Raw genomic sequence first — 53482 nt, 5'->3', positions numbered from 1 at the left:
CAAGCTGGACACAGTAGATCGCGCCGCTCTCGCAATATTGTGGCGGCAGATCCTGACGGCGCTGGCGCTGCTCGCGTTCATTGTGGTTGATCCCCACGCCCCCGCCTGCATCATCAAGCCCCCAGAGAAAGGAGTGGTCCTCGGTGACCGAAAGCGCACAGTCGGTGCCCCGCACCGCCATCTCTGCGAGGCAGCCGTCAATATCACTGCCGGTGATGAAGGGCGAGGTGCATTGCAGGAACACCAGCTTGTCGAGCGCGGGTAGATCTTCGCGCACCAGCGGCACCGCATGCAGCCAACCGGCCTCAGAGCTGGCGGCGTCCCCCGACAACGCCGCCGGGCGGTCAATAATACGCGCGCCATGCAACGCGGCCTCGGCGGCAATCTCGGCATCATCGGTAGAGACATAGACCACAGCCACTTGTTCCGCAGTACGCCCCGCACGGACAGCACGCCCGATCAGAGACACCCCGCCCACGGCACGCAGGTTCTTGCCCGGAACGCCTTTAGAGCCACCGCGCGCCAAAATAATACAGGCCGTATCGGCCAGAGTGCCGGGGACGGGTTTAGACATGGCGGGTTTCCATCACTATCAAGGTCACATGTCCTCGCCCATGGTAGAAGCGAACCTGTTCGCACAACGGGCAAGGTCCATGGTCCCATCGTTTACAAACCCCACCTCCTTGTGTAAATCCCACAAGGAATTCCAGACAGGCAGACGTGTCCCACATGATTGCAAAACTTAAACAATCGGCATTCGGGAAAATTCTGTACCGCTTGTCTCGCAGCATATTTGGCAGACCATTGAGACGGCTTTCCACTTGGCTTCAAAGCGAGAGCACACAAATGGTTCACATGTCCGCAAAGAACCGTCAACACAACCGCGAACAAGTGGAGATTCTTGAGCGTTTCGAGACAGAAATTCGTGAAGCCATGGCGAGAAACGCTAAAGTAAAGGCCACCAAATGACATCACATTCGTCGCTTGAGCGGACCGAAGCTTCGGCGCTCCCGGCTTCGGTCGTGCCCTTTGAAGACCGCCCGGTGCTGCTATTATTCAGCGACGATTCTACCCTGATCTTTGCCCGGCGAATGCGGGATTGCCTGCGCGCGGCGGCCCCCTCCCTGAAGGTTGAAATGGGGTGGTTGGTAGGTGAAAATGCATTGTCCTATCGGCAAATGTCCCTGCTCTTGCCTGAGGGGCCGGATCACGCACTTCAGGGCAAGAATGTTTTTCAGCAGTTAATGCTTGCGCGCAGCCACAAGGCAATTGTCACGAGCCGGGTATATGGGCCGCTTGGGGCTCAGTTGCGGCGCACGATCATGCATGTAGACAACGAACGACCCTGTGTAATCGCTTTCTTGGGAGGACTCGATTTCACCCCAAAGGATGGCTATTTCCGGCGTCGGCACTGCGATGGGGTCTTTGTCTTTCCGCAAAGCGAAGTGGCGACTTTCGAAAAACAGGCTCAGAGCTGGCCCACCCGTATGTGGCAAGAAGTTGGCTTTGGTCACCCTTCGGTGACAGAGGTCCAATCACTCAGCTCCCAGGAACTGGCTGATCGTAAGGATATCTATTTCTTCACTCAGGCTCTGTCACCTTCCACCCGTCGCGCGCGGTTGCATATGCTGCGTAGCATGGCCGCCATCGCACGGGCCAATCCCGACCGTACTGTCTGGATCAAGTTGCGCCACCTGCCGGAAGAAAACCAGCAACACCTGCATCTGGAAAAATACAGCTACCCGGATCTTCTAGCTGAATTGCCAAGCCGGCCCCAGAATCTGAAGGTGACCGCATGCACCATGGACCAAGCACTGAAAACGGCTGCCATAGGCATCACCTGCACCTCAACGGCGGCCATAGATGTGGTGCGTGCAGGCGTGCCCTGCATGGTACACTTGGACTACGTCGATAATTACCTGGACCCGCTGGAGCAGCCGATGCGTATGTTGTTCCGGGACAGCGGGCTGATCACTTCACTCGACGACATGCTGCACCTGCGCGCCCATAAAGCCGCTGATAAGTGGATACAGAACATGTTCTGCAAGGACGATCTTGGCGCTCAGGTTCTGGGCATCATCGACCGTTTTCAACACCGCCCCTTTCAGGTGCGCAAGGATTCATAGCTCTCTTTTCACAGGTATTTGCGACAACAACGCCGATGCCTTCGGTGCGTTTTCTTTCATTCCCCGGGTTCTTCCCCTAGAACAACGCACAAGCACTCACCAAGGATAGGCTCCAATGCATCGCGCTCTTTTCATTGCTTCGTTTGACTCGCAGTTGAAGTGGTGCCGAACCGTCCGGCAAGAATTCGAGCAACGCGGTTTTATCTGCCGAACCATTGTGCCGGGGGTCCGCTCGGCCCTGTCCGAAGCCCAAATCCAAGCCGCGGGGTTCGACCAGGTTGAACGGCGCAGCTGGGACGACACCGTCTCTCTCGCTCTATCCCATGATGTGGTGATCTCAAGCCTCTCCGGGCCGATGACACGCAAGTTGAATTTTGAGCTTTCAGTCAGCACTCAACCGGGGCCTCGCCCCTTGCTCGTCGCGGGCTGGGTCGGGATCATTATCGAAAAGCTGACCGCAGGCTATCTGGACCGGCACGGCTGCGATGTGGTTGCCGTCAACTCCAAAGAAGATTTCGCTCGCTTTTCCAACGTCGCACATACGCTGGACATCCCCACCGACAACTTGATCCTGACCGGATTGCCGTTCCTGCCAAACACCATCGCCGCGCAGAAAACCGGCCCCATCCAGCGGGTTCTGTTTGCCGACCAGCCCACGGTTCCGGAAAATCGCGAGGAGCGCCTGTTCGTCTATAACTCAATGATCCGCTATGCCCTGCGTCACCCCGATCGCGAAGTAATCCTGAAACCTCGCCACCGGCCGGACGAGGATACCTTCCACAAGATGAAGTTTGCGCCCGAGGCCTTGCTGAAAGACAGGGAGGTTCCGTCCAATTTCCGCATCGACTACACTCCGATCAGCGAAATGGTGCACAACATTGACCTGATGGTGACCATGAGTTCCACCGCAAGCCTTGAAGCTTTGGCTGTCGGAACACGCGTCGCTTATCCGCTCGACCTCGGCGTCCACGAAAAATACGGCAACCATGTCTTTGAAAAAACCGGACTTCTGCGGAGCTTCGAGCAAATCATGGCCGATGACATCGGCACGCCCGCCGAAAGTTTCATCGACAGCTACTTCTTCTCCAAACCCGCTGCCTCCTTCGAGATGATCGTCAGCCGCTGCGAAGAGCTTCTGGATCGTGGAGAATGGCCTCATGATCGGGCCTGGAATACGGATTTTTTCAAGTCCATGCGGACAGCGCATTTCGAAATTCAAGAGTTGCGCCAAGAATATCGTCATCTGCGAGCTCGGGGACAAGAGCAGAATACCAGCATGCTGCAGCGTTGTCTCAGACGGTTCGGCGCGCTGCTGAAGGCCATTTTACCGCACCGCGTCTCTCTTCAGCTATGGCGGATCGCCAAGCAATACCGCCTACTTCCCTGATCCCCGGAAAAAGGTGCCATAATGACCCTCTATCTGCATCTTGGCGCGCATAAGACTGCGACAACCCTGCTTCAGAATGTGCTGAAGCACAATGAAGCGGCACTGGAAGAACGAGGGTTAGCGCGCATAAAGATTCAGCCGCGTCACCTGTTCTGGCACTTATATCGAGACGGTGATCGCGACGCCTTCAAGAAACGTCGCCGCACTCTGGCGCGCAAATTGCAGCAATATTACAAGAGCTGGCCAAATGCAGTTCTGAGTTCTGAGACTATGTTCGGTACATCAGATCTACATCGGGTGAATTGTCTTTATCCCCGGGCGGACACCGCTCTACGGGTGCTGGCGCAACTAACCTCTGGCATGAATCGCAAGGTGATCTTTTATGTGCGTCGCCAAGATAATTTCATTGAATCGAGCTTTATCAATCGCTTACAAACTCTGGCTACCTCCCTGCATCTCGATCATGCACAGTTACTGTCCGACACGACATGGTGCAGCTTCGAGCATTATCTGAGCAGCTTCACACCATCTCAATTGTCTTGGCTGCATCTGATCAAACGTATGGAAGCGCATTTTGGCGCTGAAAACCTAATCATCCGCCCTTTTGAGAGCATTCACCGTGGAAACGCTGCATATGCGGAGTCCTTTTTGGCACCAATGTGTGCGACACATGACCTGGAACTGGCGCCTCAGGTTTATGAAAACCGCAGTTTCTCTGCCAAAGCACTTGAAGAATTTATTCGCCTTGCCCCTAAGCAAGGGTTTGCAAACTTGCGCAGCCTGCGCCTGCATTTGCAGGATAAATATCCAAACACTTCATATCCACGCCCGATGCTGCTTTCTCCAGAGCAGAGGCAAGAGATCTTACAGACCCTGGCAACAGAGAACAGCATATTGTTTGAACAGTACTTCAGTGACGTAGATCGCACAGATATCAGCTACCAGCCCGTAGGCTCTTAGGGTCGGGATCGACAATCAATCATACGTTCTGGAGGCGTTCCAACATCTTGCGCCCCGGTGGGTGTGATCGACGAATGGAGAACACACGATCCAAATATGCACGCGCTGCTGCCCCATCCCCTACTCCCTCGCAGCACTGCGCCGCGAGATAAGCGAAATCGATGGCACCGGGATGCAGATCAGACAAGGCACACGCGTCCTGACGCAACTCTTGCGGATCAATCCCACCGCGAAACCCGCTCAGCAATCGATAGTACTGCATCGCATGCCAGTCGGGATAAGCCGCGCAATCTCCGGCCAAATCATGATAAGCTCCCAAAAAATCTTTATTGAGCATGAGATCCACATAGCGTGACAAAACCTCCTGACGCTCCCGGTCCAAAGGCCCCCCCTCCTGATAAGGGATGGAAATCTGGGGCACCGTAGTCTTGGATAGGATCATCTGGAAGTAACGCATCAACGTGCACTCTTCTTCCAAGCGCACCGGCAACATATGATCCTGACCTTCGTACTGAAGCACACGAATATTAAGTGGCATATCCTGCCCATCGTAAAGCCGTGAAATATTATAGGTATCGATCAAATCGAAGCTGCCGAACACGATCGTGAAACTGGTTCCCTTCGCTTGCCGCACGAGTTCAGTGATATCCGGCGTCTGGACCTTAACTCCTGATCGAGGTCCACGGGAAAACCTGCTGTCCACAAGGATTTGCGGCGCTATCGCAAGCACTCTTTGCGCCTTAACACGCGCCCCGAAATAGAGAGCCGCATAGCCCCCCATAGAAGAACCGATCATCCAGATTTCACGATATCCCTTAGCCACCTCCTGAATGCGGGCTTCGATGTCATCTAGACATTCATGTTTGCGCAGGCCGTTTTGATACCAAGCGTTTCCTTCAGGGTCGCGAATGTGCAAACGGTCAGGGCGCATACCTTCCGTGCTCTTGAAGAATGTGAAGCTCGAAGCATTGGCTGCCGAAAACACAACCAGCAGTCGCCGCTTCGGCGCCTCATCCCCTTCGTGCAACTCGAAGACGTTTTCGATATGCAAATCCTGCGACGTCATCCAAATAGCTCTGACTGGCAGAGGATCTCATTCATCAGAGTGTTTTTCGCCACGCTTCAACCTTTCTGCCCAATCGCCCTTCAACTGCTGACAACGTTGGAACCAACAGGTCGCCCAGCTGTTTCATGGTGTCTTCATGCACAGGGAACTTACGCTTGATGACCGGTTTGCCTTCGTTGCTATGAGGCAACTTGAGTTCCGTGCCGGCCTCCAGCCCCAACCAGCTCACTAGCTTACCGACTTCAGCTGCCGGATTGGCCAAGAGTTCCTCAAAGATGAGAATATATTGGCGATCTTCCGGAAAGTATTCAGTGAAGGCCGCCAAGTGCCGCTCGTACTGCGACCTGTACAGATAAGCTGCCGGGCTGTTCTTTGCCGCAAGTTCTTCTGCCTGCGACAAGGACTCCTCAATGCTCATCGCATCCTGGTTACGTTTCTTGGCGTGATGAAAATTGGACACCGCCCGTTTGACCGGGTCACGGAAAATCCAGATGATACGCGCCTCTGGGTTGTAAGAATACATTCGCGCTGGCGTGTCGGGGTCTAAGCTATATGACGGACTTTTATCTCCGTGCAGAACGCCAGGGCCACAGTTGAAATCGAAGTGTTCATGATACCACTCGCCCCCCTTCTCAAACAGATTCAGTTTGTCGAAGTAATGGATTTCCCCTCGGTAGAGATCCACATTCGGATGCTGGCGCAGCATATCACGCAGGCTTGAAGTCCCGGACTTCATCGCCCCTACGATAAAAAAATCGACAATAGGTTTGGTCTGGTCAGATATCATACGCAAAATCCTTGTCATTCATATCGTAGGCTTAAAGCCCCATATTTGTCGCCACAAGACGCTCAAAAGAGCGCGAAGAAGTAGGCCGCTTTTTCTGCGCTCGGCGCACGCTTTCAGTATAACGGTTCTGCCACGCACGCCGCTGCATTTCCAACAGTTGGAACAGCGATGCCCGACCGTGATCCTCAGCCGCCCTATGCCACAAGACATCCAAGGCCTCGTAGCGTTCTTCTCGATGACGCACTTTAGGGTTCCAGGGTTTCTCACCAACATAATGCAAAATGCGCACGTCTTCGTCATCCAGCAATGCTTCGATGTCGTCTGTCGTGGGCTCACTGCACCCGCGCGCTTCCAAGTCGAGGTAAAGCGCCCGTTTGGTGTAGTTGAAGCGCGACGGCAGATAACCTAGCGAAACATTGTGCATCAAGATGTTCAAGATCGCCTGATCCGCTTTGCCTGTACCGGGTCGCGGTATCCGGTCGCCTAGGAATTCACGAACACGATGGAACTCGAAACCACGTAGCAGGCTGGAATTCAGCACCATCACCCCTGTGTTTACGAAGTTCATCGGCGCATTGGTTTCCGAATGCGTCGCCCGGCAGGCTGCCAGCGGTGCCGGACTATAAAGCAGCGGATCGAGCGAGCCGCGAATAATCACATCACTGTCAATGGCGATTACTCTCTTGAAGAACTTCCATCGTAGCACCTCCAACAACGCAAAAGCCGGGAACAGTCGCTCCGGCGTACCAATCACGTCGTGCGCATATTCGTAAATCGGCGCCATCGCGATATCATTGGTGGTCGCGAAATGTACGTTATCACAATGCTCGCGTATCACTGCCTTGGTCAGTTCCGACACAGGCTTTATGCTGCTGTGCACAGCGATGATCGGAAACGTCCAATCCGGATTGTGATGGCGCAGACTGCGCTCCATCACAATGAAACCGGCCGCGAAATCATCACTGACGACAGAGCATAGGACCGTATCCTCTTTCGCTGCCAACGCCTCCAGTTCGAGATTAGGCACCAAGGAAGCCGCCATACGCATCATGATTTTTGCGCCACGATATCATCGTAGCACGCGCGCGGGAAAACCTCTAGACGGCCACCATCGGTACAATTGATAATCTGTATACCGTCTTGCAGGAAGCGGTTTCGTGCAATCTCATATGTCTGGAAAATCGGGCCATTATCTGCCCAAACTCGCATCAAACCTTCATGCGAGGTGGTCTTGGTGGTGTGTTTGGAAAAATCATAAAAATATGATTTCGGCGCATCCGGGGTGGTCAACCCATAGTCGCAATCACAGCCTACGAGATAGATCTCTTTGATTCCCATATAATGGGCCAGCGGCAGACAGAAAGTGATAATGCCAGTGTAGCCATCATCCATTGGCTGTGTCAGATCAAGGTTGATGTCACCTTTCTCGTCAATCTGGTATTTCGGCCGATCAAACAGAAGAAAGTCACATTGCTCTTGTGGGAACACCCCGTCACCGATCAAAAAATCCCGAAATGGATAAGAGAAAAACTTATGAGAGTTCCCGGCCCGCGCTAGCATTTGTTGTAGCCAGTCCTGATTGGCCTTGGGCTCGGGTGTACCCCAGCCGCCAAACATCTCATGCGAAGACACACAGAAATAGCTCGGATCGATTTTTTCATACTGGGGGTGGTTTACGAACCAATTGGTGACAAAAGTTACCTCGTCTTTCAGCAGGGTCAGGTCCTGATTGTTGATCGAGGGACCGTTTCCGATGATAAAGGCGCGCTTACCTGCGTGGATATTGCGAAATTTCGTCAAACTTCGGTAGGCTCCAGAGGCAAGATAAGCCTCCCGCTTTTCGCGCCGAGCGCGCTCTTGGCTCGGAGTGTTGATGTCAACACGAGCCACCGAAGGAGCAGCACGCTTACTGTCATTCAGATCCGCCAATACCTGACGATCAGCAGAGGGCTCGACCAAGCCGTCTGATTGCAGCAGATGACAGCGACGCAAAGCAAAGGACTCTTTTCCAGATCCTTTACGCTTACTGGATTTACGCTCCACAGCGGCCATCGCGATCAACTCAATTTCCACTGGCCCCTCGCCAACATCAAGGCCCGCGGCAAAAAAGATACGCACCCAGCCGTTGTCCATTTTTTTGACAACAACATCCTGGCGCCCTTCGGTATGGCTGGTCCGAAAATGCAAATGACGCATATCATGCAGGTCAACATTGACCTCGCAGTAGTTCTTCCAGTTGTCGCTTTGGCGTACCCGGATGCGCAGCACCTTGCTCTGCATCGGCTTCACGTCCAGCTCAACACCCCGGTAAGCGGTGGCTGAAATTTCGGCGACCGGGAAAATCATGCTATGCACGCCGGTCTCGGTGTTTTCACTCAAAACCAACAAGGGCGCTTCACCGCCGCTCGCCTGATCGTCATGCACCAATGTGCCGCGCAGTGCCCGCAAGGATTTATCATGTGCCAAGTCCAGAGGAAATTCGGTAATATTCTCGACCAAGCGCCCCGAAATAATCCGGGAAAGGGTATCGGTATAACCGGCAGAACGCGAAAAAGCGTTGAGTATATCTTCAGAACGACTGCCCAGGTCTGCACCTCTGTCCTTCAGTGTCCGATCCGCCAGCAAACGATAGATGGAATCGAACTGCCGCCCCTGCTGTTCCGCTAACCGAAGGACGATATTCGTCAGTGAATCGAGATCTGCACCCAAAGCGTCCTGACGATTCAGATACCAGCCCTGCAATTCCTGTTTGCGCTGCTCCAATTCCGAAGAGAGGGTAGTGTTTTCCTCCAGTAACTCTCCAATTGTACGTTCGTAGCGGGCAATATCTTTCATGAGTGAGGAAAGGTTGTCTTCCAAATTCATCATCGTCTCCAAGGTCGGTTGCCATCATATGGACAGCTACTTTATGCGGCTGGTCTGCTGCCCCAGAAAGCGTCAGAGCACGCGCGGCTTCTTATGCTCGAACTAGCACCCAATACGAAGTAGCGAAAGGCGTTCTCTAACCAATACACCATCACCCCCAGAAAAAAGCGAACAGCTGCTCAAAGTTCGCGAAACGGCGGCGGTGGCGCATCCCGTATGCGAACCGCACTGGCAGAGCCCAGCTTCCAAACACACGGTTGATCACTGCCTGGCGGGCACGCAGCAAGCGCGGATCCGACCACTTTTCTCCAGTACTGACATCAGGGTGAGAACCAGTCACCACAGGCAATGCCACACCTCTGCCGCCTGCATGCAGGATATCAGAGACAAAGACATAATCTTCACCAACCCCGTAGTACGCGCCCAGACCAAAATTGAGGTCGAATTGCACCCCCAGCCGCGCCACGACCGACGCGCGCACCATAAACTCTGGGGCGCAGATACGGCCGCTGTTGAAACGGGTCAAATGCTGCTTTCGCGCCGCCTGTGGCAGCCGTTCCCGTCGCCAACCTGCCGCCAGCGCCAAATTCGGATCAGAGACAAAGTGATCGCGTAGCGTGAGGATGCCCTCAGGTTCAAGCGTCACATCGTCATCTGAAAAGAGCACCAAGTCTGTGTGTGCATATGCCAACCCCGCATTGCGACTGCGCGACAGCCCTCGATCCGGCAATTCCACAAAACGGACATCAGCACGCCTCTCAGCCCGAAATGTACCTCTTGGCGCCAGAGATTCTTCCGGGGCTTGGAGCAAAATCAAATATTCAATCCCAGCGACAGGCTCTGGCAATTGGATGCGCGAAACCCCCATTCCCAGAGTTGAAATCGCAACCGTTACGGTATCCACAACATGCCCTGTCATCCCGGCCGCATCTGTCCTTCGCAAAAGGGGACTGGAACTATTGTGAAGAATATTCTCTTCCCCAAAAGCGCCCGTATCTTCTGCTTGCTTCTAGCCCACGGGCAGTTGAATGCCAAGCAGCTCCACCTACCCGCGCAGAAAGCGGCTCAACAGGTGGTTCCCCATATACCACGCAGAGCACCAGACAGGCAGACCGAGGTGAGCCCGGTACATGTGCCAGGTCGCTCGCATCGCACGCCCGCGTCCAGCTGTCAGGGACTGTGAAGTGACCTGATACACCGCTAGCGGCTCATCAATCCCACGCGCCTCCTCGCAACGCTCCAAAAGCAGCAGCCAAAAGGCGAAATCCTGCCGCATCCGCAGCAGCGGCATCTGCAAGGCACCGAAATACTCCCGGTCATAGATCGCCGTTAGACATCCGATCACATTGCCCCGCAACAAGCCCGCCCGGGTCACCCGCTCCGGCACCCGAACCTGATGACGCTCAGAGCCGCGCGCCCGCCAGAATCCACTATAGGCAAACACCGTGCCGGTTTCCTGCATAAACGTGATCTGCCGCTGTAACTTGTTCTCAAGCCAGCGATCATCGGCATCAAGAAAGGCGATATAGCGCCCCCGTGCCGCAGCGAGCCCAGCATTGCGCGCTGCGGCCGCCCCCGTGTTGCCCGGTTGTCGCAACAGACGAATCCTTTCGTCCTGCCGGATCAGGCGCGCGCAAACTTCCGCCGAACCATCTTTCGACCCGTCCTCGATGAGCAGCAGTTCCCAGGCCTGGAAACACTGCGCACGCACCGAGGCAACCGCTTGTTCCAAAGTCACTTCCGCATTGTAGACGGGCATGATGACCGAGACGACGGGAGACGTAGAATGTTGTATGTTAGCGCCTGTCATCACGTTTCTTTATGGTTTGCCCGGGATGGCCTGTGCGGTTACAAGGCTGTTATGAAGCTCTCATATAGAGCCCCCCACCGCCCTGCAACGAGGGCCTGCAACATTCTCCAACACATTGGACGACAGAACATGAGTGAAGATAAGACCCCCGTTAAAGTGATTGCCGAGATCGGGTGCAACCACACAGGCGACCTGGAGATTGCCAAGGAACTGATCCGCGTCGCAGCCCATGTCTGCAAAGCAGATATTGCGAAATTCCAGAAGCGTCACAATCGCGAATTGCTGACCCCTGAGCAGTACAACACGCCACACCCGGTGCCGGCCAATGCATACGGCGATACCTATGGCGCGCACCGCGAATTCCTCGAGATGGATACAGACCAGCACAAGGAACTGATCCAGTGCTGTGAAGAAAACGGCATCGCCTATTCCACCAGCGTCTGGGACTTGACCTCGGCCAAGGAAATGGCTGCCCTGAACCCACCGCTGCTGAAAATCCCCTCGGCGACAAACCAGCACTATGATCTGCAGGGCTACCTCTGCGAGAACTACGCAGGCGAGATCCATGTCTCCACCGGCATGTCCACCGGCCAGGAAATCGTCGATCTGGTGAATTTCTACGCCGAGCGGGGCCGCGCCAAGGATCTCGTGGTCTATTCCTGCACCTCCGGCTATCCGGTCGCCTTTGAAGACATCTGCCTGTTCGAGATCCGCAACCTGATGGAAAAATTCGGCGCCACCGTCAAAGGTATCGGCTTCTCCGGGCACCACTTGGGCATTTCAGCCGATGTGGCGGCACTGGCCGTGGGTCGCGCGATGGAAGCGGACGGCAAGGGCCACTTCACGCACATCGAACGTCACTTCACCCTTGATCGCACCTGGAAAGGCACCGACCACGCCGCCAGCCTCGAGCCCGACGGGCTGCGTCGCCTGTGCCGCGACCTGAAGAATGTCGACATGGCGCTGGCCTATAAAGGCCAGGACATCCTGCCGGTCGAACAGGTCCAACGCGACAAACTGAAATGGGTCAAGGAAGACCACTCCCCCGCAGCGGAATAACTCCTGAGAACCAGACATGATCCAGTCCCCTCTCCTTTGGAGGGGGGACTGCTCACGACACAAATCGTCAAGACGCTCGGAGAACAGAGAGGCCCGGAAGGCCGACTGCTCAGGCGCAGTACCCCCGCAGCCATATGGTGAACGCAAACGTATTCGGCGACGGATAGGCCTTATCGATTTCATCCCGGCCGAGCAGACGCCAAGGCAAAATCATGCCAACCGATCACTTGTAAAGAATATCTTTGGCATAACGGCGCAGCAACAACACGCCAAAGAACATCGGCACCGCCCCGACAATGCAAACATACGTCATGGAAATATAGCTGGGGTCATAGCTGGCATAAAACCCCGTACGCATCACCCCCCCCAGATGGATCAGCGGGTTGAACCAGAGGATATTCTGGGCAAACAGCGGCAAGTCTTCGTAAATATAGAAAATCCCCGACACCAGCATGAGCGGCCGCGTCGCGATGCTCCAGACTGTCTTGTAGACCGGAAACGAAAAGCTCATGTAGGCGTTGAAAGTTCCCACGCCCATCGACAACAGCACCACCCCTCCAAACGCCTGTAGTATCGGCACAAAATCCATAATGACGCGGATGTCCTCAATCGTGAAGATGATCCAGAACACAATCCCCGACACCATGAGTTGGGTTAGGATGGCAAGGATGCCCCGCGCTAGAAGCGCATCGACATAAGTCACACCCGGATATGCCAGTAGTGACTGGTTACCCCCGATCGCCCAGCTCACCGCCGCATGGACTTCTTGAAACATGCGCAAGACCAGAAAACCGGTGGCATAGAACAACAGGAAGCTGGTTCCCAGTGACGGTGAGCGTAAAAGAACCGAGAACGCTAAAGTCAGCATAGCAATCATCGCCAGAGGTTGCAGGACCGCCCAGAGATAGCCACCGGGGCTGCGCCCGTAGCTGGTCGACATTTCTCGCAGGATCAACGCAATCACAGACCGCGCGCCGCGCCAACGCAACTGTGGCCGTTGTGCAGGGCGGAGAGGTTTGAGAGCGGGCAACTGTGTCATCCTGTCTGGTACTTTGGCTCGTCGTATGAAATCAGATAGAATAAATAATCAGAGAAACTGTTTGGACCATAGACTTGGTAGACAATCAATCCAATCCCGATCCCCGGAACGTACAAACCGGCGCGCCCCTCTCCGAGAGCACCGCTCGCACCGGCACCAAAAAGACTGGGTCCACAGAAACAGAACACGCGGCTCAAGACACCACCAACTCCATGCTAGAGACGCAGGCAACTCCTCGCGCAGATCGCACGACGACAACAGTCAAAACAGACGCCGCTCCTCGTCCAGCCAAAGGCAGGGGGAAAGGTAAGGCCCTCAAAGATAAACCCGCTACCACCACCAATCAAACGGCTGCGGCAACGGGAAAAGCTGCCCCAAAGGCAAAACCAGCGCCCACCAAAGGCAAGGCGGGCGGCGCGAAAAGCAGTCCGGCAGCCGCGCTCGAACCCGCCGAAGGTGTCTCTGGCAAGCCGAAACTCAACGCTGCCAAAGGCAAACCGGCCGCGCCCAAGAAACAGCCCAAAGCCGCCACCGCCACTGCTCCGGTTGAGCCCATCTATGCCCCGGCCCGCCCTGCACAAGTCAAAACGCGGCATCTCATGCTGATGGTCTCTTTTCTCGTTCTGGTGTGCGCCCCCTTGCTATTAGCCGGGGGCTATCTCTGGACGCGAGCCGTGGATCAATACACGTCGAGCATTGGCTTTACAGTACGGCGTGAAGAAGCCCCATCTGCAGTCGATATTCTGGGAGGGTTGAGCAAACTGTCGAGCACCTCTTCTTCGGACAGCGATATCCTCTATGAATATATTCAGTCTCAGGAACTGGTGGAGAAGGTCGATGCGCGCCTTGATCTGAGAGCGCTCTACACCCGCCATTACGACACAGATCCCCTATTTGCACTGCCCCCGGACAGCTCGATCGAGGAATTGGTGGAATACTGGCAAAAGATGGTTCTGATCTCCTATGCCCCGGGCACCGGGCTGATTGAAATAAAGGTCAAGGCCTTCACCCCAGAAGAAGCCCATGAAATTGCCAAGGTGATCTTCGCAGAGAGCTCAGTGATGATTAACGAGCTCTCTGCTATCGCGCGCGAAGACGCCATGCGCTATGCTCGCGAGGAGCTGGATACTGCTGTGGAGCAACTGAAAGCCGCGCGCCAAGCACTGACTACGTTTCGATCTCGGACCCAGATCGTAGATCCAAGCGCAGATATCCAGTTGCGGATGGGCCTTCTCAACACTCTCCAGCAGCAACTTGGCACCGAATTGATCGACTACGACCTGCTGCTGACCAGCGTGCAAGAAAATGACCCGCGCCTGCAAAAGTCGCAGCAACGCATAAATGCCATCCGCGCCCGCATTCAGGAGGAACGTGATAAATTCGGCGGCGGCAATTCCGCTGCGGGTGGCGAAGATTACGCGACATTGGTTGCGGAATTCGAACGTCTCAATGTGGATCGGGAGTTTGCCGAGCAGAAATACACCGGCGCACTACAGAATTACGACATGGCCCAAGCCGAAGCCCAGCGTCAAAGCCGCTATCTTGCCGCCTACCTGCATCCAACCCGCGCCCAAAGCCCGGAATATCCACGCCGCACTCTTCTACTGGGGTTGGCGGGGCTGTTTCTGATAATAGCATGGTCAACTTTGATGCTGATCCTTTATTCATTGCGAGATCGGCGCTGAGGTTTACCTGCCATGATCGTGCTTGAGAACATCAGTAAGAGCTTTGCCACGCCAAACGGGCGCAAGTATGTTGCCCGCAACATCGATCTGACCATCCCCAAAGGCAAGGCGGTGGCTCTGCTCGGGCGCAACGGGGCCGGAAAATCCACCATGCTGCGAATGATTTCCGGCAATATGAACCCCGATTCAGGGCGCATCATTTCCGATGGGACTGTGTCTTTCCCCGTGGGGTTCGCAGGCTCGTTTCACCGCGACCTGACCGGAGCGCAGAACGCACGTTTCGTAGCCCGGATCTATGGGGTGGATACGGATGAGTTGCTGAACTTTGTGTGCGATTTTGCCTCTCTTGGCGGCCATTTGCACATGCCAGTGCGAAGCTATTCTTCCGGGATGCGCTCACGTCTCGCCTTTGGTATCTCCATGGCAATACACTTCGACACCTATCTGGTGGATGAAGTCACATCGGTTGGCGATATTGCCTTTCGCCGCAAAAGCGCAGCCATCTTCAAAAACAGAATGCAGACCTCCTCTGCCATTGTCGTGACTCACTCCCTGGTCGAGGTGCGCAATCTCTGCAATGCAGGCGCGGTCATAGAACAAGGTGAATTGAAATATTTCGATGATGTAGAGGAGGCAATCGCCATGCACTCCGCCAATATGAAGCGTAACGGCTAGCGCCACGCCCTCATATCGCTCTAAAGCGCTGGTCGAGCTATTGCTCGACTAGCGCGTCGCCGACACCAGCTATCTGAAACACGCTCTTCGCGACATCGAACCCGACCACGATACACTTCGATGTGGCCGTCCTCTTTTGTGGATCATCGCAAGTCCAGCTTGGCGCATCTATGCCCTCAGTGAGGCAGCGGTTACATCATCAGATGCCAGTCACCACCGCAAAATATGGAAACAATCCGCATTATTGTCCTCGCTTTGACCACATATCGAACACAGCCCGACCGAAGCCGCCCCGCACTCTGACCCGGAGTTCAACGCAAGGTCCGGGTGGGGCAAATGACAACATTCACAACGGCGCAATATGTCCAGTTCTCAAACAGTCTACACGCTGCAAGCGCCCCACGGCTGACGCTGAGTGGCGGTGATAGCTTGCAGGTGGAACTCCATATGGGCGCCGGCACGCAAATCCACCACTTCCGCCTGTCAGACGGGGATCTGAGCTATCGCCAAAGCGCCACAGAGAGTACCGCAACCACGGACCTCTCTCTGGGGGAGCGTGCGATCACGGTCGAAAACGATGCGCTGGTAGCCCTGTTTGAAAACGCAGGCACGCTGTCCCGCAGCGATGCGTTTTACGACGATCACAGCGGCTTTGCCGGCGACCGTTTCAGCCTGCTTGCCACCACCGGAACCGGACGCGACATTGTGGTCGCCGCGGGGGCCGGCCACCCCGGTCTTGAGACATATCTGCGCGGCGGCGACGGCAGCCTCAGCCCGCTGTCAGCGCGCGGCGATACTGCCAGTACCTATATTGCACAGGTGGATATGATGGCCGCGGCCATTGTGGGCGGGCAGCAGTTGGTCTTTGCCGCCTCAGGCCATGAGTCCGGCGTCAGCGCCTATCGTCTCGACAGCAACGGCGGGCTTAGTCACACGGACAGCCTCGGCGCGCGCGAGGGCATTGGCGTCAACGCCCCAACCGCGCTTTTGAGCACCGAAGTCGGCGGCCAGCCCGTTCTGGTGCTGGCGGCTGCGGGCAGCAACTCGATCTCCGTGATCGGGATCGGCTCTGACGGCCACCTCTCGCTGCGCGATCATCTGACCGACAGTCTTTCAACCCGATTTGGCGCTGTCACCGTCATGGAATCCATCATCCATGACGGGCGCACCTATCTGGTTGCAGGGGGCGGCGATGATGGGCTGACATTATTCACGCTGCTGGAGGATGGTCGCCTCCTGATACTTGACGCGTTGGCCGACAGCACCGCTCTGGGGCTCGACAATGTCAACGGCCTAGCCCTGCAAATGCAGGGCAACACGCTGCATGTCTTTGCCAGCTCTGAAACCGAAGCCGGGCTCACCCATGCCACCGCCACATTGTCACATGACGCGGTGCAAACCGGCGGCAGCGGGAATGACACGCTTGTGGCCGCAGACAGTGGCAGCGTCTTGCTGGATGGTGCAGGCGATGACTGGCTGGGCGGCGGCGCAGGCGCGGATGTCTTTGTGCTAACCGCTGATGGTAGCCCGGATGAAATTCACGATTTCGACCCTCATATGGACAGAATTGACCTGCAGACATGGGAGGGGCTGACCTCCGTGGCACAGTTGGAGATCACGTCCATCGCCAGTGGCGCAGTGTTGCGCTACGGATCAGAAGAGCTGCATCTTCACACCACACAAGACCACTCGCTGACCCTGAACGATTTCCTGCGCCGCGACCTTTTGGGGCTGTTTCGCCCCCAGCCAGAAGTGGAGGCGCCGGTGATCCTGACCGGCGATGGTCAACTGGTGGGCGGGTCGGGTGAAGACCGACTGAGCGGGCGCGCAGGTGATGACAGCCTCTATGGTCAGGCCGGCGACGACTACCTCTTGGGTGCGGATGGCGACGATGCACTCTGGGGGGCTGAGGGACACGACACGCTCCTGGGTGGCGACGGCAGCGATGTTCTCTATGGAGAGGACGGCCATGACAGCATCGACGGGGGCAATGGTCACGAACAGATCTATGGCGGCGCGGGCGACGACAGCTTGTCCGGCGGCACCGGTGCCGACAGCCTCTATGGCGGCGCGGGCAATGACACCATGTTTGGCAACACCGCGCTCGACACCATCTATGGCGAAGGTGGCGATGATTACATTTCCTCCGGCGATGGTATCGATTACGTCGACGGCGGTGCTGGTAATGACACCATCTTTGGCCGCTCCGGCTGGGACAGCTTGTTTGGTGGCGATGGCAACGACAGCATCATTGGCAGTGCTGGCGACGATTTGCTGAACGGTGGCGAGGGCAATGACTGGATTTCAGCGGGTTCCGCCTGGGATGTGGCCTTTGGCAACAACGGAAATGACACGCTTTATGGCAACTTCGGCTCCGATGTCTTGTCCGGCGGCGCTGGTGAAGACATGCTTTATGGCGGCACCGGAGATGACACCCTGCGCGGCGGCACTGGCAACGATACGCTTTTAGGAAATCAGGGGGTCGATGAGCTCAAAGGCGGCGCGGGCAACGATCTGCTGCGCGGCGGTACTCTGCGCGACACGTTCATCTTTGAGACCGGACACGACCGGGATGAGATCGAGGATTTCGAAGTCTACCGTGATCGGTTGCATCTCTCCTCGGAACTGGTTGACGGGCTGACCGAAGGGCAGGAGATTCTGGATACGTTTGCCAGCATCTCCGGTGGCGTGGTGGTGTTTGATTTTGGCGCGGGCGACCAGATCACCTTCTCCAACCTCTCAAGCCTGACCGGGCTGGAAGACAATATTTTCACCTACTGAGATCAGGTTGGAGCGCCCTCAGCGTCCGCGCCGGAACAGGTTGCCAATGGTCTGAAACACCAGATCAAAATCGTAACACATATTCTGGTGCCGTTGATAAATCAGATCCAGCCGCGCCTTTGCGGGCACGCAGATGCGGGAGTAGGTCGCGTGGGTCTCCTCCCGCGTGGCGCAGCGCTCCAACAGCATCGCCTCATGTCTGTGGTAGGCAATCGACGCCAGCCCGGTCACGCCAGGGCGCGATTTCAGCACCTCTGCGTAGATCTCGGGGTGGGCTTCGACATATTGTCGAAGCGGCGGGCGCGGGCCCACAAAGGACAGATCCCCCTTGAGGATGTTCCAGAGCTGCGGGAACTCATCCAGCCGCTTTGAGCGCAGCCAGGCGCCGGTCTTGGTGACACGGGCAGCCTTATCGCCGCCCGACACACCGCTATCCTCATCGGCAAGGGTCATGGTGCGCAATTTCCAGAGTCTAAATGGGCGATTTATGCCCTTCATCCGCTCTGCCACATAGAACACCGGGCGGCCTTCTTTCCACAGCAACCACAAAAGTAGTCCCAAAAGGATCGGGCCAAGGATCACGATCAAAAGCGTCGCGAAGAAGAGATCAAACAGGCGCTTGTCCCATGTCATGGGCGGGAATCTTCCTTCATATATGGCTCTAACAAGGACATTTCAGCCACCATCTGCACCGGATCCGCCACATGCAGCTGCATCTTGGGGGCCAAGAACCCGCTCAGGCGTCCAAGGTCAAGCGCCACCTCTGCAATCGCCGCATCCGGCGCCGGCACTGTGGCAAAATCCCGCCCTGCTGCCTGCAACAACGCGCCCATCTCGATCGGGCCGGGCTGGGCGATATTAAGCACGCCGGGCAGTTTGGGCGCGGCCATCAGGGCCGCTATCACATCGGCCAGCGTTAGCACCCCGATGTAGCTGCGCCGGGGTGTGCGCCCATCTTTGAATTGATCCAAGCGAAACCCGGGTTTCCAGCCGCCGAGGATCACATCGAATCCGGCTATGTTGCCAATCCGGAGCACCGAGACCTCCACCCCCAGCTCTGCCGCCAATGCGCGGGCCTGCGCCTCCATATCGGCCTTGGCTGCACCATAGGGGGTGGCCGGAGACAGAGAGGTATCTTCGCTCAAAGCCCCCTGCCCCGCACCGTACACCGCCGCTGATGAGATCAGCACCACCCGCACGCCAGCCTCGGCCCCCGCCCGCACCGCAGCCTCTGCAAGATGAATATTGAGCGCAAGATCCCCCCCGCGTCCTGGCACAGCTCCGGCGAGACACAGAATTTGCCCTGCCGCACGCGCCGCCTCTCCCAGTGTCTCCGGCTGCGCAAGCGGATCAAACACATGCCAATGCGCGCCGGACTGCGCGCGCCGCGCCTGCCAAAGGGCCGCCTCCGGCCCCCAGCGATACCGCAGCGCGCGCCCGATCCGGCCGGTGGCACCAAGCACAAGCGGGGTCAGCAGGAATGTCACAGACGCGCGGGTCATTGCTCTTGGGTCCTGTTTGCAAGGGGGCAATCATTGACGATACGCCCCCCACCAGTATGGTGCCTGCAACATATTCACAAACACGCCCCGAGCGCCATCGGGACAAGGACTGTATGCTGAAACTCTCGCTTCTGGTCGCGGCCGTCTCCGTCGCTTTTCTCCCTGCCGCCTGCTCCCGCCTGCCCGGCGGAGCCCCTGCCAGCGAGGAGATCCTGAAATCAGCCGCCGATGTGGATGCGGATTTTGCGCTCTATTCGGTCAACCGGGCCTTCCTGCCCACCGTTGCCCATTGGCCGCCAACTGGCAAGCAAGAGACCCTTGGCTGGATCCGGGCCAGTCAGGGCCCAAAGACCCAGATCATCCGCGCTGGCGACCGGCTTTCGATGCAAATCTGGGATAACAACGACAACTCACTGCTGACCTCGATAGCGCAGAAAATGGTGTCGCTGCAGGATGTACGCGTGTCAGCCAATGGTACTATTTTTCTGCCCTATGTAGGTGATGTGAACGTCAATGGGATGACGCCGGAACTGGCCCGCGAAACCCTGCAAAGAGAGCTTGAGACCATCGTGCCCTCAGCCCAGTTGCAATTGAACGTTACCGAGGGGCGCAACAATTCGGTTGATCTGGTGTCTGGCGTCGCCCGTCCTGGCACCTTCCCGATGCCGGATCGCAACTACTCCGTCATGGGGCTGATCGCAGCCGGCGGCGGCATTTCCTCCGGGCTGAACAATCCGCAAATTCGACTGACGCGCGGCGGGCGGCTCTATGGGACATCGGTAGACAGCCTGCTGAACCATCCGCAAAAGGACACGCTGCTGCGCGGCGGCGACCGTGTCTTTGTCGAAGAAGACGAACGCTATTTCCTGTCGTTTGGGGCCACCGGCACCGAGGACCTGCATATCTTCACCAAGGACGACGTCTCGGCGATGGATGCGCTGTCGATCTCCGGCGGGTTTCAGGACAGCAAGGCCGACCCCAAAGGCCTGCTGATCCTGCGGGAATACCCGGCCTCTGCCGTGGCACCGGGGGTGCGGGGACCACGGCAGACCCGGGTGGTCTTCACCCTGGACCTGACCACGGCGGACGGGCTGTTCTCAGCGCGGAACTTCCAGATCAACCCCGGCGATCTGGTCATGGCCACCGAAAGCCCGATCAATGATGCGCTGACGATCTCCAACCTGATCGGCAATATCTTCGGTGTCTTCAGCCGCGCGGGTCTCTAACCCCAACGCCCCACCGCCAGACAGGCGAGACCATCGCCCGTCTGCGCCACGCCTGCGCCATCATAGCTGAGCGGCGTGACGCTGCTGGCGCTGAGCGCAGTGGCGGCGACCATGCGCGGTGCGCTCTCGGTCGAGGTCAGGCTCACCACCGGCGGGGCATCAAACGGCTGTGGAAAGCTCCAGCTGCTGCCGCCCGTGCGCGCCGCCCAGCAGATCTGGGTGCCATCCGCCAGCCGCAGCCAGTCGCCATCCCCAGTGCTGCCTTGCTCCAGCACCGCCCCCGTGGGCACGCCACCGGACAGGGCCACCATCCCCAAAAGATTGCCCGGCCCGTAGCCCCAATCTGCCCGCATCAGCCGCCCGGTGGTGGTATCGCTGGCAGAGGCTTGCACCGCTGCACCGCTCAAATGGCCGCTGGCCGGATCGGCGCGCAGGGCTTCGGTCCAAGTGCTGCCGTCAGGGCTCACTTTTAGCGAAAAGGATGTATCGCCCGCCAGCCCCATCTCTGCATGGCCACTCCAGCCGGACTGGAACAACAGGCTTGCAGTGTCGCTGGCGTTGGCCTTGTTGATCTTCAACTGATGGCTTGCGCCAGCATGGGTCAACAGCGTGGCAGGGCCAGACACCGCAAGCGGATTCTGCGCATCCGGGCTAGTGCCCACACCGAGCCGGTCGCGCACCTCTGCGTCCACGCCGCTCCAACTGCCTCCCTGACGCACCACCAGCTCAGCACGATCACGGACCCAGGCCCGCCAGCCTTCTGCGGCATCAAAGAACAGCCAGGCCCCATCGCTCCAGGCGGCCAACCGTCCCCCCTGCCCGGCCCATGCCGTGTTGGGGCTGGCGCCGATGGCATAGATCTCGCCCGCGCCGGGATCTGCAGGCGGCGTATCGCGCTCCAGCTCTTCGAGCACCAGTTGCACCACGAGATCGAGGCGGTGCAACGCGTCATTATGGGTCACATGTTTCTGCGCCTGCGCTGGCATCAGATAGGGCAGATCAAGACGGTCGGAACGCTGGGGAGACGTCGGAGGCATAGCGGCTGGGCCCTTCGGTTACTGGCAATCTGCCGCCATCCTGCCCGATGCGGCTGAAAACAGCGCCAAGAGGGCGCGCGCCTCGTTAACCGGAGCGTTGTCCGAGCTCTGCCGAACGCAAAACGGGCCCCAGCAAAGCAGGAGCCCGTTTAAAACTATCCTCACACCGGATGCGGCCGCATCGTCACGCGACCAAAATCCGGGCCGGAATTAGTTGGTGGTGGTTGTGGTGGTATCTTCGTCGTCGTTCACGACCACGCCAACCACAACTGCTGCGGCAACAGCGGCTGCTGCAATGCCTGCGGCACCCAGACCGCCGACGCCCAGACCGAGGCCTGCACCGGCACCTGCGCCAGCACCTGCGCCCGCTGCTGCACCAGCACCGGCGCCACCGGCACCGCCGCCACCTGCGGCTGCTGCACCCTGCTGCTGTGCCATTGCGCCGCTTGCGGCCATTACTGCGATTGCAGAAACTGCGAGAAACTTCTTCATAATGTAAAACTCCTGTGGAGACTTAGGATCCTTGGAAGCACTCTATGAGAGGGCCCCGTGTATTTCAACGTCCCCCATATCAGCTAGATCCTTACATTTCAGTTTTTATTTCGCCGTTGCCGAAAAAACGCGCGCGCTTTTGCCAATTCAGATCAATCCACCACCTGACGTGTGCGAATATAGCCAATACTTGGCCCCGCCCATTGCCGGGACTGCCGCACCCGTCCCCCTCGCGCATCAATCCAGTAGTCGTTGACCACCTCGCCCCCCGAATCATCGCTGCACCGTTCCTGCAGATATCGGGTCGGATAGCTCCGCCCCACGATGTCCAGAGCAACGGTCCCCCGATCATGCAAATCACAGGCCAGCCGAACGCGATAGGAACCGCTGTCATCACCGCGGAACTCATAGAGCCGCGCCCCGCCGGAGGCCGGTCCCATGGCCCCCTGCCCGTCTGCAGGCACCGCCGCGGACAGCATCCCGCCCCGCAGTCCCCGGGTCGAGATCAACATGCCATCGCGGAACCCAAAGCTGATGTTGTCCACCGTACGCCATAGCTCAATTCGGCCCGGCAAATCGTCGCTGCGGGCCAACTGCAGGGTAACGTAATCGCGCAGCTCTTCCGTCTCGATCACCACTTCGATATGCGGATCCTCGATGGTGTCCAGCAGCGCCCGCGTCAGGGTTGGCGGCTGTGGCTTGCTGCCGCCCCCGAACCGCTGCTTGATCTGATCACGGATCACCCCCCCCACCTCAAGCTCCAGCGGTGTGTCATCTGGACCCTGCGCGCAGGCTCCAAGCATGGCGCATAGGCCAAGGGCATAAATCAGATGTCTCATTCCCAGAACCTCGCGCGCTGTTCTTCGAGGCTCTTGCGATGGGTCACGCGGACCTGTTCGTAAAGCCGCCCCGGGACGCTCACACGTTGGCCACCGTCACGCTGTACCGGCCGAATCGTCAGCCCGTAGGCATTGCGCGACGGTTTGCCCAGCAACCAGTTCAGCGGAATGCTCAGCCGGATGCCCTTGTCAAAGGAGCCCTCGCCATAATCCTCGGCCGAGACATCCGTTAGCGTGAAGAACCCACCAAGCTTCCAGCCATTGTTGAAGGTGCGCGTCAGCGACACCGTGGTGCCGATATCCCCGGCCAGATAACGGCCCGCATCCACCTGCAGCAGGTAGTTCTTCGGCAGTTCAAGATAGGCCGAGGCATGTCCGGTCAGCACGTCGTAATCGCGAAAGCCGAACTGCTGGTCAAAATCGCGCTGTCGCACGTAATTCAACTCAGCGCCGAGCCCCAGACGACTGTCCACCGGCTTCCACAACAGCTCGCCCGAGAGGCCGCCGTACATGCTCTCGAAATAGCCCACCGTTGCCCGGGCATAGAGGTTGCGCCCCGGCCTCCAGCGCCGCTCCACGTAGAGCTGTTCGAGCGTGGTGTCGGCCTGTGCGAATTCGCGCTGATTGGTGCGCACCTGCGGCAGCCTCGACGACCCCGCGCGGCCATCAGCCACATTGCCCCAGATCCGCTGTCGGATTGCGCCTGCCAGTTTCCAACCCGGTGCCGGGCTATAGCTGGCCTTGAGATCGACACCGAAGTCGATCCGGAACGGCACAGAAGGGTCAAAGTAAGACGGCGATGTATAGGGGACGAATGAATAGGAGAAGGCGGGATAGAGCGCATCGGAGACCAGCGCATCCTCTGCCGCCGCTCCAGAATCCTGCACCGTGGCCACCGCCCAGATCGCATCCGGGGCCTCGGGTGAAAACTCCAGCGCCTCCAGATCGGAGCGGCGCAGCACCACAGCCGACAGCCCCAGCCCGCCGCTTGTGGGCACAATGCGGAAGGTCTCGACCGAAGGTGGCAAGCTTTGCGCCATGGCCCGCGCCGCACGGCCCACCGCCAATGCCTGCGATTGATAGCGGGTGTTGCGAATACGCGCCTCAGCCATGGTGCCGCGCAGGGTCACGCTCTCCAGAATGAGCCCATCCTGTCGCAGCGATTGCGCCAGCAGATCACGCGTTTTGAGCTTTGCGCTGTCACTGTCCGCCCAAGCCGTGGTCCAGAGCGCCTCATCCTGAGCCCAGGTGCTGCGTGGAACCACCGGCGACGGCGCTAGCACCTGCATCTTGGTCGCGGGATGGCGCGGGTTCATCTGGATCTGTGCCGAAATGCCAAATTCGGACCCATAGAGATAATAGGCCCCTAGACGCAGCTGCCGGCTGGCCTGATACTCGACCCCAAAGTTGAAATCCGACTTGCGTTCAAAGACGTTGGATTGCTGGGTCTCCTGCGTATAGGCGTCGGTGGAATACTCAGCCTTGACACCCCAGCGTCCATGTCGCCACTCTACGCCCGCAAATGGTGCGACATCACCGCGGAACCAGCGGTCCACGCCCAGCTGACCGCCGGTCTCGCCCGATGTAAAACCAGAGCGATTGCCAAGTGTCGCCACTGCTCCGCTGGAGCCCAGACGCCCCCAGCCCAGACCGGCAGACAGTTTAAATTGCCCCGGCAGCGCCTCGGGCGCGAAGGTCTTGGTGGCGACGATATACTCGCCACTATAAATCCCGGTGCCAGCCAGATCCTGAAGCCCCACAGCCACCGCAGGGCGATAGCGCCCTTCCTGCCAAAGACGGAAGCGCACATCAAAGTTGCGATCATAGAAATCGCCAAAGTTGAACAGATTGCGGTCTTGCGTCTCGGTGTAACGAAAGGCCACAGACACCCACGGCAGGGCCTGCGCCTGCAGGTTCATTCGGGTGATACCGCCAAAGCTGCTGACCGAGGCCGCAAATTGCGCGTCCGGCATCATCTCGGCACTGGGCATGTCGATCATGCCGGGATTGCCATAAAAGTTCAGGCTTGGCGTCTCGGGCCAGGCAAACCCGCGCGGCGCGGCGTCTTCGGCCAGCAGGGCCTGTGGCAGCCCGGAAAGCACCGTGCCCAAAAATGTGCCCAAAAGCAGAGCCACCGTTCTGCACGAGCGTTCTGCACTCAGGCCAGGTCTCGGGCCGGACAGGGGCGGGGTCGGGAAAGTCACGCGCGGCAATCCTTGCTTAGTCTTATCGTTGTTGTCGTGCTCCCACTGCCGGGCGACGCAGCGTCGACGGGCAGGAGAGTTCACCTGTTGCCTTGCTTACTGCCCTACCCTTTGACGCCGATCAACGGTCAAAGCCGGTTTGTTGTGGTCTGTGGCACTCAGGACGTTTTCCGATGCAGGTCGGATTGCACATAGCCTTCGACCCACCGCAGGATGACCTGACGTGCGCCCTCTTCATCCCCGACGGCCACCGCCTGACGCAGCGCGCGCAAGAATGCCGCCACCTCGATTTCCGACAGCGTCGCCTCGCGGGCACAGAAGATCTTGGGGTGAGCTGTGTGGATCAGTTCGGTGGACAGCGTCAGTTCCTCTTCCAGCTTCTCCCCCGGGCGCAGGCCGATAATGTCGATGGCAATATCGCCCTCCGGATGATCCGCATCACGCACGCTGTATCCCGCGCTCTCGATCACCTGCCGGGCCAGCTGCAGGATCGACACCGGCTCGCCCATGTCGAGGACAAAGACCTCGCCCCCGCCAGCCTCGGCTCCGGCCTGCAACACGAGTTGCACCGCTTCGCGGATGGTCATGAAATAGCGTTTGACCCGCGGATCGGTCACGGTGATCGGGCCGCCACGGCTGATCTGTTCCTGAAACAGCGGAATGACCGAGCCCGAAGACCCGAGGACATTGCCGAACCGCACCATGGTGAACACCGTCTTTGCCCCCGGGCTGTGCGCAAGGGTGCGGGTGGCCATGTCCTGGATGATCAGCTCTGCCATGCGTTTGGAGGCCCCCATCACATTGGTCGGGCGCACCGCCTTGTCAGAGGAGATCAGGATAAAACGCTCCACCCCGAATTCCGCCGCCGCCCGTGCCAGCGTCTGGGTGCCAAAGACATTGTTGGCCAGCCCCGGCAGCGGGTTTGCCTCCACTAGGGGGACATGTTTATAGGCCGCCGCATGCAGCACCACCTGCACCCCGTGACGCTCCAGCACCCGGCGCACCTGACGGGGATCGGTGACCGACCCCAGCACCGGCACCAGCTCGATATCGGTGCCGCTCACCCGCTGCGACAGTTCCTGATGGATGGTGTAAAGCGCCAGTTCCGACAGCTCGTACAGCACCAGCTTGGTCGGATGGCAGGCGAGGATTTGCCGGCTGAGCTCAGAGCCGATCGAGCCACCGGCCCCAGAGACCAGCACCACTCGGCCCGCATAGGACTCCGCACAGCCCAGAAGCGACACATCGCAAGCATCGCGGCTGAGAAAGCTTTGCGGGGGCACCGGCGTCAGCTTGTCGACCAGCGCCTCTTCTCCGATGAGCTGAGCAAAGGAGGGCAGGGCCTGCACTTCCAGCCCCAACGCCTGCAACCGCTGAATGATCTGCGCCTGTTTCGGCTGACTGTGCGATGGCATCGCCAGCAGCACCCGTTTGACATTGCGGGCCTTCACCATCTCGGAAATGCGGGAGGGCGCATAAACCGGCAATCCCATCAGGGTCAGCCCCTGCAGGGATTTGTTGTCATCCACGAAGGCCACCGGATCGATTCCCTCATGAGAGCGCAGCGCCTGCGCCAGCTGGGTTCCGGTATTGCCCGCGCCATAGATCAGCACCCGTGCCCGAGGCCGTGCCCGGCGATAGAGGGCCAGAACCACCTGCAGCATCAGAGCGCGGGTGCCCACCATCAGCAGCAGATAGATAAGGCCAAAGACCACATGCACGCCCGATGGGAGCTCTGGCCCAAAGACAGCGCAGAGCGCGGCCTCCGCCGAAGCCACCACGATGGCAAGGACGGCTGTCTGACTGACGGCATGGCGTTCATAGGCAATCAGTTGAACTTTCGGCAGCCCCAGCCAATAGGACACCCCCGCGGCCAACAGCAGGATATAGGGCAACACCGGCAACATTTGCCCCAGCAGCGTCAGCGCAGAAACCGGCATGTCCTGCAGCAAAAAGGCAAACAGCAGTGCCAGCGGAAGCAACAGCAAATCCAGCGCCAGGAAAATCGTCGCCTTGCTCTGACGCGACAGCCGCTCCACGATTTTCAACATGCTTGCCACCTCACTGTCAGCGCTCTCCCTACTGTCACGTTGTTCTATGTAACCTGGGCTGCTCAAAAGGTCTGAACCAAATCCCAAGTGCCCGATGCCCATACTTAGCATCTGAAGTATCACACACCATAGGCTTCCCGCGACTGAACATAAAACTACGATATTTCCCTGCGCCTTGTCGTTAATCTGCACACGCATCGGCAGAGTCACGCCACTGAAGCCCAAGGATGCATCAAAAAAATGCCAACCACCCGCGAGTTTGATCATCTCTCGATCCACCGCACGATAGGTCAACCTTCCTGCCGCATTGTTTCGCGCGCGAAACAATAGGTCAGCACTACTTACCCAATGTTTCGCACGCGAAACAATAGGTCACACATGCTGACCTATATTGCATCCCATTCACAGGCTCTTTCAGGAGCAGCTCACATCACATGTCAGAGCCTCAAAATGCAGAGACGCGCCCCCGAAGGGACGCGCCTGACAAGTCGAAATCTCAGAGAAATGCGGGCTCAGCGGGTCGCGAGCCAGGCCTTCAAATCCGCCATCAGATCCGGCGTCACCCCGTCACCGCTCAACTCGATCTTCTGAGCCTCTTCCGCAAAGGCAAGCCGCACACCAGGCGCGGCTTGCAGGTTGACCCGCTGCCCTGAGACAACAGGAGTGCTGCGCGGCGGAGCAGGAGGGGTAGGAGCGGTCAACACAGCAGACGGAGCAGCAGGCGGGGGAGAAGAGGGGGGTAAATCAGGCTCTAATACGCGCGGTAGGCTCCCATTCCAGGCCTCCAGATGCATTTGCAAAACGTAGATTTCCTCGGCCCCGTCTTTGCAGTGAGAAGTCCGCAGGTTTTCGGCCAGCTCCTCGCCGAGCTGTGGGTTTTCTTCGATCCTGCGGGCCAGCCCCAGGCCCAGCTTTTCAGGAATGGCGGTGGGGTAGCGCAGCACCTCGTCCAGCGCTTCGACCAGGGTGACAAAGCTGGCGATTTTTGACCGCTTGGCGCGGGGCACGTTCTGGAACAAGCCCAGCAACGCCTTGCGCTGGTCTGGATAGATGCCCTCGGCCAGCGCCCGCATGGCGATGCGCGCGCGTTCATAATGGCTGAGATTGACCCGGATCTCGTTTTCCTCGACCATCGCCAGATAGGCATCGGCGGCGCTGTCGGGGCGCACCACCAGCGCCTTCACGCTGGCGAATTTAGAGTCTAAAGTCTCTTCATAGAGTCTGCGCAACGCGGTCAGACGACGCCAGCCGGAGATCAGCCCATGGGTCTTGCCCCCAGCCGCGCCGTCCCGTTTGACCACTTCGATCGGCGTCTGCTGGCCGCGGGCGCGGATCGAGTCCATCAGCGCCCGCATGTCCTCCTCGTCCTGCACGATGCGGTCGCGCACCAGATAGGTCTCGTCCACCGCTGCCAGCGGCAGCTCCTCGATCATCAGCCCCTTGGCACGGGCGTTTTCCAGCACGCCGGACAACTCCTCCAGCGCCGCGGCGGCAGAGGTGTCCGAGGCCACCTGGGCGATCGGCGCCGCGCCCACCGATAGCGGACCGGGCGAAAGGGCAGGGCCCGTCTCACTGGCGCTCAGATAGGTGGGCTGGGCCGGGGTCAGCCGTTTGCGTTTTGCCATTCTCGTCGTCCTTCCTCATGGGCCACGACCGGGGCGAGGCGCCTCCAGTATCGCAGCCGCATCCTAACCCGGCCTCAGGAGGCCGCGCGCTCCGCCTGCAACGCCAGTTCCTCGCGCCGCCAGACGCCGTTGAGCAGCCGTTTGAAGGCAGCATAAGTCTCATCAAACGTCTCACGCCCGCGGGCATAGGTCTCGCGGTTGAAGTCGCGGTAATCCGCCTCGTAGATGCCATTGACCTGCTCGCCGGCCTGACCGATCAGCGCGGTGTAATCCTGCCGGTGCGGCGACAGGGTCGGGCCCATATAGGCCTGCACCAGCCCCGCCAGCTCGCCCTGCTGGGCGCCGTCATAGCGGGTGATCACGGCGCGCACCGCATCCCATTCAAAGCCGATCTCGGGTCGGCCAAGGGCACGGGCAGCGAGGTTCTCCCCCTCCTCGATCGAGGCGAAGGTGGAATGTAGCATGTCAAAGAACCGGCCCGTGGAATCGAATTCCAGGAAGGACGCCCCCATCGGCACCAGCAGGATATCGGCCGCCGAAAGCCCGTTGATGGTCAGGTAGCCAAGAGCCGGCGGCGTGTCGATAAAGACCACATCGTATTGATCCAGTACCCCGTCTGCCTCCAGCCGGTCGGTGAGCGCATCCCACAATTTCCACGAGCGTGCCGCCATGCGCCAGACCGGGATCTGGAACTCCGCCCAATAGAGGTTCAGCTGGGCGCCGATGAGATCGATGTTGGGCCAGTGGGTCGGCTGGATCACATCCGCCGCCGTCATCTCCATGGCAGCGGTCAGGCTTTCGTCCAGCGGCTGCGGTGCGTCGCCGCGATCAAGACGGCGCTGGTTTTCCAGCCGCAGATGTTCGCCGTAGTGGCGGGCCAGCAGCGGAAAGGCGGTCTTCCATTCGTCTTCGACCTTGCCGCCAAAGATCGAGGTCATGGAGCCTTGAGAATCCAGATCCACCACCAGCACCTTGTAGCCGTCCAGCGCTGCCGACATCGCCAGATGCGCCGCGGTCGAGGTCTTGCCGACGCCGCCCTTGAAGTTGGCCACGGCGACGAGTTTTGCCGGCAAGCCTTCGGGGCGGTAGGGCAGGTAGTTCTTGGCCTTGGACCCTTGCGCAGCAAAAAAGGCACGCAGCCGCAACACCTCGTCGAGGGTGAACCACTTGGCGCCACCCTCGGTTTCGGACCGGCCCTGCGGCAGCTCCGGGTTGGCTTTCAGCACCCTGCGGAAATGGGCCTGCGCCACCGGGATCAGGTAGCGGGTGATCTCCCAGGTGGAGAACAGGCGCAGGGATTTGGCGCCTTCTTCATTGAGACCCCGGCTGGCCAGATCGGCGCGACCGCGGGTGCAGCCTTCGGCGATCTCGGCAAAGCGCGCGGTGTCGGTCGGCTGGTCCAGATCTGCCATCGCAGCGTCGGGATCAATGTTGAAATAGGGCGGCAGGGCGCTGCCTGCCTTGCTGTGGATATCTTTGGCCATCCTGCCTTTGCCTCATGCTGGAAGGAAGCGGCTTGTCCTGCCCGGTTCTCCTTCCGAGCTTGGGCACTGCCGCCTCATGTATCGCCTTTTCCTCAAGATAGCAGAAAAGGCGGCAGGTGGAAGCATTATGATGACATGGCTGTATTTTTCTAAGCAAATCCGTGTCTTGCGACGAGCCGTGGCGGCGGATTCTCGGCACATTTGGCAGGCCTGAAAAAAACCTAGCTTGTTATTAATGTGTTATTTCTAGTTAAGGCAGGACATGGCGTTCTGCAAAGCCCTTTTTTCATTGGCTCATGGCATGATTTTGACGGATTACGCGACTCTGAAACCCCGATAAAGCGACTCCGAACCCCCGACGTGCTGACTCTGAACCCCCGTTGTGCGGGGCTGTGGATAACCATAGGGTGGGTGTAATCAAAACCACGAACCCGAATCCGGTGATACAGCGGATCGACAACCGTGGAACAGGCAGAGCAGTGAGACCGATATCATGACCAGCGCGGTGAGCGAGACCGGGGGCTATCCGCCGGAGGGGCAGGGGGCCTATTTCCTCTGTGATATCTTTGATGCGATGCCCAAGAACGACCTCGCCTCGATGGAGCACCCGCTGTTCAGCCTGGGCACACGGCCCGACCGGCGCATCCTGAATTACGAACACAATGGGGCCGAGATTACCGTGACCCCTTCGGTCAAGGGGTTGGCGACGATCCACGACAAGGACATCCTGATCTTCTGTGTCAGCCAGCTGATGGCGGCGCTGAACGCGGGGCGTCAGGTGAGCCGCACCCTGCATCTGACCGCGCATGATCTCCTGGTGGCCTGCAACCGGGAGACCTCGGGCGATGCTTATCGCCGCCTGCGCGAGGCGTTTGAGCGGCTGGCGGGCACCCGCATCACCACCAATATCACCACCGGCGGGCAGGAGGTCACCTCGGGCTTTGGCCTGATCGACAGCTGGGAGATCGTGCGCAAGGCGCGTGGTGGTCGCATGGTCTCGGTGGCGGTGACGCTCTCGGACTGGCTCTACCGGGCGGTGCTGTCGAAATCGGTGCTGACGCTGAGCCGGGAGTATTTCCGCCTGCGCAAACCCCTGGAGCGGCGAATCTACGAGCTGGCGCGCAAGCACTGTGGCCGTCAGGACAGTTGGCAGATTTCGGTGGAAACCCTGCTGAAGAAATCCGGCTCCGCCAGTCCGCGCCGGGTGTTCCGCAAGATGATCCGCGACATGATCGCGGCCCAGCCGCTGCCGGATTACAAGATGACGGAGCTGGAGGGCGACATCATCCGCTTTGCCCAAAAGGCGGCCGTGGTCGAGGGCCCGCCGCCTGTGGTGTCGGAGGCCGCTCGCGACGAGGCCCGCCGCCTGATCCCCGGTGTCGATGTGCATGGGCTGGAGGCCGACTGGCGCGCGGTCTGGGCCAAATCCGGCGGCCCGCGCCTGCGCAAACCCGATGCGGCGTTTCTGGGCTGGGTGAGGAAACGGACGGGCTGATATGCCGCTTTGATAATGAATTTGACTGGCTGCCTTGTGAAGACGGGTGCGGTTGACTACCACATAAAGGACGCTACTCGCGTCGCTTGAGATTAATGTTGTCATGAATATTATTCCCGTTCTTCTCTGTGGTGGCTCCGGAACCCGGCTCTGGCCGTTGTCGCGCAAGAGCTACCCCAAGCAATTCGTGCCCTTGATGGGCAAAGAAACCTTGTTTCAGTCTTCGGCCAGACGGATGTCGGGGACCGGAAACGGGTTTGCTTTTGGCGCGCCGATGGTGCTGACCAATTCCGATTTCCGCTTTATCGTTGCGGAACAGCTACAGGCCGCAGGCATCGATCCCGGCGCGATTTTGATCGAGCCCGACGGCCGCAATACGGCGCCGGCTGTGCTGGCCGCAGCGCTTCGGGCGCAAGCGCAGGATCCAGAGGCAGTGCTCTTGGTGGCCCCTTCGGATCATGTGGTGCCCGATATCGAGGCCTTTTACGCCGCTGTTGCGCGCGGGCTTGCGGCGATCGCCGAAGAGCAGATGGTGACCTTTGGCATCACCCCAACCCATGCGGAAACCGCCTATGGGTATCTTGAACTTTCAAAGGCGCCTGATACCGCGGGTACCCCGGTGGCGCTGAAGCAGTTTGTGGAAAAACCCGATGCCGCCCGCGCAGCCGAGATGCTGGCGGCGGGCAATTTCAAATGGAATGCGGGGATCTTCCTGTTCCGAGCCGCCGATATCATCGCGGCCTTCAAGGCTCATGCGCCTGAATTGATGGAGCCTGTCGCGGCAGCGCTTGATGAGGCAGAGGTGGACCTTGGGTTTTTGCGGCTGGCGCCCGAACCGTGGGGACGGGCGGCGGACATCTCTATCGACTACGCGGTGATGGAGAAGGCCAAGAACCTCTCCGTGGTGCCCTTTGATGCGGCCTGGTCTGATCTGGGCGGCTGGGATGCGGTTTGGCGCGAGGCCGGACCGGATGACAATGGCGTCGTGGTCAGCGGTGCGGCGACGGCGATCGAATGTTCCGACACGCTGCTCCGTTCGGACAGCGACCGGCTGGAGGTGGTCGGCATCGGCCTTGAGGGCATCATGGCGGTGGCGATGAATGACGCGGTGCTGGTGGCGGATAAATCCCGCGCTCAGGATGTGAAGCTGGCGGTGCAGGTGCTGAAAGACAAAGGCGCGGCGCAGGCGACCGATTTTCCCAAAGTCCACCGCCCCTGGGGGTGGTTTGAAAGCCTAGTGGTCGGAGATCGTTTTCAGGTCAAACGCATTATGGTCCATCCCGGAGCCTCCCTCAGCCTGCAAAGCCATGTCCACCGCTCCGAGCATTGGGTCGTGGTGGAGGGTACCGCGCGGGTGAGCGTGGATGGCGAGATGAAACTAATGACTGAGAATGAGAGCGTCTACATTCCACTGGGGGCGGTCCATCGGCTGGAAAACCCCGGAAAAATGCCGATGGTCTTGATCGAGGTACAAACCGGGGCCTATGTGGGGGAAGATGACATCATCCGCTACGAGGATGTTTATGCCCGAGGTGAACTATGAAAATCGCGATTGCAGGTCTTGGCTATGTCGGCCTGTCCAATGCCGTTCTGCTGGCTCAGAAAAACGAGGTTGTCGCCACCGACATCTCTGAAAACCGGGTGGAGATGGTCAACGCTCGGCAATGTCCGATTGTCGATCCTGAGCTTGAAGAGTTCCTATCTAGCCGCGATCTAAACCTCACCGCGACCATGGATGCGGCGGCCTACAAGGGCGCAGATTACGTGATAGTGGCGACGCCGACGAATTACGACCCTCGGCACAACTCCTTTGACACTTCCAGCGTCGAAGCGGTGATCGCGGCAGTCATGGCCGTCAATACCACCGCCACCATCGTCATCAAATCAACGATCCCGGTGGGGTTTGTCATGGATGTGCGAGCGCGGTTGGAGACCGATCAAGTGATCTTTTCCCCCGAGTTCCTGCGCGAGGGGCGTGCGCTTTATGACAACCTGCATCCCAGCCGGATCATCGTTGGAGAGCGCTCGGAGCGTGCCCGTATCTTTGCGGATCTTCTGCTGGGCGGTGCTGATGAGGACGAGGTGGAAACCCTCTTCACCGATCCAAGCGAAGCCGAGGCGGTGAAGCTTTTTGCCAATACCTATCTCGCGATGCGGGTGGCGTTTTTTAATGAACTGGATTCTTACGCCATGGCCGGGGGTATGGACACCCGCCAGATCATCGAGGGGCTAAGCCTCGATCCGCGCATCGGCGGCCACTACAACAATCCTTCCTTTGGCTATGGTGGCTACTGCCTGCCCAAGGACACCAAACAACTTCTGGCCAATTACGATCAGGTGCCGCAAAACCTGATCCGGGCGATCGTTGACGCCAACCGCACCCGCAAGGATTACCTGAGCGATCAGATCTTGATGAAAGGTCCCAAGGTGGTCGGCATCCATCGGCTGGTGATGAAGGCGGGATCGGACAATTTCCGCCAGTCCTCCATTCAGGGCATCATGAAACGCCTCAAGGCCAAAGGTGTCGAGGTGATCGTCTATGAGCCGGTGTTGACGGAAGATCACTTCTTCCATAGCCGGGTCATCCGCGACCTTGACGCCTTTAAGGCCGAGGCAGATCTGATCGTGGCAAACCGGATGAGCGAAGAGATCCGCGATGTCTCTGACAAGGTCTTTACGCGCGATCTGTTCGAGGCGGATTAAGAAAGACGAAATCATGCAAACCGTTCTTGTAACCGGCTCGGCCGGCTTCATTGGCTTTCACCTCAGTAAACTGCTGTTGGAACATGGGGCACATGTCATCGGGGTGGATGCACTCAGCGATTATTACGATGTCTCGCTGAAAGAACGGCGTCATGCGATGCTGGCTGATGCCGCGGGGCAGGGTCCGGGCCGCTTTACGCCGGTCATTGGCCGGATTGAAACACCAGAGTTATTGGCGGATTTGTTTTCCTCCCATAATCCAGATTATGTTATACATCTGGCGGCTCAAGCTGGCGTGCGCCACTCCATCGAGAACCCGCGTTCCTATCTGGAAAGCAACCTCATGGGGACGTTTGAGCTGTTGGAGGCTGCCCGCACGCATCCCCCCAAGCATATGCTGCTTGCCTCGACCTCCTCGGCTTATGGCGCAAATACGGATATGCCATACCAAGAGACCCAGAAGGCTGATCACCAGATGTCCTTCTATGCGGCGACCAAAAAATCGACCGAGCATATGGCGCATTCCTATGCGCATCTCTTCGATCTGCCGATTACGATGTTCCGGTTCTTTACCGTCTACGGTCCTTGGGGCCGACCGGACATGGCCTTGTTCAAATTCACCAAGGCGATCCTCGAAGGCCGTCCTATCGATGTCTATAATCACGGCGACATGCAGCGGGACTTTACCTATGTTGAGGATCTGGTGGAGGCGATCCGGCTTCTGATAACAGCCTGTCCCGAACGCCCCGCTGATGGTCATGTGCCAGAGGGAGACAGCCTGTCACCGGTGGCCCCGTTCCGTGTGGTCAACATCGGCAACTCCAACCCAGTTCAGCTTGGCGATTACATCGGCGCCATCGAGCGTGCCACCGGCATTGCGGCACAGCGTAATCTGATGCCGATGCAGCCGGGCGACATCCAAGCGACCTGGGCCGATATCCAACTCCTGAAGCGGCTCACCGGATATACACCGCAGACCACGATTGAAGAAGGCGTGTCCCGTTTCGTGACGTGGTACCAAGAGTATTATGGTATCAACTCGGGTGAGTAGGTTCTTATCATAACCGGGGTTTCGCCCACACGCTTCCTGTTCCCCCAAGCGTGGCTACCAGCCCAAGGGCGATTTGGCTGAGTGAGCCGCTTGCTGCCAAGGTGCGGAACAATGAGACCATCAGCGTCATGTCTGTTGGCGCGTTGCGTGGCCGGTTTCCAACTCGGGGCAAGATCTTTGAGATAGCGGCGGCAGCAAGCAGTCACTGTCAGAGACGCATTCTGAACCGCTCCGACTTCTAAGCCATTCAGTAGAGCGCGAGCCAGGAGCGTGTCGCGCCACGCTGCCGGAGGCCAAGTTTGGGAACCTCAGTGTCCCAATGGATGGTCTCGGCCCTTTGGGAAACGGGACGGGTATTGGCGGTGTTCAGAGCTGGTTTACGCATAGCTGTCTTCCTTCTCTGCTTCAGGAAAAATTCCACGCAGTTTCCCGGGAAGCGGCCAGGAAAAGCGGGGAAGCATCATAGTTCAGGAAGAAAACCACCGACATGGCGCGTTCCGCGGGCGGGCAAACCAATCTATTGAACGGCTTACAGGGGGCCTTGAAACGTCGGTTTCGGCCCGGAGCCTCAGATTTGTACCACACCCCACGCAGCAAGCTGCAAGGTGACTATACGCTACTGATATTATTAAAATAATGGCGTCCGATAATATTTACGGACTGTCAGAAACTTGGTTTTTCATGAAAAACAACATCTTACGATTTGAGGTCCCGCAGTATGGCCCAGCTGAGCCATACTGCGGGCCGGGCGTGGCCCGCAGTCCAAAAGCTGTTTCGGACAATGCGTGTCATTTGTGATACACGTAAAAAACAAACGTTGGCTGCACTGAGATTATGGCACAGGGATACCAACGCGATTTCCCCAATGACAGGAGGTGCTCGGCCATTGGCTCCCCGGGACTACGTATATGTTCGCCTTGATCCTAAAGAGGGTTGTATCGGAAAATCCTCTGACCATGCCACCATCCGCACTCACACGCAGGCTGCGCGTCTCGACGGGTTTGTCGTGCATAGTCGCTGGGCTGTGAGCGAACGGGTGGGCGCCTCGGTTGCAGCGTCAGGGCGACCAAAATTGCAGCAACTGATCCGCCAGCTCAAACCTGGCGACGCCGTCATCGTGTATACGCTTGACGGGTTTGGGCGCGATTCATCTGACGTCCTGAAGACGATCCGGCACATAGACGAGATGCAGGCCGAAGCGTTTTGCGTGTCCCTTACAAGAGACAGTTTGTGTTCCGATACAAAGTTCATGACGATGATGGAGGCCGTGGCGGCGCTGGAGCGCTTGACGGAGAGCGAGCGTAAACAGGCGAGGGCAACAGGGCGTGGTGTTGCAGGGGGGCGGATCGGACGACCACCCTCGCTGGATGATGCAACACAGGCGGCTGTGCTGACGGACCTTGAGATTGGGATGACCATTTCCGCCGTGGCGCGGCGTTACAACACATCCCATCAGACCATTCTGCGCATACGGGACGCAAGGACGCGGTCCTGATCCTCTTTGTCGCTGAACAGGCCGGGGTTCCGCCACTGTGCCAAGCGAAGATAGGTTCGCACCAGGACAAATGATGGCGAGGCGTATTCCTACGCATCGTAGCGACTTTAGGTTGCGGAGCGACGCACAGCGAGAGCCCCTCTGGAAAGACCAGCAGTCGTGGTTAGGCTGGGTGTGGATCTTTTATGAGACTGCAGGTCCGAACACCCCTACTTTGGTCCAAAATTCACGAGGAAAACGAGCCTTCAGCCGGCCAACGAGACGCGGCTGAGCGCTTCAAATACTCGCCTACGCTACGTTTGGGAATTGCATCGGGAAACGATAGCGGACTCATATCCTAGATGTGATCCTCCACGCATATATCGAGGAGTTGGTGACATCATTCCCGAGGGCATCCAACTTGCAGATCAGCTACGGAATACTGCAGTGATCACAAACTGGGCAGTGCTGGTTGAAACCTGCCTGTGACGCGTTTTATGAGAAGTCTCGCCGGACCAAATGGGTCCGTCATCCTCAGGAGGGTCCACGATGACCGAAAGCCACCCAGCCGGTGAACGTATTTGCGTGATCGGCCTTGGTTATGTGGGGCTTCCACTGGCCGTCGAATTCGCAAAATACCGCCCGGTTGTTGGGTTTGATATCGACGAAAGCCGCATCGCAGAGCTGCGCCGCGGGGAGGATCGTACCCTTGAGATTGATCGGACAGAGCTTGAAGCCGCGCATCACCTCACCCTGAGTGCTGACATTGCGGATATCAGCGACGCGACAATCTACATTGTCACCGTTCCCACACCCATAGATGCGACCCGGCGCCCTGACCTGAGGCCACTTCTGTCCGCGACCCGAACCGTCGGCCAGGTGCTGAAACCCGGTGACACCGTGATCTATGAGTCCACCGTCTACCCTGGTGCAACGGAAGAAGACTGCGTCCCTCTCCTCGAAGACATATCCGGACTGCGCTTCAATACTGATTTTGGCGTTGGCTACAGCCCCGAGCGGATCAATCCGGGCGACAAGCAACGGCGCTTGCCCGATATCGTCAAAATCACCTCCGGATCGTCGCCCTCCACGGCGCAGAAAGTTGATGCGCTCTATCGAGGTATCGTAACCGCTGGCACATATCAGGCAGAAAGCATCCGAGTGGCCGAGGCCGCCAAGGTCATCGAAAACAGCCAGCGTGATATCAACATCGCCCTCATCAACGAATTGGCCATGATCTTCAACAGGATGGGGCTGGATACCGAGGCCGTTCTGAAAGCGGCCGGCACCAAGTGGAACTTTCTCAACTTCCGCCCCGGTCTTGTTGGGGGGCACTGTATCGGCGTCGATCCTTACTACCTAACGCACAAGGCCCAAGAGCTGGGCTATCACCCGGAGATGCTCTTGTCGGGACGCAGGCTCAATGACGGGATGGGGGATTACATCGCGCAGCGGATGATTAAGGCCATGCTCCAGCGCCGCATGCCTGTCGTGGATACACGGGTCCTGATCATGGGGCTGACATTCAAAGAGAACTGTCCTGATCTGCGCAATACGAGAGTGATCGACGTGATCGAAGGGCTACGGGAGTTCGGAGTCACAGTTGATGTGTATGATCCGCATGCCGATCCGGATCTCGCGCGTTCAGAATACGGTCTTGAGCTGACGCCTGCCCCGGAGCAGGGCGTTTATGATGGTGTGATCCTTGCCGTCGCGCATCAGGAATTTCGCGAGATGGGCGCCGCCACGATCCGCGCGTTCGGAAAGCCCGCTGCGCTGCTATACGATCTGAAGTATCTGCTACCCGCAGAGGAAGCCGATCTGAGACTGTAGCCTACCAGGAGCAGCGCTGACTGACCTGCTTCGGGGGCTGACGATCCAACATGGCACGCAGTTAACGCCGTGACTGCATTGCCTGCGACACCTGTGATCGGTTGCGGTGGGCGGTTACCTCATCACAAGCTTTATCCGTTAGCTTGCAGTTCTTAGGCTCTTCGGGCGGGGCGCCGAAGCGGCTAGGTGTGCGGGAAGGCCTTCGGCAGAGCTGCCAAAAGGAGAGACGGCTCACAGGCTCAATCGATGTCTTCCGCAGAAAACTTGAGCCTGTTCGTGATCATACCGGAATTGGGCGCTTCTGCCGTCCTCGACCTTCTGGACCGCTTCATCTTCAAATATGCGTTCTCAAGGCCGCGTGTTTTCTTTGGTCTCAGCCCAACCCGGCGCGCAGGCAATCGTGGATGTGCAGCAGCCCCACCACGCGGTCCTCTGCATCCAGCACAAACAGCGCCGAGATCTTGCGGCTGTTCATCTCGTGCAACGCTTCGGAGGCCAGTGAACCGCTGCGGATCACCTTGGGGCCACGGGTGGCGACCTCGCCGGCGTTGCGCGCCATCAGCCCGTCCATGTTGCGGCGCAGGTCGCCATCGGTGATGATCCCCAGAAGCCGCCCGCCTTCGACCAGACCCGCAAGACCAAACCCCTTGGCGGTCATGGTCAGCAGCGCCTCCGACATCGGTGTGTCGGGATCCACCAGCGGCAGCGCCTCGCCCTTGTGCATCAGCCCGTCCACCAGCATCAGCTGCGCGCCCAGCTTGCCGCCGGGGTGGAAGACCTTGAAATCCTCGCGTTCAAATCCACGCCGCTTCATCACCGCCACCGCCAGCGCGTCGCCCATCGCAAGCGTCGCCGTAGTCGAGGTGGTCGGCGCCATGCCAATGCCGCAGGCCTCCGGTGCGTCGGGCAGCAGAAGCGTCACATCCGCCTGGCTGGCCAGCGTGCTGTCGGGCTTGCGGGTGATGGCGATCAGCGGAATGCCGAAGCGGCGGCTGTAGGTGACAATGTCGGTCAACTCCGAGGTCTCGCCCGAGTTGGACAACACCAGGCAGACATCGCGCGGCGTCACCATGCCCAGATCACCATGGCTGGCCTCGGTGGCATGCACAAATTGCGCCGGTGTCCCGGTGGAGGCCAGGGTGGCGGCGATCTTGTTGCCGATATGGCCGGATTTGCCGACGCCAGAGACAATGACGCGCCCCTCCATCGCCTCGAGAATCTCCACCGCCCTGAGCTGTGCGGCGCCCAGTTCAGAGGCCATTCGGGTCAGGGCTGCGGCCTCGACGGTCAGCACGCGGGCCATTTCGGCAAGGGTTTCGTCGGGGCTCATCTGTCGCGGGGTCATCTCAGGGTCTCCGGGCACGAGGATCGTCTGCTGCCTTGCTGTGTAGGTGGCACCGGCGGGAAAAGCCAGTCTTCTCACAGCAGCGGCCCGGAGAGGACGGCCTGGCACGGGGGCTTGCGTAAACTGGACATACAGACTCCAGCGAATATTAACCCGATCCGGCTATGTCATCGGCACCCTTCCCCTTTGCAATAGAAAGGATCTGCCATGTCAAAATCCAAAGGCGCCCTTCTCGCCACAGCCACCTGTGCCGTCGCCCTGCTCTCCTCCGCCGTTTCGGCAGAGACCATCCGCCTGGTCCAGGACGAGGCTTATGCCCCCTATATGACCATGACCGACAAGGCCCCCACCGGCATCTGGGCTGATGTCATCACCGAGGCCTTGTCGCGCATCGACGGCGATTATGACGTGGTGCTGGAAGCGCTGCCGTGGTCGCGCGCCGTGAACCTGGTCGAGGGCGGTCAGGCCCATGGTCTGGTTGGCACCTATCACAAGCCCGACAGCCGCCCCTGGATCGGCACCTATTCGGTGGCGCCGTTCACCGAGAACGTCTCGGTCTTCTGTCGCGATGGCGTCGCCGAGGAGGGCTGGTCCTACCCGCAGGACTTCAAGGGGCTGACCTTTGGCAACAATGCCGGCTTTGGCACCCCGGGAGAGGAGTTTTTCGCGCTGGTCACCGGCGGTCTGATCTCCCTGCAAGAGGCGCCGACCACAGATCTCAACCTGAAAAAGCTCGCTGGCGGTCGCATCGATTGCTACGTGCAAGAACAGCGGACCGCCGAGATGGCCATCAACGCGCTGGGGCTTACGGGCATCACCCGGGTGCTCGATACGTCGGTCGAGGACAGCATGATCGGTTTTCGCGGCAGCTGGCAGGGTGATGAGGCCGCGGGCTTTACCAGCGCCATGGACGGCGCGCTCAAGGCGATGATGGAAGATGGCACCATCGATCGGATCATCGCCGAGACCGTGGGCGGCTGAGCCGCGCCTGATGGGGAGGATCCCAAAAGGATCCGCCCCGTCCCCGGAAACCGTGGCGTATTGTCCAAGGCTATCTGGCGCGGGAGGACCACTCCCGCGTTGCGCTCACTCTGCGCGTGGTCGGCAAGCAGATCCCGCGCAGGCCCTGAAGCGCCGGATTAGGAAGGCGCGCCCCCTGCCCTAAACCTCCGGCAGGCGGATCGGCGGCGCGGTGCTGACCAGCCGGTTGATCTGGCGCAGATGCTCCGGCAGGCAACGGGTCAGGAAATCATAGTCCCGCATTACCCGCGCCCGCGCCTGCCCGCCCAGTTCGGCAAACTCATCAGGCCGCGCCAGCACCTCGGCCACCTGTGCCGCCAGGGCCTCGGGGTTGAAGAAATCCACCAAAAGACCGGTCTCGCCATGGCTGATCGCCTCGCGCACCGGTGCCACATCGGCGGCCACGATGGTGGCCTCCATCGCCATCGCCTCCAGCAGCGACCAGCTGAGCACGAAGGGCATGGTCAGATAGATATGGCAGCGCGACAGCTGGATGATCCGGCACAGATCGCCATATGGCACCCGGCCGAGGAAATGCACCCGGCTCCAGTCCACGTGCTGGCCGACCTCTGCCTCCATCTCGCCGCGTAATCCGCCGGGGTGATCGCTTTCGCGCCCATAGGAGGCCTCATTGCCGCCGATCATCAGGATGCGGGCATTGGGCCGCGCCGCCTGGATCGCCGGCAGGGCGCGCATCATGATGTGAAAGCCGCGGGCGCGCTCCATGTTGCGGGCCACATAGGTGACCACCTCATCGGCACGGGAAATCGGCTGGCTCAGCCGCCCGAGGGTGATGTCCGCATCCGGGTTTGCCTGCAGCCGGTCGGCGCGGATGCCATCGTGGCAGACATACATCTTGTCGTGAAAGCTGACCGGGAACCGATCCCGCTGCCAGTGGGTCGGCACATGGCCCAGATCCACCACATCGCGGTTGAGACTGGGCACCACGTTGCGGGCGCGGTTGAAATAGGGCGCATGCGGTCCGGGGGGCTGTTCGGGGTCAAAGCCCACCATACCGCCCTCCATATTATAGTAATATTCAAAGAACCCGAGGATCGGCACCTCCGGCCACAGGTCCTTGAAGAACGAAAGCTCCCCCCAGCCGGTATGGCCGAGGATGATATCGGGGCGAAACCCGGTCTCCTTCTCGAAGGCCTGCGCCGCCTGGACTGCGCCAAAGCCTGCGCCAGCGGCCATCTCCCAATCCTTGGCCAGACCAAACGCGGCCTTGGCCGGTTTGTGAAAGGGTTTGTAGGACAGCGTATGCACGCCCGGGATCTTCACGTCGCCGCGCTGTGTCAGGAATACCAATTCATGGCCGCCCTGCGCCGCCAGCCAATGCGCCAGCTCGCGATACTGGCCCGGCATGTTCTGATGCACGAATAGCAGCTTCATCCGCCCTGCTCCGCCTTAGTTCAAAAGCCGCTTCAGATAGGTCCCATAGCTGTTTTTCTTGAACAGTTCCGCCCGCTCGGCCAGCGCGTCACGACTGATCCAGCCGGCGTGATAGGCGATCTCTTCCAGACAGCCGGTCTGCAGCCCTTGTCGTTCATGCAGGGTGCGCACGAAGTTGCCCGCATCCAGGAGGCTGCCGTGGGTGCCCGTGTCCAGCCAGGCATAGCCGCGGCCCATGGTCTCCACCGACAGTTGACCCTCGTCGAGATACATCTGCAACAGGTCGGTGATCTCCAGCTCGCCCCGTGCGGAGGGCTGAACCTCCTTGGCGCGTTCAGGCGCGGTTCCATCCAGGAAATACAGCCCCGTCACTGCGTAATTCGACGGTGGTACATCGGGCTTTTCGATAATCTGTTGCGCGCGGCCTTCGCCATCAAAAGAGACCACACCGTACCGCTCGGGGTCGGAGACGTGATAGCCAAAGACGGTCCCGCCCACCGGTTTGGAATCCGCCGCCGCCAAGAGCTCCGGCAGCCCGTGCCCAAAGAAGACATTGTCGCCCAACACCAGCGCCGAGGGGGCGCCATTCAGGAACTCTTCCGCCAGGATGAACGCCTGCGCCAGACCATCGGGGCTGGGCTGTTCCACATAGGTCAGCGACACTCCCCATTGGCTGCCATCGCCGAGCAAGCGTTTGAACTGATCGGCATCCTGCGGCGTGGTGATAACGCAAATCTCGCGAATGCCCGCCAGCATCAGAACCGAGATGGGATAGTAGATCATCGGCTTGTCATACAGCGGCAGCAGCTGCTTCGACACAGCCATTGTGATCGGATAAAGCCGGGTGCCGGAGCCTCCGGCGAGAATGATGCCCTTGCGCTCGGTCATTCTTTGAGCTCCTTCAGAATATCGCGCAAACCGCTGTGCCAATCAGGCTGCGGAATGCCAAAAACAGTCTCTAACGTGGTGCAATCGAGCCGGGAATTCAGCGGGCGCACCGCCGGTGTCGGGTAATCGGAGGTGGGAATATCGGTCACGTCACAGGCCAGCCCGGCTTGGTTGAAAATCTCGCGCGCAACGCCGGCCCAGCTGACATGGGGAGCGCCCTGAATATGGTAGACACCGGATTTTGCCGGATCAGCGATCAACTGACGCGCCATTTTCAGGCAGGCCGCTGCAATGTCGCGGGCCGGTGTCGGGGCGCCGATCTGGTCGCCCACAATGGTCAGCCGGTCGCGCTCTGCTCCCAGCCGCAGCATGGTCTTTACAAAATTATGCCCATGCGCCGAAACCACCCAGGAGGTGCGCAGGATCGCATAGGTTCCGCCCGCTGCGATTACCGCCTCTTCACCTGCGCGCTTGCTGCGGCCATAGGCATTGGGGGGGGATACCGGATCACCCGTCTGCCACGGCGCCTCGCCGGTGCCGGCAAAGACATAATCGGTGGAGATCTGAACAAACGGAATCCCCGCCTGCACGCAGGCCGCCGCCATCGCGCCGGGGGCAGCACCATTGACGATCGTGGCGAGGTCTTCTTCCTCTTCCGCCTTGTCGACGGCCGTATAGGCGGCGGCATTGATCACCGCCTGCGGCGCGTGATCGCGGATCGCGGCGGCACAGGCGCCGGGGTCAGACAGATCCGCGCCCGCACGCCCCAGACAGGTCACCCCCTCATGATCCGCCAACTCGCGGGCCACCTGACCGGTTGCCCCAAACACAAGGATGCTCATATCCGCCCCTTCTTCATCTTTTCCCAAATACCTCCGCCGGAGGCCCCTGCCCGCAAGGGCAGGCTCTTATGCCTTCACGCCCAGCCGCTCGCCGACGCCGGTGCGGGACTGGAGCGCGCGCCACCAGGCCTCATTGTCGAGATACCACTGCACGGTTTTTGCCAGCCCTTCTTCGACGGTGACCGAAGGCCGCCAGCCCAACTCGTCCCGGATCCGGCTGGGGTCGATGGCATAGCGCGCATCATGGCCCGGCCGATCCGTCACAAAGGTGATCTGCTCCTTGTAGGATTTGCCATCGTCGCGCGGGCGCTTGTCATCGAGGATCGCACAGAGCGTCTCCACCAGCTCCAGGTTGCTGCGCTCGTTCTCGCCGCCGATATTGTAGCTGCGCCCGTTCTCGCCCTTCTGCAGCACGCAGAGCAGGGCGTCGGCGTGATCCTCCACATAAAGCCAGTCGCGGATGTTCGACCCGTCGCCATAGATCGGCAGAGCCTGACCGGCGAGCGCATTGAGGATCACTACCGGGATCAGTTTTTCCGGGAAATGATAGGGGCCGTAGTTGTTGGAGCAATTCGTGAGCACCACCGGCAGCCCGTAGGTCTCATGCCAGGCGCGCACCAGATGATCCGAGGAGGCTTTCGACGCCGAATAGGGCGAGCGCGGATCATAGGCGGTGTCTTCGGTGAACATCACAGATTTGTCGGCAGGCAGGGAGCCATAGACCTCATCGGTGGAGATATGGTGAAACCGGAACCGGGCGGGCTTGCCCACCGCGGCCCAGAACTTGCGCGCTGCCTCCAGCATATTGAACGTGCCGGTGACATTGGTCTCGATGAAATCGCCCGGCCCGTCGATCGAGCGGTCCACATGGCTTTCGGCGGCCAGGTGCATCACCATATCCGGCGCATGATAGGCAAAGACCCGGTCCAGCGCGGCGCGGTCGCGGATGTCGGCCTGCTCAAAGGCATATCGCGGGCTGTCCGCGACGCTGGTCACATTGTCCAGGCAGGCCGCATAGGTCAGCGCATCGACGTTCACCACCTCATGGCCAGCGGCAATCGCCTGCCGCACCACCGCAGAGCCAATGAACCCCGCCCCGCCTGTCACCAGTATCTTCATCGCCTCTGCTCCTTGCCCGACCGTCCGTGATCCGCATCACCACCCGATGCGGTTTCTCTTTCCTGCCCTGTGCCTGTGCCGACCGCAACCCGCCCGAAGGGTTTGTGCCGCAAGCGCAGGAAAAACCGCTCATAATGGCGAAAGCTCAGCTCCGCCAACGCAACTGTACCGCCCCAGTACAGCACCAGGAAACCAACGCCGTCCTGTGCCAGTCCCAACGGGTTTGCCAGACTGCTCACCCCGTGCAGCACCAGGAGATGCAAGAGGTAGATGCCGTAGCTGACCATGCCCACCCGCACCAGCGGCGTCAGGCGCAACAGCGGGTGCAGCCAGCTGTCCTCGCGCAGCACCAGCGTGGCCAGCCAGCCGGTCATCGCCAGATGCATCAGCAGATAAGGCCAGCCCGCCAGCACCTGCGGCAAAAGGCCAAACACCAGCGCCAGCAACACCCCAAGCAGCAGCAGCGGCATGCAAGGGTGGCCGAAACACCGCCACATCAGCCCGAACCCGCGCCGGTCATGCAACACCAGCGCCAGCCCCGCCCCCAGCAGAAGCGGCGCATAGGTCACATCCGGCAGATGCACCCACAGCGGACCCAGATCAAACGCCGTGATCCCGATCCCCTCCAGGGCGCCCGTGACCGCCACCACGTTGAGCCCGATCCCGACGACCAGCACGCCCCCCCAGACGCGCGGCGGCAAAAGGACCATTAGCAGCGGCCAGATCAGGTAGAACTGCTCCTCCATCGCCAGCGACCAGGTGGGATAGAGCGTCGGAATGTGATCGGTCAGGAAATTGGCGAGGAACAGATAATAGGCCGGCCAAAGGGAGGCGGTCTCCCAATGGCCCTGCCAAAGCACGAAGTACCCCCCCGCCAGGGTCACCACCAGATAGTAGAGCGGCAGGATCCGCAGGGTCCGTCGCCAGTAAAACCCCCGGAGCGAGATCCGCCCATCGCGCTCCCGTTCGCGCACCAAAAGCGTGGTGATCAAAAACCCCGAGATCACGAAGAACAGATCCACCCCCAGAAAGCCCCGCGACCACGGGCCGGTGACGCGCGCCAGCGCACTGTGGTGGATCAGCACGGCCATGATCGCCAGCGCCCGGAGCCCATCCAGCGCCCCAAAGCGGACCCGCTCCAGATAGGCGCGATGGGCTTGGGACACGGAGAGCGAGGACATGGGAGCGATCAGAAGGTGAAGGGGCTGTCGAACTCCGCCAGCGCAGGCGCGGCGGCGTCCTTCTGTGACAACAGGGGTTGTCCGTCAAACCCCCAGTCGATGCCACAGCTGTCCCAACGCACCGCCCCATCGCAATCGGGTGCATAATAATCGGTGCATTTGTAGATGATCTCGGTCATCGGCGCCCGGGTGATGAACCCGTGCAGGAACCCTTTGGGCACCAGAAGCTGGCGCCCGTTTTCGGCCGTCAGCTCGATGCCGAACCACGCGCCATAGGTGGGAGATCCCTTGCGGATGTCCACGGCGACATCAAACAGCGCGCCTTGCCCGCAGCGCACCAGCTTGTCCTGTGCCGCGGGCGGGGCCTGAAAGTGCAACCCGCGAATGGTGCCGACCTCTGCAGACATCGAATGATTGTCCTGCACGAAATCCAGATCGATGCCGTGCTCTTCCATCCGCTTGCGGTTCCAGCTCTCGGAGAAAAAGCCACGGGCATCTCCAAACCGCGCGGGGGTCAGGATCTTCACGCCGGGAAGGGTGGTGTCTTCGATCTTCACTTTTTCTGCTCCATCTCAGGGCCAATCACCGGAGTGATGCGGGTAACCTATACGCTCTTTTGAAAGCTGAAAACCAGACGCGTGTCAGCCCCTTTCGAACTTGGTAGCAACTCTGCGAAAACATCACTTTAAACCGGGCGTGCGGGGGGACCTATCAGGAAAGGGCCGGACATCGGGCTGGACTTGTGAAAAACATAAAACACCACCGCGCGCTTCGTTGCTCATCGGCGCCATCGTGTAAGATCTTATAGTGAAAATCGTTGCTTTCCTTGGTCCTGCACGTCAGAAAAGTGTCAATCAGAAACGGTAGATGAACACCCGATGTGGCGATGGCAAGAAACCGAAAGACGGCGACGGCTGTGTCTCAGCGCGCTCAGGATCCTCTGTGTAGTTCTTGGTGTGCTGCCCGCTCAAATGAGTTTGGGGCATACCATGAGCTCTGATCCCGGAGTTGTGCTGCAATGCCCCACCAATGCACCCGAGCCTGACGCGCTCTGTGAGGCTTTGGCCGCAGCGCTGGAGGCCGTCCTGACAGAAGCCGAGAGCGCGCGGCATATTCGCCGCAGCCAGCTCCCGCCTGCAAAGTCGCCGCCGATCGCTGACACGAATACCCTGCGCCTGGTGTTGTCCGACGTCCGCAGTGACCGTATCAGCGGCCATTTGACATGGCAGGCCGGAAACAGCGCGGCACTGACAGGCCCCGAGGTGGCGCTGGATGTGATGGACACCACGTTATCAGCCAAAATGTATCCCCGTTTCGTACAGGGTTTGCTACAAGCCAGCCCACAAATCATCAAAAGCCTGCATGATTGATCCTGCCCCTGTTGTTTTCAATTAAGAGATAGAAAAACGATGTGTTTCCTTTGCAATGCCACCCAGACATTTGACCCCCTGCGCCACGGCGAAGACGGTGCTGGCGAGTTTGCCGCGATTACCGAAGGGTTCGATGCCAGCGCCTCCACCGCCACGGCCTATTCCATCTCCGCAGGGGATACGTTTACCGGCATGCGCAGCAGCGCGGGCGATGATGACTGGGTCGCAATCACGCTGACTGCGGGCGAAACCTATGTTTTTGATCTGGACGGTTCAGGCAGCGGCGGTGGCTCCCTCTATGATACCGACCTCTATCTCTATAACGCGGCTGGCACTCAACTGGCCTATGATGACCTGGACGGAGAAGCCTATGACGCTGAACTGACGTTTGAGGCGACCTATACTGGCACATATTACATCGGTGTCTCGGCCTGGGACTCCTCCTACACAGGCAGCTATACGCTGACCGTGAGCACCCAGGCCCCGGAAGGGCCCGCCAGCCTGGACGAGATGGCCGCCTTCCTGACCGATGGCTACTGGGAAGAAGTTGGAGGGCGCTCAGGGCGCAGCTTCAACACCTCCGCAGACAACCAGATCTCGGTCAATATCACCGGGCTGACCGCCGCCGGACAACAGCTGGCCCGCTGGGCCTTCGAGGCCTGGGAACGGGTCGCCAATCTGGAATTTGTGGAAACCGGATCCTCCTCTGCCGATATCACCTTTGATGATGCGGCAAGCGGCGCCTATGCCCAGTCCGTGACCAGTGGCGGCACCATCCTGTCGTCGGAGGTGAATGTCTCGACCAGCTGGCTCGCCGGCTCCGGCACGTCGATCAACAGCTATTCCTTCCAGACCTATGTGCATGAGATCGGCCATGCGCTGGGGCTTGGCCATCAGGGCGCCTATAATGGCAATGCCACCTACGGCACTGATGAAACCTTCAGCAATGACAGCTGGCAGCTGTCGGTGATGTCCTACTTCGACCAGGACGATAACAGCACGACCACAGCCTCCTTTGGCTATGTGGTCACCACGCAAATGGCCGATATCGTGGCGATCCAGAACCTCTATGGGGCCGCGGGTGAAAGCAGTGAAACGGCGGGTGATACCACATGGGGCGCCAATACCACGCTCACCGACAGCTATCTCTATGATATCTTCGGGGTGCTCGAGGGGCGCAACTCTCCGGATCGCGACCCCGCCAACAGTATGACTCTGACTATCTACGACGTGAGCGGCACCGACACCATCGACCTCAGCAATAACAACACCAGTGACCGCATGGACCTGAACGATGGCACCTTCTCGGATGTGGCAAGCCTGACCGGCAATATCGGTATCGCACGCGGCACCGTGATCGAAAACCTGATCGCAGGTAGCGGCAATGACACCATCACCGGCAATGAGGCCGACAATCAGATACAGGCCGGCGCGGGCGCTGATATCATCAGCGCAGGTGCCGCTCATGATACGGTCTGGGGCGGCGCGGGCAACGATAGTATCGATGGCGGCACCGGTGCCGACAGCCTCTATGGCGGTGCAGACAACGATACGCTGGAAGGCGACAGCTCCACCGACGAGCTGCTTGGCGGCGCGGGCAACGACAGCATCATCGGCGGCACCGGCGCCGATACGCTCTATGGCGGTGCGGGCAATGACACCATGTTTGGAAACACCGCGCTTGACACCATCTACGGCGAAGGCGGCGATGACTACATCTCTTCCGGTGATGGCGTCGATTACGTCGACGGCGGCGCGGGAAATGATACCATTTATGGTCGCTCCGGCTGGGATAGCCTGTTTGGTGGCGATGGCGATGATCGCCTCTATGGCAGCGCCGGTGACGATCTTCTGAATGGCGGCGATGGAAATGACTGGTTTTCCGCCGGCTCGGCATGGGACACCGTATTTGGCAACGCCGGGAACGACACGCTTTATGGAAACTTCGGCTCTGATGTGATGTCAGGGGGAGACGATGATGACGTTCTTTATGGGGGCACCGGAGACGACACCCTGCGCGGCGGCAATGACAACGATACGCTCTATGGCAATCAGGGGGTCGATGAGCTCAAAGGCGGTGCGGGCAACGACCTGCTGCGCGGCGGAACGCTAGCCGATACCTTCGTCTTCGACGTCGGACATGACCAAGACGAGATCGAGGATTTCAGGCTCAACGAAGATCTGCTGCACCTCTCCTCGGAGCTGGTCGACGGGCTAAGCAGCACCCAGGATGTGGTAGACATTTTCGCCAGCATCCAGAACGGTGTCGTGGTCTTCGACTTCGGCGATGGCGACCAGATCACCTTCTCCAACCTCTCCAACCTCACAGGGCTGGAAGACAATATCCTCATCACCAGCTGATCCCCCGACACCGGAGGAGAGACGGTACCAAAACAATAACGGGCAGTGCCAAGCACCGCCCGTTTTATATAGCAGGGACCGAACCCATTGTGAGCGTTCAGACCGAGACACCGCCCGAGAGGTAGAAGCGGAAGGCCACAAGGATGTGATAGAAGGTCGAGGCAGGCATGTTCTCCGACAGGAGCTCCCCTGCGGCAGAACGCTTGTCATACCAGCCCCCCGCTACCGGCGTGTCGAGGTATTGATCCCACATCAGGGCCAGGACCGCCTCAGGGCTCGGAGCCCCGACTGGGGTCTCGCCCCGTCGCGCCATGGCGACAGCCGCTTTCAGCAACTCGGTCTGCGGCCACATCCGGCGGGTCTCAGACGCCGGGTCGGCGCGGTCCGGCAACAGGCCGGTGGCATCGCGCCGCGCCAGTACCGCGCCATAAAGCGTTGCTATCTTCACATCGGCGCGGCGCCCTGTAACCTGCTCGTAGCGGTCGATCAGATAGACCCATTCTGCCATATGGCCCGGCTCTACCGCCTGTTCATCAGCCCCCAGCGGGCTCCAGTCCTCGGCGAAATACTCCAGTACCCGGCCATCTTGGGTGAGGAAGGCGTCGCGAAACAGGCCCAGGCATTCCTCCGCCATGTCGCGAAAGCGGCCTTCGCCGGTTGCGGCAAACAGCGCGGTTGCGGTTTCAAACATATGCATATGCGGATTCTGGCGGCGCGGGAGGTCACGGGCGACGTTCTCATACCAGCCGCGCGGCGCTTTCAATTTCGCCAGTTCCGCTTCGAGCCGGGCCAGGTCGGCAGCGACATCCGCACCCATATCAATCAGCGCCGAAGCCGCCAGCAGCATGAAGGCAAGATCATAGAGATCATGCGGCGCGGTCAGGATCGACGTATCGGGCGCCAGGCGCGCCGCGAGATTGCCGCTGGCCGCATCAAAACCATGATCCATGGCAAAGCGGAACAGCCTGAGCGCCAGCGCGTGATGCGCAGGGTCTTCGGACATGGCAAAGCAATAGGCTTGGCGCACCTGCACCCGCAAACGGCGCTGCATGTCGGCGCAGGGAGCGCCGTTGTGATCGAGGGCCTCCCAGACGGTACCGGTGGCAACATCCACCCCGGCGCCGGTCCACAACGGCAGCGCCTGATCCTGTAGCCATGCCGGCAGCAGGGTTTTGAAGTCCATGGTCATCATTGCGGTAAGATCCTCTTTCTAATGCCCTGCAGCGCAGTTTTGCTCCGGCGTAGAGCCTTAAGCGCCCCAATTGGATAAAGACCGGCCCGGCTTGCCCAATCTGTAGGCGGGGCGGTGCGAGGCAGGTCAAGTCCGTCTCCGCCCCGATCAGGGGCCGGGGTCGTTACATCCCGCAGCACCGGGCTGTCACTGAGACGCAAGAGCCGAACATCCCCCCGCGCTTGCAGCAGTCGTAGGATGGCATGATCCAATTCCAGATCATGCAGGTGATGATCAAGTCCACGATGCGCGAGGTCCTGCCCCATCAATGCCCGATAATGCGGACCTGGTGAAAACGGGTAACGGTTTCGGGTCCCGTAGAAGTCCATCCCCGCCAGAAGGATCGTCTCCGCCCCCAGACCATGCGCCATCAGCACCGCGTAAATGCCTGTCGTGGGGTGGCGCCCATGCCGGGAGATCAGCTGCCGCACCTCCGTCTCGAGTGATGTGTCTCGGTAGCGCATGGGGTGAAAACTCTGCCCAAAGCGCCGCCGCCCAGCCCGGATCACCCGCGGATTGTGACTGCTCCAGCCCCCCAGATCGTAGTCACTGCGGCAGCGATACAGGGTTTCGAACATGAAGGGCGCTACGCGAGGGTCCCCGCCCATAAAGGCGAGGTCCACCCGGCGTCCGAGATGAAACCGCTGTTCAAAGAAGAAATTATTGGTTCGAAGGATGAAATCATCCGCCAGGATCGCGCCCTGTGGTATCTGCGCCAAAGAGGCCCCATTGCCGGCCACGACAACCGGGCGGTCGCGCAACTGCATGCCCTCAGCCCGTCGCAGTTGCCATCAGAATATCCGACATTGATCTGAGCGCCCCCTTGCCACCGGGCAGGGGCAGAATCCAGTCGGCCAGCCCCAGGATCGAGGGATGCGAATCCGATGGGCAGGCCGACAGGCCCGCATGTTCCATCGCCCCACGGTCATTGACGTCATTGCCCACATAGAGGAGATCGCTCCAGCTGAGGTCACGGGCGGCAAGCCAGCTCTCAAGCGCGGCCACCTTGTCGTCGACACTGTGATGCACTTCGAGTTGCAGCTTTTCGGCGCGTTTCAACACCACCGGATTGCGCTCTTTCGACAGGATCATCATCTGGTAACGCCCACTGTCGCGCAGCGCGGAAATGCCCATGCCATCCCCGCGCGACGTGCGCACGCTCTCGACACCGTTCTGGTCGGTAATCACCAGATTGTCGGTATGAACCCCGTCAAAATCCATCACGATGGCCTTGACCGCCGCCAGCCGCGCCCGCGCGATCTCGCTGCGCCCACCAGCCTGGGCGATCTGGGAGCAGAGGGCAAAATCCTGCAAACTGTCGATCTCGATTGGCGGGTGGTCGACAGGATAGAGCGCAACCGAACCGCAGAAGCGCTGGCCTGTCTCAAGGAATGGCGCAAGCTGGACACAGTAGATCGCGCCGCTCTCGCAATATTGTGGCGGCAGATCCTGACGGCGCTGGCGCTGCTCGCGT

45 protein-coding genes and 1 pseudogene are annotated in these 53482 nt (G+C 59.5%); 18 read left to right on the top strand and 28 right to left on the bottom strand.

Annotation, left to right across the window (positions count from 1 at the left end):
• A partial coding sequence (locus R0J92_RS19000) for an acylneuraminate cytidylyltransferase family protein (protein ID WP_411052758.1) occupies positions 1–574 on the bottom strand: 574 nt, incomplete at its 3' end.
• 155 nt (positions 575–729) lie between these two features.
• Here R0J92_RS19000 and R0J92_RS18995 point away from each other — a divergent pair.
• The 4 genes from R0J92_RS18995 (at position 730) to R0J92_RS18980 (ending at position 4473) form a co-directional block, all read left to right on the top strand.
• Entirely contained in the window at positions 730–969 is a 240-nt protein-coding gene (locus R0J92_RS18995) for a hypothetical protein (RefSeq protein ID WP_411052757.1), read from the top strand.
• Positions 966–2126, top strand: coding sequence for a DUF6716 putative glycosyltransferase (locus R0J92_RS18990; protein ID WP_411052756.1), 1161 nt, complete (start codon positions 966–968; stop codon positions 2124–2126). The genes R0J92_RS18995 and R0J92_RS18990 overlap by 4 nt, the downstream gene beginning before the upstream one ends.
• A gap of 115 nt (positions 2127–2241) precedes the next feature.
• Entirely contained in the window at positions 2242–3513 is a 1272-nt protein-coding gene (locus R0J92_RS18985) for a DUF6716 putative glycosyltransferase (RefSeq protein WP_411052755.1), read from the top strand.
• Between the two features lie 21 nt (positions 3514–3534).
• Positions 3535–4473: a hypothetical protein gene (locus R0J92_RS18980; RefSeq protein WP_411052754.1), complete on the top strand. Its 939-nt coding sequence runs from the start codon at positions 3535–3537 to the stop codon at positions 4471–4473.
• 19 nt (positions 4474–4492) lie between these two features.
• On the opposite strand, the gene R0J92_RS18975 is transcribed toward R0J92_RS18980, so the two are convergent.
• From R0J92_RS18975 to R0J92_RS18950, 6 genes are all read right to left on the bottom strand, one after another.
• The gene (locus R0J92_RS18975; protein ID WP_411052753.1) at positions 4493–5539 is read right to left on the bottom strand and encodes a hypothetical protein; all 1047 of its coding nucleotides are present in this window, start codon (positions 5537–5539) and stop codon (positions 4493–4495) included.
• A 34-nt stretch (positions 5540–5573) separates the two neighbouring features.
• Positions 5574–6326, bottom strand: a complete 753-nt coding sequence (locus tag R0J92_RS18970; RefSeq protein ID WP_411052752.1) for a sulfotransferase family protein — start codon at positions 6324–6326, stop codon at positions 5574–5576.
• Between the two features lie 31 nt (positions 6327–6357).
• Positions 6358–7377, bottom strand: a complete 1020-nt coding sequence (locus R0J92_RS18965) for a glycosyltransferase (RefSeq protein WP_411052751.1) — start codon at positions 7375–7377, stop codon at positions 6358–6360.
• Positions 7374–9161: a hypothetical protein gene (locus R0J92_RS18960; protein WP_411052750.1), complete on the bottom strand. Its 1788-nt coding sequence runs from the start codon at positions 9159–9161 to the stop codon at positions 7374–7376. Before R0J92_RS18960 ends, R0J92_RS18965 begins: the two co-directional genes overlap by 4 nt.
• 181 nt (positions 9162–9342) lie before the next feature.
• Positions 9343–10095: a glycosyltransferase gene (locus tag R0J92_RS18955; protein ID WP_411052749.1), complete on the bottom strand. Its 753-nt coding sequence runs from the start codon at positions 10093–10095 to the stop codon at positions 9343–9345.
• Between the two features lie 141 nt (positions 10096–10236).
• Positions 10237–11001, bottom strand: a complete 765-nt coding sequence (locus R0J92_RS18950; protein ID WP_411052747.1) for a glycosyltransferase family 2 protein — start codon at positions 10999–11001, stop codon at positions 10237–10239.
• 129 nt (positions 11002–11130) lie between these two features.
• Between R0J92_RS18950 and R0J92_RS18945 the strand changes: the two genes are divergently transcribed.
• Entirely contained in the window at positions 11131–12060 is a 930-nt protein-coding gene (locus tag R0J92_RS18945; RefSeq protein ID WP_411052746.1) for an N-acetylneuraminate synthase family protein, read from the top strand.
• A gap of 223 nt (positions 12061–12283) precedes the next feature.
• On the opposite strand, the gene R0J92_RS18940 is transcribed toward R0J92_RS18945, so the two are convergent.
• Positions 12284–13099 carry an ABC transporter permease gene (locus R0J92_RS18940; RefSeq protein WP_411052745.1) on the bottom strand — a complete coding sequence of 272 codons (816 nt, stop codon included), beginning with the start codon at positions 13097–13099 and terminating at the stop codon, positions 12284–12286.
• Positions 13100–13173: 74 nt separating this feature from the next.
• On the opposite strand from R0J92_RS18940, the gene R0J92_RS18935 reads away from it, so the two are divergent.
• From R0J92_RS18935 to R0J92_RS18925, 3 genes are all read left to right on the top strand, one after another.
• A complete protein-coding gene (locus R0J92_RS18935; protein WP_411052744.1) occupies positions 13174–14784 on the top strand; it encodes a sugar transporter in 1611 nt (536 codons plus the stop codon).
• A gap of 12 nt (positions 14785–14796) precedes the next feature.
• The gene (locus R0J92_RS18930) at positions 14797–15459 is read left to right on the top strand and encodes an ABC transporter ATP-binding protein (RefSeq protein WP_411052743.1); all 663 of its coding nucleotides are present in this window, start codon (positions 14797–14799) and stop codon (positions 15457–15459) included.
• A 336-nt stretch (positions 15460–15795) separates the two neighbouring features.
• Positions 15796–18240, top strand: coding sequence for a calcium-binding protein (locus R0J92_RS18925; RefSeq protein WP_411052742.1), 2445 nt, complete (start codon positions 15796–15798; stop codon positions 18238–18240).
• Positions 18241–18258: 18 nt separating this feature from the next.
• Here R0J92_RS18925 and R0J92_RS18920 read toward each other — a convergent pair whose 3' ends face one another.
• Positions 18259–18873: a sugar transferase gene (locus tag R0J92_RS18920; protein WP_317387037.1), complete on the bottom strand. Its 615-nt coding sequence runs from the start codon at positions 18871–18873 to the stop codon at positions 18259–18261.
• Positions 18870–19742, bottom strand: coding sequence for an NAD-dependent epimerase/dehydratase family protein (locus tag R0J92_RS18915; RefSeq protein WP_411052741.1), 873 nt, complete (start codon positions 19740–19742; stop codon positions 18870–18872). Before R0J92_RS18915 ends, R0J92_RS18920 begins: the two co-directional genes overlap by 4 nt.
• A gap of 113 nt (positions 19743–19855) precedes the next feature.
• On the opposite strand from R0J92_RS18915, the gene R0J92_RS18910 reads away from it, so the two are divergent.
• Positions 19856–20968, top strand: a complete 1113-nt coding sequence (locus tag R0J92_RS18910; protein ID WP_411052740.1) for a polysaccharide biosynthesis/export family protein — start codon at positions 19856–19858, stop codon at positions 20966–20968.
• Here the strand turns inward: R0J92_RS18910 and R0J92_RS18905 are convergent.
• The 7 genes from R0J92_RS18905 to R0J92_RS18875 all read right to left on the bottom strand — a co-directional run bounded on the left by R0J92_RS18905 (position 20965) and on the right by R0J92_RS18875 (position 30700).
• Entirely contained in the window at positions 20965–22005 is a 1041-nt protein-coding gene (locus R0J92_RS18905; protein ID WP_411052739.1) for a DUF2793 domain-containing protein, read from the bottom strand. The genes R0J92_RS18910 and R0J92_RS18905 overlap by 4 nt on opposite strands.
• 210 nt (positions 22006–22215) lie before the next feature.
• On the bottom strand, positions 22216–22497 hold the full coding sequence (locus tag R0J92_RS18900) for a hypothetical protein (RefSeq protein WP_411052738.1): 282 nt from the start codon (positions 22495–22497) through the stop codon (positions 22216–22218).
• A gap of 152 nt (positions 22498–22649) precedes the next feature.
• A complete protein-coding gene (locus R0J92_RS18895) occupies positions 22650–23336 on the bottom strand; it encodes a YjbF family lipoprotein (protein ID WP_411052737.1) in 687 nt (228 codons plus the stop codon).
• Entirely contained in the window at positions 23333–25459 is a 2127-nt protein-coding gene (locus tag R0J92_RS18890) for a YjbH domain-containing protein (protein WP_411052736.1), read from the bottom strand. The genes R0J92_RS18895 and R0J92_RS18890 overlap by 4 nt, the downstream gene beginning before the upstream one ends.
• Positions 25460–25698: 239 nt before the next feature.
• A complete protein-coding gene (locus R0J92_RS18885) occupies positions 25699–27591 on the bottom strand; it encodes a polysaccharide biosynthesis protein (protein ID WP_411052735.1) in 1893 nt (630 codons plus the stop codon).
• A 512-nt stretch (positions 27592–28103) separates the two neighbouring features.
• Positions 28104–29216, bottom strand: a complete 1113-nt coding sequence (locus tag R0J92_RS18880) for a ParB/RepB/Spo0J family partition protein (RefSeq protein ID WP_411052734.1) — start codon at positions 29214–29216, stop codon at positions 28104–28106.
• Positions 29217–29290: 74 nt separating this feature from the next.
• Positions 29291–30700, bottom strand: coding sequence for an AAA family ATPase (locus tag R0J92_RS18875; protein ID WP_317387027.1), 1410 nt, complete (start codon positions 30698–30700; stop codon positions 29291–29293).
• 493 nt (positions 30701–31193) lie between these two features.
• Between R0J92_RS18875 and R0J92_RS18870 the strand changes: the two genes are divergently transcribed.
• The 4 genes from R0J92_RS18870 to R0J92_RS18855 all read left to right on the top strand — a co-directional run bounded on the left by R0J92_RS18870 (position 31194) and on the right by R0J92_RS18855 (position 35949).
• On the top strand, positions 31194–32195 hold the full coding sequence (locus R0J92_RS18870) for a replication initiator protein A (protein WP_411052733.1): 1002 nt from the start codon (positions 31194–31196) through the stop codon (positions 32193–32195).
• A gap of 103 nt (positions 32196–32298) precedes the next feature.
• On the top strand, positions 32299–33738 hold the full coding sequence (locus tag R0J92_RS18865) for a mannose-1-phosphate guanylyltransferase/mannose-6-phosphate isomerase (protein ID WP_411052732.1): 1440 nt from the start codon (positions 32299–32301) through the stop codon (positions 33736–33738).
• Positions 33735–34898, top strand: coding sequence for a nucleotide sugar dehydrogenase (locus R0J92_RS18860; RefSeq protein ID WP_411052731.1), 1164 nt, complete (start codon positions 33735–33737; stop codon positions 34896–34898). The genes R0J92_RS18865 and R0J92_RS18860 overlap by 4 nt, the downstream gene beginning before the upstream one ends.
• A 13-nt stretch (positions 34899–34911) precedes the next feature.
• Entirely contained in the window at positions 34912–35949 is a 1038-nt protein-coding gene (locus tag R0J92_RS18855; RefSeq protein ID WP_411052730.1) for an NAD-dependent epimerase/dehydratase family protein, read from the top strand.
• Between the two features lie 247 nt (positions 35950–36196).
• On the opposite strand, the gene R0J92_RS18850 is transcribed toward R0J92_RS18855, so the two are convergent.
• The gene (locus R0J92_RS18850; protein ID WP_411052729.1) at positions 36197–36334 is read right to left on the bottom strand and encodes a hypothetical protein; all 138 of its coding nucleotides are present in this window, start codon (positions 36332–36334) and stop codon (positions 36197–36199) included.
• Positions 36335–36667: 333 nt separating this feature from the next.
• Between R0J92_RS18850 and R0J92_RS18845 the strand changes: the two genes are divergently transcribed.
• On the top strand, positions 36668–37444 hold the full coding sequence (locus R0J92_RS18845) for a recombinase family protein (protein WP_411052728.1): 777 nt from the start codon (positions 36668–36670) through the stop codon (positions 37442–37444).
• A gap of 528 nt (positions 37445–37972) precedes the next feature.
• A complete protein-coding gene (locus tag R0J92_RS18840) occupies positions 37973–39256 on the top strand; it encodes a nucleotide sugar dehydrogenase (protein ID WP_411052727.1) in 1284 nt (427 codons plus the stop codon).
• A gap of 373 nt (positions 39257–39629) precedes the next feature.
• On the opposite strand, the gene R0J92_RS18835 is transcribed toward R0J92_RS18840, so the two are convergent.
• Positions 39630–40601 (bottom strand): KpsF/GutQ family sugar-phosphate isomerase, encoded by a 972-nt coding sequence (locus tag R0J92_RS18835; protein ID WP_317387050.1) that lies wholly within the window; start codon positions 40599–40601, stop codon positions 39630–39632.
• 207 nt (positions 40602–40808) lie between these two features.
• Between R0J92_RS18835 and R0J92_RS18830 the strand changes: the two genes are divergently transcribed.
• Complete coding sequence (locus R0J92_RS18830) at positions 40809–41582, top strand: substrate-binding periplasmic protein (RefSeq protein WP_411052726.1); 774 nt, start codon at positions 40809–40811, stop codon at positions 41580–41582.
• Positions 41583–41762: 180 nt separating this feature from the next.
• On the opposite strand, the gene R0J92_RS18825 is transcribed toward R0J92_RS18830, so the two are convergent.
• The 6 genes from R0J92_RS18825 to rfbC all read right to left on the bottom strand — a co-directional run bounded on the left by R0J92_RS18825 (position 41763) and on the right by rfbC (position 47603).
• Entirely contained in the window at positions 41763–43016 is a 1254-nt protein-coding gene (locus R0J92_RS18825) for a glycosyltransferase family 4 protein (protein WP_411052724.1), read from the bottom strand.
• A 15-nt stretch (positions 43017–43031) separates the two neighbouring features.
• Positions 43032–43904: a glucose-1-phosphate thymidylyltransferase RfbA gene (rfbA, locus tag R0J92_RS18820; RefSeq protein ID WP_411052723.1), complete on the bottom strand. Its 873-nt coding sequence runs from the start codon at positions 43902–43904 to the stop codon at positions 43032–43034.
• A complete protein-coding gene (rfbD, locus tag R0J92_RS18815) occupies positions 43901–44746 on the bottom strand; it encodes a dTDP-4-dehydrorhamnose reductase (RefSeq protein ID WP_411052722.1) in 846 nt (281 codons plus the stop codon). The genes rfbA and rfbD overlap by 4 nt, the downstream gene beginning before the upstream one ends.
• A 66-nt stretch (positions 44747–44812) precedes the next feature.
• Complete coding sequence (gene rfbB, locus R0J92_RS18810) at positions 44813–45865, bottom strand: dTDP-glucose 4,6-dehydratase (RefSeq protein ID WP_411052721.1); 1053 nt, start codon at positions 45863–45865, stop codon at positions 44813–44815.
• Positions 45862–47046: an acyltransferase family protein gene (locus R0J92_RS18805; protein WP_411052720.1), complete on the bottom strand. Its 1185-nt coding sequence runs from the start codon at positions 47044–47046 to the stop codon at positions 45862–45864. Before R0J92_RS18805 ends, rfbB begins: the two co-directional genes overlap by 4 nt.
• 8 nt (positions 47047–47054) lie before the next feature.
• Positions 47055–47603, bottom strand: coding sequence for a dTDP-4-dehydrorhamnose 3,5-epimerase (gene rfbC / locus R0J92_RS18800; protein WP_411052719.1), 549 nt, complete (start codon positions 47601–47603; stop codon positions 47055–47057).
• Between the two features lie 432 nt (positions 47604–48035).
• Here rfbC and R0J92_RS18795 point away from each other — a divergent pair, with 432 nt between their 5' ends.
• Together R0J92_RS18795 and R0J92_RS18790 are read left to right on the top strand one after the other, a co-directional pair.
• A complete protein-coding gene (locus tag R0J92_RS18795) occupies positions 48036–48416 on the top strand; it encodes a hypothetical protein (RefSeq protein WP_411052718.1) in 381 nt (126 codons plus the stop codon).
• Positions 48417–48455: 39 nt separating this feature from the next.
• A complete protein-coding gene (locus tag R0J92_RS18790; protein ID WP_411052717.1) occupies positions 48456–50777 on the top strand; it encodes a M10 family metallopeptidase C-terminal domain-containing protein in 2322 nt (773 codons plus the stop codon).
• Between the two features lie 97 nt (positions 50778–50874).
• Here the strand turns inward: R0J92_RS18790 and R0J92_RS18785 are convergent, their stop codons facing one another.
• The 3 genes and pseudogenes from R0J92_RS18785 to R0J92_RS18775 form a co-directional block, all read right to left on the bottom strand.
• Positions 50875–51969 carry an AGE family epimerase/isomerase gene (locus tag R0J92_RS18785; protein ID WP_411052716.1) on the bottom strand — a complete coding sequence of 365 codons (1095 nt, stop codon included), beginning with the start codon at positions 51967–51969 and terminating at the stop codon, positions 50875–50877.
• Positions 51966–52775, bottom strand: coding sequence for an alpha-2,3-sialyltransferase (locus R0J92_RS18780; RefSeq protein WP_411052715.1), 810 nt, complete (start codon positions 52773–52775; stop codon positions 51966–51968). Before R0J92_RS18780 ends, R0J92_RS18785 begins: the two co-directional genes overlap by 4 nt.
• A gap of 4 nt (positions 52776–52779) precedes the next feature.
• Positions 52780–53482, bottom strand: a pseudogene (locus R0J92_RS18775) (transferase); the annotation flags it as partial.

The sequence above is a fragment of the Tritonibacter sp. SIMBA_163 genome (assembly GCF_046535935.1).
GTDB lineage: Bacteria > Pseudomonadota > Alphaproteobacteria > Rhodobacterales > Rhodobacteraceae > Epibacterium > Epibacterium scottomollicae.
The sequence above is the reverse complement of the archived record's forward strand: the minus strand, read 5'-3'. Positions and strand labels throughout refer to the sequence as shown.

Coding starts and splice junctions, on each gene's coding strand:
- R0J92_RS18995 (WP_411052757.1), top strand. CDS start 730: ATGATTGCAAAACTTAAACAATCGGCATTCGGGAAAATTCTGTACCGC.
- R0J92_RS18990 (WP_411052756.1), top strand. CDS start 966: ATGACATCACATTCGTCGCTTGAGCGGACCGAAGCTTCGGCGCTCCCG.
- R0J92_RS18985 (WP_411052755.1), top strand. CDS start 2,242: ATGCATCGCGCTCTTTTCATTGCTTCGTTTGACTCGCAGTTGAAGTGG.
- R0J92_RS18980 (WP_411052754.1), top strand. CDS start 3,535: ATGACCCTCTATCTGCATCTTGGCGCGCATAAGACTGCGACAACCCTG.
- R0J92_RS18975 (WP_411052753.1), bottom strand. CDS start 5,539: ATGACGTCGCAGGATTTGCATATCGAAAACGTCTTCGAGTTGCACGAA.
- R0J92_RS18970 (WP_411052752.1), bottom strand. CDS start 6,326: ATGATATCTGACCAGACCAAACCTATTGTCGATTTTTTTATCGTAGGG.
- R0J92_RS18965 (WP_411052751.1), bottom strand. CDS start 7,377: ATGATGCGTATGGCGGCTTCCTTGGTGCCTAATCTCGAACTGGAGGCG.
- R0J92_RS18960 (WP_411052750.1), bottom strand. CDS start 9,161: ATGAAAGATATTGCCCGCTACGAACGTACAATTGGAGAGTTACTGGAG.
- R0J92_RS18950 (WP_411052747.1), bottom strand. CDS start 11,001: ATGACAGGCGCTAACATACAACATTCTACGTCTCCCGTCGTCTCGGTC.
- R0J92_RS18945 (WP_411052746.1), top strand. CDS start 11,131: ATGAGTGAAGATAAGACCCCCGTTAAAGTGATTGCCGAGATCGGGTGC.
- R0J92_RS18940 (WP_411052745.1), bottom strand. CDS start 13,099: ATGACACAGTTGCCCGCTCTCAAACCTCTCCGCCCTGCACAACGGCCA.
- R0J92_RS18930 (WP_411052743.1), top strand. CDS start 14,797: ATGATCGTGCTTGAGAACATCAGTAAGAGCTTTGCCACGCCAAACGGG.
- R0J92_RS18925 (WP_411052742.1), top strand. CDS start 15,796: ATGACAACATTCACAACGGCGCAATATGTCCAGTTCTCAAACAGTCTA.
- R0J92_RS18920 (WP_317387037.1), bottom strand. CDS start 18,873: ATGACATGGGACAAGCGCCTGTTTGATCTCTTCTTCGCGACGCTTTTG.
- R0J92_RS18915 (WP_411052741.1), bottom strand. CDS start 19,742: ATGACCCGCGCGTCTGTGACATTCCTGCTGACCCCGCTTGTGCTTGGT.
- R0J92_RS18910 (WP_411052740.1), top strand. CDS start 19,856: ATGCTGAAACTCTCGCTTCTGGTCGCGGCCGTCTCCGTCGCTTTTCTC.
- R0J92_RS18905 (WP_411052739.1), bottom strand. CDS start 22,005: ATGCCTCCGACGTCTCCCCAGCGTTCCGACCGTCTTGATCTGCCCTAT.
- R0J92_RS18900 (WP_411052738.1), bottom strand. CDS start 22,497: ATGAAGAAGTTTCTCGCAGTTTCTGCAATCGCAGTAATGGCCGCAAGC.
- R0J92_RS18895 (WP_411052737.1), bottom strand. CDS start 23,336: ATGAGACATCTGATTTATGCCCTTGGCCTATGCGCCATGCTTGGAGCC.
- R0J92_RS18885 (WP_411052735.1), bottom strand. CDS start 27,591: ATGTTGAAAATCGTGGAGCGGCTGTCGCGTCAGAGCAAGGCGACGATT.
- R0J92_RS18880 (WP_411052734.1), bottom strand. CDS start 29,216: ATGGCAAAACGCAAACGGCTGACCCCGGCCCAGCCCACCTATCTGAGC.
- R0J92_RS18875 (WP_317387027.1), bottom strand. CDS start 30,700: ATGGCCAAAGATATCCACAGCAAGGCAGGCAGCGCCCTGCCGCCCTAT.
- R0J92_RS18870 (WP_411052733.1), top strand. CDS start 31,194: ATGACCAGCGCGGTGAGCGAGACCGGGGGCTATCCGCCGGAGGGGCAG.
- R0J92_RS18865 (WP_411052732.1), top strand. CDS start 32,299: ATGAATATTATTCCCGTTCTTCTCTGTGGTGGCTCCGGAACCCGGCTC.
- R0J92_RS18860 (WP_411052731.1), top strand. CDS start 33,735: ATGAAAATCGCGATTGCAGGTCTTGGCTATGTCGGCCTGTCCAATGCC.
- R0J92_RS18855 (WP_411052730.1), top strand. CDS start 34,912: ATGCAAACCGTTCTTGTAACCGGCTCGGCCGGCTTCATTGGCTTTCAC.
- R0J92_RS18850 (WP_411052729.1), bottom strand. CDS start 36,334: ATGCGTAAACCAGCTCTGAACACCGCCAATACCCGTCCCGTTTCCCAA.
- R0J92_RS18845 (WP_411052728.1), top strand. CDS start 36,668: ATGGCCCAGCTGAGCCATACTGCGGGCCGGGCGTGGCCCGCAGTCCAA.
- R0J92_RS18840 (WP_411052727.1), top strand. CDS start 37,973: ATGACCGAAAGCCACCCAGCCGGTGAACGTATTTGCGTGATCGGCCTT.
- R0J92_RS18835 (WP_317387050.1), bottom strand. CDS start 40,601: ATGACCCCGCGACAGATGAGCCCCGACGAAACCCTTGCCGAAATGGCC.
- R0J92_RS18830 (WP_411052726.1), top strand. CDS start 40,809: ATGTCAAAATCCAAAGGCGCCCTTCTCGCCACAGCCACCTGTGCCGTC.
- R0J92_RS18825 (WP_411052724.1), bottom strand. CDS start 43,016: ATGAAGCTGCTATTCGTGCATCAGAACATGCCGGGCCAGTATCGCGAG.
- rfbA (WP_411052723.1), bottom strand. CDS start 43,904: ATGACCGAGCGCAAGGGCATCATTCTCGCCGGAGGCTCCGGCACCCGG.
- rfbD (WP_411052722.1), bottom strand. CDS start 44,746: ATGAGCATCCTTGTGTTTGGGGCAACCGGTCAGGTGGCCCGCGAGTTG.
- rfbB (WP_411052721.1), bottom strand. CDS start 45,865: ATGAAGATACTGGTGACAGGCGGGGCGGGGTTCATTGGCTCTGCGGTG.
- R0J92_RS18805 (WP_411052720.1), bottom strand. CDS start 47,046: ATGTCCTCGCTCTCCGTGTCCCAAGCCCATCGCGCCTATCTGGAGCGG.
- R0J92_RS18795 (WP_411052718.1), top strand. CDS start 48,036: ATGAGCTCTGATCCCGGAGTTGTGCTGCAATGCCCCACCAATGCACCC.
- R0J92_RS18790 (WP_411052717.1), top strand. CDS start 48,456: ATGTGTTTCCTTTGCAATGCCACCCAGACATTTGACCCCCTGCGCCAC.
- R0J92_RS18785 (WP_411052716.1), bottom strand. CDS start 51,969: ATGATGACCATGGACTTCAAAACCCTGCTGCCGGCATGGCTACAGGAT.
- R0J92_RS18780 (WP_411052715.1), bottom strand. CDS start 52,775: ATGCAGTTGCGCGACCGCCCGGTTGTCGTGGCCGGCAATGGGGCCTCT.